This window comes from Caballeronia sp., assembly GCF_028292365.1.
In the GTDB taxonomy this organism is placed as follows: Bacteria; Pseudomonadota; Gammaproteobacteria; order Burkholderiales; family Burkholderiaceae; genus Caballeronia.
Genome location: NZ_JAQGMM010000039.1, coordinates 1 through 56,277 on the forward strand (window position 1 = coordinate 1; position 56,277 = coordinate 56,277).

The 56,277-nt window shown below is 59.0% G+C and carries 56 protein-coding genes; 33 read left to right on the top strand and 23 right to left on the bottom strand.

The genetic code is table 11. The features are described from left to right. The 3 genes from JWR14_RS01920 to JWR14_RS01930 form a co-directional block, all read left to right on the top strand. Positions 1-527: BBE domain-containing protein (locus tag JWR14_RS01920; RefSeq protein WP_299700392.1), on the top strand; the 527-nt coding region annotated here is incomplete at its 5' end. Between the two features lie 87 nt (positions 528-614). Further along, positions 615-1,523, top strand: coding sequence for an ion channel (locus JWR14_RS01925; RefSeq protein ID WP_299700395.1), 909 nt, complete (start codon positions 615-617; stop codon positions 1,521-1,523). Positions 1,524-1,651: 128 nt separating this feature from the next. Continuing rightward, the gene (locus tag JWR14_RS01930) at positions 1,652-2,164 is read left to right on the top strand and encodes a DinB family protein (protein ID WP_299700400.1); all 513 of its coding nucleotides are present in this window, start codon (positions 1,652-1,654) and stop codon (positions 2,162-2,164) included. Positions 2,165-2,170: 6 nt separating this feature from the next. On the opposite strand, the gene JWR14_RS01935 is transcribed toward JWR14_RS01930, so the two are convergent. Then, the gene (locus tag JWR14_RS01935; RefSeq protein WP_299700403.1) at positions 2,171-3,136 is read right to left on the bottom strand and encodes a GlxA family transcriptional regulator; all 966 of its coding nucleotides are present in this window, start codon (positions 3,134-3,136) and stop codon (positions 2,171-2,173) included. Between the two features lie 267 nt (positions 3,137-3,403). Between JWR14_RS01935 and JWR14_RS01940 the strand changes: the two genes are divergently transcribed. Then, positions 3,404-4,621, top strand: a complete 1,218-nt coding sequence (locus JWR14_RS01940; RefSeq protein ID WP_299700406.1) for a gamma-butyrobetaine dioxygenase — start codon at positions 3,404-3,406, stop codon at positions 4,619-4,621. On the opposite strand, the gene JWR14_RS01945 is transcribed toward JWR14_RS01940, so the two are convergent. Continuing rightward, the gene (locus JWR14_RS01945) at positions 4,622-5,581 is read right to left on the bottom strand and encodes a LysR family transcriptional regulator (protein ID WP_299700409.1); all 960 of its coding nucleotides are present in this window, start codon (positions 5,579-5,581) and stop codon (positions 4,622-4,624) included. Positions 5,582-5,696: 115 nt separating this feature from the next. On the opposite strand from JWR14_RS01945, the gene JWR14_RS01950 reads away from it, so the two are divergent. The 3 genes from JWR14_RS01950 (at position 5,697) to JWR14_RS01960 (ending at position 10,286) form a co-directional block, all read left to right on the top strand. Continuing rightward, positions 5,697-6,881 (top strand): M20 aminoacylase family protein, encoded by a 1,185-nt coding sequence (locus tag JWR14_RS01950; protein WP_299700412.1) that lies wholly within the window; start codon positions 5,697-5,699, stop codon positions 6,879-6,881. Positions 6,882-6,995: 114 nt separating this feature from the next. Further along, positions 6,996-8,267 (top strand): MFS transporter, encoded by a 1,272-nt coding sequence (locus tag JWR14_RS01955; RefSeq protein WP_299700415.1) that lies wholly within the window; start codon positions 6,996-6,998, stop codon positions 8,265-8,267. Between the two features lie 282 nt (positions 8,268-8,549). Continuing rightward, positions 8,550-10,286: an NPCBM/NEW2 domain-containing protein gene (locus JWR14_RS01960; RefSeq protein ID WP_299700418.1), complete on the top strand. Its 1,737-nt coding sequence runs from the start codon at positions 8,550-8,552 to the stop codon at positions 10,284-10,286. Positions 10,287-10,298: 12 nt separating this feature from the next. Here JWR14_RS01960 and JWR14_RS01965 read toward each other — a convergent pair whose 3' ends face one another. From JWR14_RS01965 to JWR14_RS01975, 3 genes are all read right to left on the bottom strand, one after another. Next, positions 10,299-10,853: a cysteine hydrolase family protein gene (locus tag JWR14_RS01965; RefSeq protein WP_299700421.1), complete on the bottom strand. Its 555-nt coding sequence runs from the start codon at positions 10,851-10,853 to the stop codon at positions 10,299-10,301. Between the two features lie 154 nt (positions 10,854-11,007). Beyond that, positions 11,008-11,520, bottom strand: coding sequence for a Spy/CpxP family protein refolding chaperone (locus JWR14_RS01970; RefSeq protein ID WP_299700424.1), 513 nt, complete (start codon positions 11,518-11,520; stop codon positions 11,008-11,010). Between the two features lie 139 nt (positions 11,521-11,659). After that, positions 11,660-12,010: a hypothetical protein gene (locus tag JWR14_RS01975; protein ID WP_299700427.1), complete on the bottom strand. Its 351-nt coding sequence runs from the start codon at positions 12,008-12,010 to the stop codon at positions 11,660-11,662. Positions 12,011-12,511: 501 nt separating this feature from the next. Between JWR14_RS01975 and JWR14_RS01980 the strand changes: the two genes are divergently transcribed. Together JWR14_RS01980 and JWR14_RS01985 are read left to right on the top strand one after the other, a co-directional pair. Next, positions 12,512-12,724 carry a DUF1059 domain-containing protein gene (locus JWR14_RS01980; protein ID WP_299700430.1) on the top strand — a complete coding sequence of 71 codons (213 nt, stop codon included), beginning with the start codon at positions 12,512-12,514 and terminating at the stop codon, positions 12,722-12,724. 122 nt (positions 12,725-12,846) lie between these two features. Further along, positions 12,847-13,902 carry a class I SAM-dependent methyltransferase gene (locus tag JWR14_RS01985; protein ID WP_299700433.1) on the top strand — a complete coding sequence of 352 codons (1,056 nt, stop codon included), beginning with the start codon at positions 12,847-12,849 and terminating at the stop codon, positions 13,900-13,902. Positions 13,903-13,955: 53 nt separating this feature from the next. On the opposite strand, the gene JWR14_RS01990 is transcribed toward JWR14_RS01985, so the two are convergent. After that, positions 13,956-14,762 carry a CerR family C-terminal domain-containing protein gene (locus JWR14_RS01990; protein WP_299700436.1) on the bottom strand — a complete coding sequence of 269 codons (807 nt, stop codon included), beginning with the start codon at positions 14,760-14,762 and terminating at the stop codon, positions 13,956-13,958. Between the two features lie 92 nt (positions 14,763-14,854). Between JWR14_RS01990 and JWR14_RS01995 the strand changes: the two genes are divergently transcribed. The 3 genes from JWR14_RS01995 to JWR14_RS02005 are packed head-to-tail and all read left to right on the top strand — an operon-like array spanning position 14,855 to position 19,075. Next, positions 14,855-15,994 carry an HlyD family secretion protein gene (locus JWR14_RS01995; protein ID WP_299700439.1) on the top strand — a complete coding sequence of 380 codons (1,140 nt, stop codon included), beginning with the start codon at positions 14,855-14,857 and terminating at the stop codon, positions 15,992-15,994. Continuing rightward, on the top strand, positions 15,987-17,588 hold the full coding sequence (locus tag JWR14_RS02000; protein ID WP_299700442.1) for a DHA2 family efflux MFS transporter permease subunit: 1,602 nt from the start codon (positions 15,987-15,989) through the stop codon (positions 17,586-17,588). Before JWR14_RS01995 ends, JWR14_RS02000 begins: the two co-directional genes overlap by 8 nt. A 20-nt stretch (positions 17,589-17,608) precedes the next feature. After that, a complete protein-coding gene (locus tag JWR14_RS02005) occupies positions 17,609-19,075 on the top strand; it encodes an efflux transporter outer membrane subunit (RefSeq protein ID WP_299700445.1) in 1,467 nt (488 codons plus the stop codon). A 66-nt stretch (positions 19,076-19,141) separates the two neighbouring features. Here the strand turns inward: JWR14_RS02005 and fabV are convergent, their stop codons facing one another. Continuing rightward, on the bottom strand, positions 19,142-20,338 hold the full coding sequence (fabV, locus tag JWR14_RS02010) for an enoyl-ACP reductase FabV (RefSeq protein WP_299700448.1): 1,197 nt from the start codon (positions 20,336-20,338) through the stop codon (positions 19,142-19,144). Positions 20,339-20,539: 201 nt separating this feature from the next. Between fabV and JWR14_RS02015 the strand changes: the two genes are divergently transcribed. From JWR14_RS02015 to JWR14_RS02030, 4 genes are all read left to right on the top strand, one after another. Continuing rightward, positions 20,540-21,295: an AAA family ATPase gene (locus tag JWR14_RS02015; protein WP_299700451.1), complete on the top strand. Its 756-nt coding sequence runs from the start codon at positions 20,540-20,542 to the stop codon at positions 21,293-21,295. Between the two features lie 67 nt (positions 21,296-21,362). After that, positions 21,363-21,821, top strand: a complete 459-nt coding sequence (locus tag JWR14_RS02020) for a GNAT family N-acetyltransferase (RefSeq protein ID WP_299700454.1) — start codon at positions 21,363-21,365, stop codon at positions 21,819-21,821. Positions 21,822-22,057: 236 nt separating this feature from the next. After that, entirely contained in the window at positions 22,058-23,596 is a 1,539-nt protein-coding gene (locus tag JWR14_RS02025; protein WP_299700457.1) for an MFS transporter, read from the top strand. Positions 23,597-23,638: 42 nt separating this feature from the next. Continuing rightward, complete coding sequence (locus JWR14_RS02030) at positions 23,639-24,109, top strand: MarR family winged helix-turn-helix transcriptional regulator (protein WP_299700460.1); 471 nt, start codon at positions 23,639-23,641, stop codon at positions 24,107-24,109. A gap of 92 nt (positions 24,110-24,201) precedes the next feature. Here JWR14_RS02030 and JWR14_RS02035 read toward each other — a convergent pair whose 3' ends face one another. Next, on the bottom strand, positions 24,202-24,504 hold the full coding sequence (locus tag JWR14_RS02035) for a hypothetical protein (protein WP_299700464.1): 303 nt from the start codon (positions 24,502-24,504) through the stop codon (positions 24,202-24,204). A 277-nt stretch (positions 24,505-24,781) separates the two neighbouring features. After that, a complete protein-coding gene (locus tag JWR14_RS02040; protein WP_299700466.1) occupies positions 24,782-25,690 on the bottom strand; it encodes a LysR family transcriptional regulator in 909 nt (302 codons plus the stop codon). 368 nt (positions 25,691-26,058) lie between these two features. Here JWR14_RS02040 and JWR14_RS02045 point away from each other — a divergent pair, with 368 nt between their 5' ends. The 3 genes from JWR14_RS02045 (at position 26,059) to JWR14_RS02055 (ending at position 28,428) form a co-directional block, all read left to right on the top strand. Then, positions 26,059-26,778: a hypothetical protein gene (locus tag JWR14_RS02045; RefSeq protein ID WP_299700469.1), complete on the top strand. Its 720-nt coding sequence runs from the start codon at positions 26,059-26,061 to the stop codon at positions 26,776-26,778. 78 nt (positions 26,779-26,856) lie between these two features. After that, the gene (locus tag JWR14_RS02050) at positions 26,857-27,960 is read left to right on the top strand and encodes an alkene reductase (protein WP_299700472.1); all 1,104 of its coding nucleotides are present in this window, start codon (positions 26,857-26,859) and stop codon (positions 27,958-27,960) included. A gap of 72 nt (positions 27,961-28,032) precedes the next feature. Then, a complete protein-coding gene (locus JWR14_RS02055; protein ID WP_299700475.1) occupies positions 28,033-28,428 on the top strand; it encodes a nuclear transport factor 2 family protein in 396 nt (131 codons plus the stop codon). A 53-nt stretch (positions 28,429-28,481) separates the two neighbouring features. Here the strand turns inward: JWR14_RS02055 and JWR14_RS02060 are convergent, their stop codons facing one another. The 4 genes from JWR14_RS02060 to JWR14_RS02075 are packed head-to-tail and all read right to left on the bottom strand — an operon-like array spanning position 28,482 to position 32,971. Beyond that, complete coding sequence (locus JWR14_RS02060; RefSeq protein ID WP_299700478.1) at positions 28,482-29,795, bottom strand: MFS transporter; 1,314 nt, start codon at positions 29,793-29,795, stop codon at positions 28,482-28,484. A 57-nt stretch (positions 29,796-29,852) separates the two neighbouring features. Next, the gene (locus JWR14_RS02065; RefSeq protein WP_299700481.1) at positions 29,853-30,740 is read right to left on the bottom strand and encodes an isocitrate lyase/PEP mutase family protein; all 888 of its coding nucleotides are present in this window, start codon (positions 30,738-30,740) and stop codon (positions 29,853-29,855) included. Between the two features lie 59 nt (positions 30,741-30,799). After that, entirely contained in the window at positions 30,800-31,705 is a 906-nt protein-coding gene (locus JWR14_RS02070; protein WP_299700484.1) for an amidohydrolase family protein, read from the bottom strand. 12 nt (positions 31,706-31,717) lie between these two features. Continuing rightward, positions 31,718-32,971, bottom strand: a complete 1,254-nt coding sequence (locus JWR14_RS02075) for an MFS transporter (RefSeq protein WP_299700487.1) — start codon at positions 32,969-32,971, stop codon at positions 31,718-31,720. A gap of 125 nt (positions 32,972-33,096) precedes the next feature. Here JWR14_RS02075 and JWR14_RS02080 point away from each other — a divergent pair, with 125 nt between their 5' ends. Then, positions 33,097-33,999 carry a LysR family transcriptional regulator gene (locus tag JWR14_RS02080; RefSeq protein WP_299700490.1) on the top strand — a complete coding sequence of 301 codons (903 nt, stop codon included), beginning with the start codon at positions 33,097-33,099 and terminating at the stop codon, positions 33,997-33,999. Between the two features lie 58 nt (positions 34,000-34,057). Here JWR14_RS02080 and JWR14_RS02085 read toward each other — a convergent pair whose 3' ends face one another. From JWR14_RS02085 to JWR14_RS02105, 5 genes are all read right to left on the bottom strand, one after another. Continuing rightward, positions 34,058-34,831 carry an amino acid ABC transporter ATP-binding protein gene (locus JWR14_RS02085; protein WP_299700493.1) on the bottom strand — a complete coding sequence of 258 codons (774 nt, stop codon included), beginning with the start codon at positions 34,829-34,831 and terminating at the stop codon, positions 34,058-34,060. A gap of 25 nt (positions 34,832-34,856) precedes the next feature. After that, complete coding sequence (locus JWR14_RS02090; protein WP_299700496.1) at positions 34,857-35,591, bottom strand: amino acid ABC transporter permease; 735 nt, start codon at positions 35,589-35,591, stop codon at positions 34,857-34,859. A gap of 8 nt (positions 35,592-35,599) precedes the next feature. After that, the gene (locus JWR14_RS02095; protein ID WP_299700499.1) at positions 35,600-36,328 is read right to left on the bottom strand and encodes an amino acid ABC transporter permease; all 729 of its coding nucleotides are present in this window, start codon (positions 36,326-36,328) and stop codon (positions 35,600-35,602) included. A gap of 90 nt (positions 36,329-36,418) precedes the next feature. Further along, positions 36,419-37,327 carry an amino acid ABC transporter substrate-binding protein gene (locus JWR14_RS02100; protein WP_299700502.1) on the bottom strand — a complete coding sequence of 303 codons (909 nt, stop codon included), beginning with the start codon at positions 37,325-37,327 and terminating at the stop codon, positions 36,419-36,421. 45 nt (positions 37,328-37,372) lie between these two features. After that, positions 37,373-38,695 (bottom strand): aspartate aminotransferase family protein, encoded by a 1,323-nt coding sequence (locus tag JWR14_RS02105; protein ID WP_299700505.1) that lies wholly within the window; start codon positions 38,693-38,695, stop codon positions 37,373-37,375. Between the two features lie 208 nt (positions 38,696-38,903). On the opposite strand from JWR14_RS02105, the gene JWR14_RS02110 reads away from it, so the two are divergent. Further along, the gene (locus tag JWR14_RS02110) at positions 38,904-39,845 is read left to right on the top strand and encodes a LysR substrate-binding domain-containing protein (protein WP_299700508.1); all 942 of its coding nucleotides are present in this window, start codon (positions 38,904-38,906) and stop codon (positions 39,843-39,845) included. 528 nt (positions 39,846-40,373) lie between these two features. Continuing rightward, positions 40,374-41,303, top strand: coding sequence for a glycosyl transferase family 90 (locus JWR14_RS02115; RefSeq protein ID WP_299700511.1), 930 nt, complete (start codon positions 40,374-40,376; stop codon positions 41,301-41,303). A gap of 95 nt (positions 41,304-41,398) precedes the next feature. Here JWR14_RS02115 and JWR14_RS02120 read toward each other — a convergent pair whose 3' ends face one another. After that, entirely contained in the window at positions 41,399-42,484 is a 1,086-nt protein-coding gene (locus tag JWR14_RS02120) for a helix-turn-helix domain-containing protein (protein WP_299700514.1), read from the bottom strand. A gap of 209 nt (positions 42,485-42,693) precedes the next feature. Here JWR14_RS02120 and JWR14_RS02125 point away from each other — a divergent pair, with 209 nt between their 5' ends. Together JWR14_RS02125 and JWR14_RS02130 are read left to right on the top strand one after the other, a co-directional pair. Continuing rightward, a complete protein-coding gene (locus JWR14_RS02125; protein ID WP_299700517.1) occupies positions 42,694-43,839 on the top strand; it encodes a branched-chain amino acid ABC transporter substrate-binding protein in 1,146 nt (381 codons plus the stop codon). Between the two features lie 5 nt (positions 43,840-43,844). Next, complete coding sequence (locus tag JWR14_RS02130) at positions 43,845-44,882, top strand: asparaginase (protein ID WP_299700521.1); 1,038 nt, start codon at positions 43,845-43,847, stop codon at positions 44,880-44,882. A gap of 57 nt (positions 44,883-44,939) precedes the next feature. Here JWR14_RS02130 and JWR14_RS02135 read toward each other — a convergent pair whose 3' ends face one another. Then, positions 44,940-45,392: a MarR family transcriptional regulator gene (locus JWR14_RS02135; RefSeq protein WP_299700524.1), complete on the bottom strand. Its 453-nt coding sequence runs from the start codon at positions 45,390-45,392 to the stop codon at positions 44,940-44,942. Positions 45,393-45,500: 108 nt separating this feature from the next. Between JWR14_RS02135 and JWR14_RS02140 the strand changes: the two genes are divergently transcribed. The 8 genes from JWR14_RS02140 to JWR14_RS02175 all read left to right on the top strand — a co-directional run bounded on the left by JWR14_RS02140 (position 45,501) and on the right by JWR14_RS02175 (position 52,636). Further along, positions 45,501-46,463 (top strand): zinc-binding alcohol dehydrogenase family protein, encoded by a 963-nt coding sequence (locus JWR14_RS02140; protein WP_299700528.1) that lies wholly within the window; start codon positions 45,501-45,503, stop codon positions 46,461-46,463. A gap of 158 nt (positions 46,464-46,621) precedes the next feature. After that, on the top strand, positions 46,622-46,804 hold the full coding sequence (locus JWR14_RS02145; protein ID WP_299700531.1) for a hypothetical protein: 183 nt from the start codon (positions 46,622-46,624) through the stop codon (positions 46,802-46,804). 217 nt (positions 46,805-47,021) lie between these two features. Then, positions 47,022-48,020 (top strand): DUF1254 domain-containing protein, encoded by a 999-nt coding sequence (locus JWR14_RS02150; protein ID WP_299700587.1) that lies wholly within the window; start codon positions 47,022-47,024, stop codon positions 48,018-48,020. 372 nt (positions 48,021-48,392) lie between these two features. Then, the gene (locus JWR14_RS02155; protein ID WP_299700533.1) at positions 48,393-48,980 is read left to right on the top strand and encodes a hypothetical protein; all 588 of its coding nucleotides are present in this window, start codon (positions 48,393-48,395) and stop codon (positions 48,978-48,980) included. After that, a complete protein-coding gene (locus tag JWR14_RS02160) occupies positions 48,940-50,109 on the top strand; it encodes a GGDEF domain-containing protein (RefSeq protein WP_299700536.1) in 1,170 nt (389 codons plus the stop codon). The genes JWR14_RS02155 and JWR14_RS02160 overlap by 41 nt, the downstream gene beginning before the upstream one ends. A gap of 256 nt (positions 50,110-50,365) precedes the next feature. After that, positions 50,366-51,931 carry a methyl-accepting chemotaxis protein gene (locus JWR14_RS02165; protein WP_299700539.1) on the top strand — a complete coding sequence of 522 codons (1,566 nt, stop codon included), beginning with the start codon at positions 50,366-50,368 and terminating at the stop codon, positions 51,929-51,931. A gap of 118 nt (positions 51,932-52,049) precedes the next feature. Further along, positions 52,050-52,304, top strand: a complete 255-nt coding sequence (locus JWR14_RS02170; RefSeq protein WP_299700542.1) for a type II toxin-antitoxin system HicA family toxin — start codon at positions 52,050-52,052, stop codon at positions 52,302-52,304. After that, positions 52,301-52,636, top strand: coding sequence for a type II toxin-antitoxin system HicB family antitoxin (locus JWR14_RS02175; RefSeq protein ID WP_299700545.1), 336 nt, complete (start codon positions 52,301-52,303; stop codon positions 52,634-52,636). The genes JWR14_RS02170 and JWR14_RS02175 overlap by 4 nt, the downstream gene beginning before the upstream one ends. Positions 52,637-52,803: 167 nt before the next feature. Here JWR14_RS02175 and JWR14_RS02180 read toward each other — a convergent pair whose 3' ends face one another. The 3 genes from JWR14_RS02180 to JWR14_RS02190 are packed head-to-tail and all read right to left on the bottom strand — an operon-like array spanning position 52,804 to position 55,033. After that, positions 52,804-53,346 (bottom strand): hypothetical protein, encoded by a 543-nt coding sequence (locus JWR14_RS02180; protein WP_299700548.1) that lies wholly within the window; start codon positions 53,344-53,346, stop codon positions 52,804-52,806. Positions 53,347-53,351: 5 nt separating this feature from the next. Further along, a complete protein-coding gene (locus tag JWR14_RS02185; protein WP_299700551.1) occupies positions 53,352-54,245 on the bottom strand; it encodes an SDR family oxidoreductase in 894 nt (297 codons plus the stop codon). A gap of 44 nt (positions 54,246-54,289) precedes the next feature. Next, positions 54,290-55,033: an SDR family oxidoreductase gene (locus JWR14_RS02190; protein ID WP_299700554.1), complete on the bottom strand. Its 744-nt coding sequence runs from the start codon at positions 55,031-55,033 to the stop codon at positions 54,290-54,292. A 140-nt stretch (positions 55,034-55,173) separates the two neighbouring features. Here JWR14_RS02190 and JWR14_RS02195 point away from each other — a divergent pair, with 140 nt between their 5' ends. Next, complete coding sequence (locus tag JWR14_RS02195) at positions 55,174-56,064, top strand: LysR family transcriptional regulator (protein ID WP_299700557.1); 891 nt, start codon at positions 55,174-55,176, stop codon at positions 56,062-56,064. Positions 56,065-56,277: the final 213 nt, after the last annotated feature.

Genomic DNA, 56,277 nt, shown 5'->3' on the forward strand with positions numbered 1-56,277 from the left:
AAGTGCTGCACGGCTACGAGTCTGCATGGCTTCCTGCGGCCTTGCTGCAAGATGATCAGCGGCAAGCGCTGGCCGACACGCTGTTTGCCGCAAGCCGGCAATGGGGCGTGTCGCTACACGTCAACAAGGGCTTGGCAGGCGCGCCGGCCGAGGCCGTCGCGGCGTCAAGGGACACCGCCACGAACCCGGCCGCGCTTGATGCGTTTGCGCTGCTTATCGCGGGGATGGAGGGGCCACCCGCTTATCCGGGCATCCCCGGCCACGAGCCGGATATCGAAGCAGCACGGCGCAATGCGCGGGCAATCGGGCGCGCGATGGACGAAGTGCGCAAGCTGGTTCCGGAGCCCGGTTCTTACGTCGGTGAAAGCAATTTCTTCAACGCGAATTGGCAGCGGGCCTTCTGGGGATCGAATTACGGCAGGCTGCTCGCCGTGAAAGATCAGTATGATCCTGAAGGCTTGTTCTTCGTCCATCACGGCGTAGGGAGCGAACGCTGGAGCGCCGACGGTTTCACGAAACTTGTATAAGACCGAGACCGGTTGATCAGTCGCACACATGTTGCACACACGCCGCTCGAGATGCCCTGCCTCCCCCTTTTAAGAGTCACTTCAACGATGCCATCCACTACAACTCGATCGTCATCAGATGAGGCATACGAGCCTGGGGCACCGCACCGGCGCCTTGCGCTGGATGAAAACCGGCACGTCATCACGCATGGCCTCAAGACTTACTTCTGGCAGGACATCTACCACATTGCACTGACGGTCGGCTGGCCGCTGTTCTTTGCGGTCGCAGCACTGCTCTTTCTTCTTCTCAACTTCGGGTTCGCGTTGCTGTACCTGCTAGGACATCACGCTATCGCCAACCAGGCTCCCGCGGGTCTGCTAGGCGCGTTCTTCTTCAGCGTGGAGACGCTTGCAACGGTTGGTTACGGCGACATGCATCCGGATACCATCTACGGCCACAGCGTCGCCACGCTAGAGATCTTCGTCGGCATGTCGGGTATTGCGTTGACGACCGGCATGATTTTCGCGCGGTTTTCGAGGCCCCATGCACGTATCCTGTTTGCGAAGCGCGCGGTGGTGCGCCCCATCGACGGCCGCATGACACTCATGGTCCGCGCCGCCAACGCGCGTCAGAACGTGATTGTGGAAGCGAAGGCGCGCATGCGGCTGATGCGTTCGGAGACCACGCCCGAAGGGTTCTATTTTCGCAAGGTGCTTGATCTTCCACTGATCCGCGAACAGCATCCGATCTTCCTGCTCGGCTGGAGCCTCATGCATGTCATCGATGAAGAAAGCCCGCTCTTTGGCCAGACGCTGGAGTCGCTCAAAGCGAGTAACGCCGAGCTGATGCTCATGGTGGAAGGCCTGGACGAAACCACGGCACAGCCCATGCAAGCACGTTATGCATGGCCGCCTGAATGCATTCTTTGGCAACATCAGTATGTCGACCTGATGTCTGAACGGGACGGTGAGACGCATCTTGACTACGGCAAGTTTCATGATGTCGCGCCGCTTTGACTGGGTCGTTGGTTCGGGGCGCTATGGCTGGAACTGATCCGGCGGTTCTTACAATCACTGTATCTGTCGCGCCGATTTTCTGGCGGTTAAGCTAAAGCACGCTATTCCCCTCGCCATGGAAGGAACCCATGACCGCCGCCAACAAGACCGTTCGAATGTTGACCCGCTATAAAGCGTGGGCCAACGATCTCATCTTCTCCATGCTGAAGGACATGCCGTACGAAGAGGTCGTCCGGGCACGGCAGACACGCTTCGGAAACATGGTCCACACCCTGAACCACATCTACGTCATAGACGCCGTGTTCCAGGCTCATCTTCAGGGACGCGAACATGGTTACCCGGCACGCAATACACCGAGTCATCCGTCCCTGGAAGAACTGTGGCAAGCGGTCCGCACGCTGGACCAGTGGTATGTCGATTTCGCCGAGGGTCTATCGGCTGACGATCTCAACAGGTCAATTCACTTCAAGTTTATTGGCGGTGGCGAGGGTGTCATGACCTGCAACGAAATGATCCTGCATGTGGTGAATCACGGTACTTATCACTGCGGCTTTGTCGGCGACATGATGTATCAGGCGGGAGTCACCCCCTCTGCCACCGATCTTCCCGTGTTCCTGCGTGACGTGGCGCAAGACGCTTAGCATGGTCTATGAGCGGTCGGGACTCATGGTTCCCGCCGTGGCTTGCCGGTCCGCTCGCGGCGAGCGTTCAAAGCGTTTCTTATAGCAGCGCGCAAAATAAGAGGGCGATTCGAACCCGCTTGCAAGGCTGACCTCCATGATGGAAAGGTCAGTTTGTTGCAGCAGTTGACGGCCTCTTTCCAGCCGCAAGTTCAGATAGAACCCGGCGGGCGATTCGCCCATGCTTGCCTGGAAAAGCCGCTCGAGTTGCCGGCGGGTGATATTGACACTCCTGGCCAGCGGATCAATAGCCAAAGGTGTTTCAATGTGCTGCTCCATCTGCGCAATAGCCGATAGCAGCTTGGTGTTGTTCACGCCATAACGCTCAACGGGCGCCGTGCGTTGCAAATTCTTTTGAGGACGAATCTGTCCAAGCACGAACTGGTCTGCCACCCGGATCGCAAGATCACGCCCGTGACGCCGCGCGATCAATTCGAGCATCAGGTCCATCGACGCGGTTCCGCCAGCTGAGGTGATCCGCTGGCCGTCGATCTCGAAGATCTCATGACTGGTGCGTAGCGCTGGATAACGTTCTACGAACGCCGCGATCGTCTCCCAGTGAACGGTTACGCGAAAACCTTGCAGCAACCCCGCTTCCGCTAACACGAAGGCGCCGGTGTCCACGCCGCCAAGAATGATTCCTGCGATTGCCTGTCGCTTCAGCCAATGCTTCAGCGTCCGGTCGAGATAGGCCAGCGGATCGTACGCTGCGACGACGAACAGGATTGAAGCCGTCTCGATCGTTTGTAACGGCCCGTCGACTGCCACTGACATGCCGTTGCTCGCCGCCACCGGATGTCCGTCCGCGCTCAACACCTTCCATCGATACAACTCGCCGCCGAGCCGGTTAGCAGACCGCAAAGGTTCAGCGATGGCTGCAAAATCGAGCAGCGAAAAACCGGGCATCAGCAAAAAAACAATGAGTTCGCTCACGGGGCGGACACCTCAACCAGACCTGATAACGGATTGTCGCAAAATTATCAATCAAGGTCGCATATTTATTGTTCACTCCGGGACAGGAACCGTAAAGTTAGCCGGACGCTGAGTGGCATTCAGCTGCGCTTCCGGCTTCTTGGCGGAGGCTGAAGCCTGAGTTTGAATGAGCCATTCATAGCGTGGTTATCAATTAGGATGACGTATCTAATAAAGAGAGATAACAGCCCGACTGCAACAAGCACACAGCACAACATGGAGATAAAGATGAACGCAATCGCAAGCCCGGCCGACGAGACGTTCTCCGCAGACTGGAGAAGCTTCGAATCGACCCATCGCCTTCGGAGAGTCAATCTCCTGGCCGACAGCCTGGAAACCACATGGGACGATGACCGGATCAGTCACTACCATTTCTTGTGGCTGCGCGACAACTGCCCCTGTTCGAAGTGCATCCATCCGGGGACCCGCGAACAGATGTTCGAAGTAGTGGACGCGCCCGATGACCTTGCCGTCGAGTCCTTTTCCCTGGACGCAACGGGCGCGCTGAGTGTGCGCTGGAGCGACGGCCATCGCAGCGTGTATGAAGCCGGCTGGCTGCGTTCCCACGCCTACGACTTTCTGTCACGAAGCGAACGGGCGGACCGGCTGCGCAGCGTACTTCCGTGGGAAAGCAACCTGCTTATCCCCACGTTCGCCTACTCTTCAGTGATGTCATCCGACTCTGCACTGCTCGACTGGCTGCTTGCCGCGCGCGACGTTGGATTGACCATGCTCATCGGCATGCCTTCAATTAACGAAGCAATAGAAACCGTGGCTAGGCGCATATCGTTTATTCGCGAGAGCAATTTCGGCGTTACCTTCGAAGTCAGGACAAAAGCTGAAGCCGCCGATAGCAATGCCTACACGGCACTGGAATTACCGGCTCACACCGACCTGCCGACCCGAGAGCTTCAACCCGGCTTGCAGTTTCTCCATTGCCTGATCAACGATGCCACTGGCGGAGAAAGTACCTTCGTGGATGGATTCGCGATTGCAGCGACTTTGCGTGCAGAGTCACCCGAAGACTTTCGCCTGCTATGCGAGCATCCGGTTGAGTTCTGGAACAAAGCGCCGCAGAGCGACTATCGAAGCTGTGCCCCTATTATTGGCCTCGACTCGCGCGGCGAGGTGAGTGAAATCCGGCTGGCGAACTGGCTTCGCGCGCCCTTCAACTTGCCGGCGTCCGAGATGGGCGCGTTCTATCGTGCGTACCGGCACTTTTCCGCGCTGACCCGCGATGCGCAATTCATTGTGAGTCGCCGGCTGGAGGCGGGCCAGATGTGGTGCTTCGACAATCGCAGAACCATGCATGCCCGCAAGGCCTTCGATCAGGCGAGCGGGAAGCGTTTTCTGCGAGGGTGTTACATGGATCGGGATGAACTGCTTTCACGCATTCTTGTGCTGCAGCGCGGTGAACCGAGCCGCTCGATCCGAGCCACCTCGTAACTACTCACCTTGCTTCGGAGACGTAACAGCCCAACGCCGCTGCATCGCTTCTACAAGATGCCGCCACAGGAATTCAGCAGCCGGAGAGAGGCGCCGGCCGACCCGCCGTATTGCCTGGCTGCTGAATTCGCGTGCAATCGGATGCTCGAGTTCCAGTGCGACCAGACGGCCCGCTTCAAGGTATTGCCGCGCCGCATCGGTCGACATGAACGCCACGCCTAGTCCCGCCGCGGCAATGGCTTGGGCAGCCGAGAAAAGATCGCAGCGATACGACGGCGTCAGGTTCAGCCGCTCTGCTCGAATGATGGCATCAAGATATTGCTGGGCGCCAAAGCGCTCCGGCATGAAGATAAGCCGCTGATCACGCAATTGCTCAAAACGGATGCGCCGCTCGCCCGCCAACACATGGCGCGGGCTGACGAGCGCACAAAATTGCGCCGCCCGGAACGTGCGAGAACGTATGGCGGGGTCGCTGCCACCGCCCGCGCATAAACCAAGCTCGACGTCGTCGTTGCGGACCATCGCGATGATTTCGGACGTCGCGCCGCTACGCAGCTCCACCACGATGTCAGGAAACTGCAAGCTGAAACCCTCCAGCACGGTGGCCAGCAGATTCTCGACGAACCCCTCACCCACGCCAATGCCCAGCCGTCCGCGCCGCAGGCTCCTGAAATCTTCCAGTTGTGCCAGCATGTCCGCATCGCGTCGGCAACTCTCGCGGAAATGTTCGACGAGGCTTAGCCCGATCTCGGTCAGCACTGCGCGTCTGCCGCGCCGCTCCAGCAGCACGACCCCGTGGTCGCGTTCGAGTTGCGCCACTTGCCGGCTGATCACGGAACCGTTAATGGCTAGCGCGTCGGCCGCGGCACGCACGCCACCGTGCACATCGATTTCATGCAAATAACGCAGGCTCCGGGCGCTAAGCAAATTCTCGCGGGCAGGCGTATTGTTCTTAGCCATATTCTTGTCTGTTGACATTCAGGTCAACATTATCGGTCAGTGAACGTCATTGATTAGCGGATTTTGCAGCAGAATACTCCCTCACTAGATTTCTTACAGAGAGACACCCACGACCATGGAAAATACCAAGGGCTTTTGCTCCCTAGACGACACGACGGATCTGCGCGATGAACTAAGCGAGATCCGTCATCGGCTGCACCAGAATCCGGAGCTTGCGTACAAGGAGTTTCAAACCTCCGACCTCGTTGCGCGAAGCCTGGAAAGCTGGGGTTACAAGGTGACGCGTGGCCTGGGTGGAACTGGCATGGTCGCCTCGCTCACTGCGGGTTCAGGCACCCGCGCCGTGGCCGTGCGCGCCGACATGGACGCGTTGCCGATTGCCGAAGAAACCGGTTTGCCGTACGCCAGCCGCAACGCTGGCCTGATGCACGCGTGCGGCCACGACGGCCACACCACCATGGTCCTGGGCGCAGCGCGCCACCTCGCGCGCACTCGCGCATTCAACGGCACGGTCCACCTCGTGTTCCAGCCCGCCGAGGAGATCGGCGCGGACAGCGGCGCCATGCGAATGATTGCCGACGGCCTGTTCGAGCGCTTTCCCTGCGAGGCAATCTTCGGTTTGCACAATCACCCCGGCTATCCAACGGGCACGTTCATGTTCCGCAGCGGCCCTTTCATGGCGGCATCGGATACGGTCAACATCACCATTCATGGCCGTGGCGGCCACGCAGCGCGCCCGCATCTTGCCGTGGATCCGGTGGTCATCGGCGCGGGACTGGTGATCGCGTTACAGACGGTGGTCGCACGCAGTATTGACCCTATGCAAACAGCCGTGGTCACGGTTGGCGCCTTCAACGCGGGTCATGCCGCCAACGTAATTCCTGAGTCAGCGCGTCTACAGCTCAGTGTTCGGTCGTTCGACCCCGCTGTACGCAAGCTGCTCGAAGCGCGTATTCGCGCGCTGACGGAAGCTCAGGCAAGCGCGTACGGTGCACGCGTTGAGATTGAGTACGTGCCGGGTTATCCGGTCGTGATCAACAGCCAGGCCGAAACGGAACTGGCGTTGCAAGTGGCACGCGAACTGGTTGGCGACGACCGGGTAGTCGATAACTTCGGCCCTATCGCCGGCAGCGAAGATTTCGCTTATTACCTGCAGAAGAAGCCGGGATGTTTCCTGCGCCTGGGCAACGGTGAAGCCGCGCCGATGCTGCATAACGCGTCCTACGACTTCAACGACGACAACCTCACTGTCGGCGCGGCCTACTGGACTCGTCTGGTCGAGCGTTTCCTCGCGCAGTAGGTTTCGTGCGAGCAGGTCAGTAGCACTTCGTTGGCAACACAAAGCTTGCGCACTGCGCGATGTTTCGGCATCGCGCTTAGCCGTGCGCCGGACCCAAGTATTCACGGGACTTTCATGTCAGTCATTACAGCTCAGCCTGCTAAAGCGGTATCGCAAAGCAAGATCGTGATTGCCGCGATCATCGGCAACCTGCTCGAGTTTTACGATTTCACCGTCTATAGCTTTTTCGCACTCACGATCGCGAAGCTATTCTTCCCGGCGCATGACCCCGTTGTCTCCACGTTGCTCGCGCTGTCCGCGTTTGCGATCGGCTTTGTCGCGCGCCCGGTCGGCGGCTTCGTGCTGGGTCACTATGCGGACAAACGCGGCCGGCGTGCTGCGCTGACCCTGACCATCTTCCTGATGGCGATCGGCTCAGCCATGATCGGCCTGGCCCCGAGCTATGCAAGCATTGGCCTCGCCGCACCGGCCCTGATCATCTTCGCCCGACTGTTGCAGGGCTTCGCGCAGGGCGGTGAATTCGGCGCCGCCACCGCGACGCTGCTCGAGACGGGAACGGCAAAGGGGCGCGGTTTTCGGGCTAGCTGGCAGCTCGCGAGCCAAGGTGCTGCTGCACTGATGGGCTCGGGCATTGCGGCACTGCTGACGTACCAGCTAAGCGGCGAGCAGCTGCTCGACTGGGGATGGCGAGTGCCGTTCCTGATCGGTACGCTGATCATGCCGGTCGGCGTGTATTTGCGCCGGCACATTGTGGAAGAGCCGTCGCAGGCCAAGGCGGCCAAGCCGAGTCTGGAACCGGGCCTCGTGCGCAAGTGGTTCCTGACTGTATTCGCCATCATGGGCATGACGGTGGCGACCTACGTCCTCATGTACTACATCCCCACTTATTCGATCCAGTACCTGAAGATGCCGGCCAAGCTTTCCATGCTGGTGTCGATCTGCGCGGCGATCGTTTCGCTGACTTTGTGTCCGCTCTGGGGCGCGCTATCCGACAAGATGCAACGTCGCAAGCCGCTGATCCTCGCGGGACGCATTGTGCTGATCGTGCTGCTTTATCCGGCGTTCTGGCTGATGAACCAGTTTCCCTCGTTGCCGGTCATGGTTGGGTTGATCGTACTGCTGATGTTGTTCTACACAATGGGTTCGGCACCGGCGTATGCACTCATGCCGGAAAACTTTCCGAAGCACGTGCGCGCGGGATATCTTGCGAGTGCGTATGCGGTGGCGGTGTCGGTGTTTGGCGGCTCGGCGCAACTGGTGGTGGCGTGGCTGATCAAGGTGACCGGCAATACGATGGCCCCCGCGTGGTACATGATCGCATGCGTGATCATTTCGCTGATCGCTGTTTCCATGCTCGATGAAACCGGTGGACGTGAGCTTACGTGATGCTTTCGAAATAGCAGCGGGAGTGAATGAAGCCGCGTGATACACGATGCAACTATAAGGCTGGGTGCTCAGGCGCCCAGCCTTTTTTCTTGCGCGTTAGCGAACGCTTCGGTGAGAAGGCCTTCTTAGACTTTGTTCGTCAACATCCTAGTATGTGGTTTCGCTGCGCCGCGGCTTGCACCGTTTCCACTCCCGGCCCTAAGCTCGACTGCACAACATCAGAGCCGGACTGGCCAGAATTAGTTACCACTACTTAGGTAACGAAATCGGTAGGAGACAATCATGACAATGCGAGCATATGGCCTCGTACAAGTTGCATTGGTGTTAGTTTTGCTGGCGAGTTGCGGAGGCAACGGCTCGGACGGAGGCGCGGTTTCTTCCGGGACGCCGGACCCCGGCATCGCAAAAACTACCGTACGCTACGCATTACCACCCATGGGCTGGAATTCATGGAACACATTTGCGTGCAACGTGAACGAGAACGTCATCAAGTCAGTGGCGGACACGATCGCTGCAAGCGGCATGGCCGCGGCGGGTTATCAATACGTGACGCAAGATGACTGCTGGGTAGGCGGACGCGATCCCGCCACCGGTCAGCTCTATGCCAACCCCACCACCTTCCCGAGCGGCATCAAGGCGCTTGCCGATTACGTCCATAGCAAGGGCCTGAAATTCGGGCTCTATACATCCGGCGGCACCAACACCTGCGCCGCACTTGCGCACGGCACGCGCCCGCCGACCTACCCGCCTGGAGTGGGCGCAGGCAGCCTCGGACATGAAAGTGTCGACGCAGCCACGTTCGCGAGCTGGGGTGTCGACTACATCAAGCTCGACTATTGCGGCGGCAATCTCAGCGCATTCCCTGCCATGCGGGCAGGCATCGCCGCGACCGGCCGGGCGATGTACCTAAGCATCAACCCCTACAGCGCGAATCAAACCCTCCCAACCAACTTCGCCTCCGACGGCACGTTGTACGTGCCCGCGTATGCCGATACCTCGCGCATCTCGCAGGACATCACGAATACCTTTACGTCGGTGGTATCCATCATCGATATCAGCGCGAAGGATGCATCGTGGACAATTCCCGGCTACTTCAACGACATGGACATGCTCGAGGTCGGCCGCGGCATGACGCCTGACCAGGACACCGCTCACTTCGCAATGTGGGCAATGATGTCAAGCCCCTTGAATGCCGGTAACGACGTCCGCAGCCAAAGTGCCAGCACGCTCGCGTTGCTCACCAACGCCGGTGCGATCTCGGTGAGTCAGGACGCGCTGGCCTTGCAAGCCGTGCCCGACGCGGCCGATAGTTCCGCCACCCTGCAGGTCTGGACCAAGCCGCTGCAAGCAAGCGGCACGCGTGCCGTGGCCCTGCTCAATCGTGGATCGACCGCTGCGACCGCTACGGTCAACTTTGCCAACCTTGCGCTAAGCGGACCGGTGCAAGTGACGAATCTGCTGACTGGAGCAGTCTTGTCGCCGGCGGTGTCGACGGGAAGTTATAGCGCAAGCGTGCCGGCAACCGGCACGGTGCTGTTGAAGCTGACGGGTACCGATCCACTCGCGTTCAATGCCCCGCTCGCGCTTTCGAACTGGATCTGGGCCAGCACACAGGCCGGAGCAGTCGCCGTCAAAGTCTGGCCCAGCAATGACGTGTTGCCGGTCGGCGCAACCGCGACGGCTGCGATCAGCGTCAATGGGACGTCATACCGCGATGGCCTCACGGTGAACGCACCGGCGCAGATGGTCTATCGACTCGGTGGACACTGCAGCACGTTCCAGAGCGATATCGGTTTGGACGCTGCGGCAAAAGGCGCGGGCACCGTGGACTTCCAGGTCTGGGCCGACAACGTCATGCTCTATGACAGCGGTGTGATCAACGGATCATCGCCGACGAAGACCGTCCGCGTGGGCTTGAACGGCTACCAGACCCTTCGCCTTGTTGTGACCGATGCGCAAGATGGCGTCATCAATGACGTAGCGGACTGGGCAGACCCAACGCTCGTCTGCGGATCGTAAGGGGATAAGCGATCACGTGAATGCCTTGCCGGCATCGAAGCGAATGTTGGCGGTAGCAACTGCCTCTATGGTCGGGCCGAAACTGCCGATCTCCGGCAAGGTCGCATTGTGATGTTCGACGATTCGGGCAGCAGTGGCGTGGGTCTTGTCGTGCGTGGTGTGAGCGTCGGCGACGAGTGTCACGCCGTATCCGAGAGCCGCGGCACGGCGCACCGTTGTATCAACACAGAACTCCGTGGCGTAGCCGCATACGACAACGTTGGATACGCCACCGCTCTCAAGCATCGAGCCAAGGTTCGTCCTCAAAAATGAGTCCGGGGTTGTCTTACGGACTCTCTGGTCAGACGCGTGGACGTCCAGCTCTTTAGCAAGAGCCCAGCCGGGCGAGCCGTATTCAAGGTCACCTGTTGCGGTTTCATGCTGAACAAAAATCACCGGAACGCTAGCGGCACGCGCCCGCGAAGTCAGTTCGTTGATGCGGGCGAAAACATCCCCTGACAACGCCGGTGAAGGAGACAGCCGGAACAGGCCCTCTTGAACATCGATCACAATCAGCGCTGCGACCATATCTTTGCTCCCGGGAAAACCGTAGTCTAGCCGACCGCGTGACGCTGCAAAAAACCGATCCCCTCAGATAAAGAATTCCAGCCGAGTCCTTTATCCGAAGGAAGTTGAGCCCCGCCGTACCGGCTAAGAGCTCGCGCTGTAGAACTGCAGATGCTTAGTTCGATGCTGGTGCCGGAGCGGCTGCCGCAGGCTTATGCTTGCGCGGCCCACCATGCTTCTTCCCGTGGTCATTTCGGAACAGCGGGTCAGCAATCTTCTTCTGCTCGTCGGACAACGTGGCGTAAAGCGCGCTGAACGACGCAGCCAGCTTCTGCATATTGTCTGCGTGCAACTGGGACAACTCAGCGTAGGACTTCATCGCTTCGTCTGCATTCTCCGAAGGCAGTTTGTGCGCACGATCGTGGAAGGCCTGATCGGTCTTGGTCGCGTTGTCACGCATCGTTTGCGCAAAGGCATCCCACTGTGGCGCCTGCTGGCTCGTGATCTTCATCTGCGCATGCAGGTCGTCGATTCGCTTCTCCACGAAGTCTGCGTGCTTCTGTGCATGGCTCATCGGTGCCGAAGCGGCCGAATCGCTTGCCGCCGGGGTCTGCGCCCATGCGGACGTCGTGAAGCAGGCAAGCGCGAACAATGCAGGTGCAACAGCAATACGAATGGATGGTTTCATGTTGGGAGGCTTGAATTGAGTTGTTAGATTCGCGGCGTTTCTATCAGGACGCGTTGTGGTCATGTTGCCGGCCAAGGTACTCGATGAGCTCAATGTACTTTCAGCGAGGTCGGCGGGCTCGGAATGACAAGCTCAGTACTCAGTAACCAGCAGGATAACTATTCGGGTAATACGCGACGCCCGGCGGAGGCGGCGGAGGCGGTGCTGAATAGACCACAGGAGGAGGCGCCTGCGTGGCGGCGCCCGCGATAGCCGCACCCGCTACAACACCCAGCAGCGCGCCGACGAGCAGGCCACCACCGCCTCCGCCACCGCCGCCTCCTCGATAACCGCCATGGTTATCGCCGTGACCACCATGGTATCCACCGTGGCCGCCGCCGTGGTCGTCATGGTGCTGCGCTTGTGCCGGTAGTACGGACGTTGCGGCGGCAATCGCTATAGCGACCGTCGCCAGCCGGCGATACAACAAACTTCGGGAACACTGCGTCATTAAGTGCGTCTCCTTTCGTGTGAGAGGTGGAGTGCCTGCATCGACAACCGCGGCAAGATTACCGATGAAGGACGATCGGGGCCATGACGACCGGCGATCAAATGCAGAGGAGGAGTAACTCCACCGTTATTGCACGACCAGCTTAGCCCCCATTACTTACAGTTCCATGGCAGCACTACCAACGGTCCTCGTGCATCTGCCTCGTGCATCTGATAACCCTCGGTTCAGAAAAGTTTCCAAAGTGAAGACGATTAGCCGAACGAGCGTTCATCCGCTCTATTTATCTCCTCTTTTATCTCCGTTTTTTATCTCGCTAGCGAAATAAAAATTTCCCGCCTGAACCGTGGTGCTTTATATCCTCGGCGTTGCCGTGAATGAGGTCGCAAGCTCCTTGTCAGCGACCTATAATCTTCGCAGGCGCTGATTCGCTGGAAGGTGAGTGGCGCCGCCCGGCCCTTCTTTGTCACTTAACTCCGTACTACGTAATTGAGGGATGATGCCATGACCCGCAAATACATCGACTGTCGCGAGTTTCCTAGCGAGATGAACTGCAGCATCGCGCTGTCCGCAGACTCCGACCAGGAACTCCTGGATGCCGCCGTCCAGCATGCCGTGTCAGTTCATAAACACACCGACTCTCCCGAACTGCGTGCCCAGTTGAGCGCGTTGTTCCACCAAGGCACTCCGCCGGTCGATTCACCGAGAGCCGCATGACTCGCTGTTGAACGATCGAAACGTACCCTCACCAAGTGGCATCGATTAAATAATAAGTATGACGAACCAGGTTAAGCTAAACGCCGCCCATTTCAACCGGAATGCTTTTAAGGGAGCATGTCATGGCAGTCGACCAGTCAAAACTCGATGCATTCATGGGAGGGTTTGTCCACGATCTCGGCGCCGTGATGCATGCGGCCACCGTTGTCGTCGGCGATCAACTCGGGCTTTATAAGGCGCTCGCCGCCAAGCCGCTACGCGCGGAAGAACTCGCACAAGCGACCGAAACAGATGCGCGTTATGTTCGCGAGTGGTTAAGCGCCCAGGCCGCGAGCGGCTACGTCACTTATGATCCTGCGTCGGAATGCTTTGGCCTTAGCGAAGAACAGTCCTTCGCGCTCGCCGAGGAAGGCAGCCCGGCGTTCATACCTGGCGCGTTCCAGATCGCCGTCGCGCAGTTCAAGATCATCCCGAAGATGGTGAAGTCGTTCAAGACCGGACTAGGGGTTGGATGGCATGAGCACGATGTCTCGCTCTTTCACGGCACCGAGCGTTTCTTCCGTCCGGGCTACGCAGCGTATCTTGTGAACGACTGGATTCCGTCGCTTGGCAGCATCGAGGCGAAGCTGAAAAGCGGCGCACGCGTGGCAGATATTGGCTGTGGTCACGGCGCGTCCACCATCATCATGGCGCAGGCTTATCCGCAATCCACATTCGTGGGCTACGACTATCACGAAGGATCTATCGAGCATGCGAGAGAGTCGGCGGCAACGGCAGGCGTAAGTGACCGCGCGAGTTTCGAAGTCGCTTCGGCCAGTGATTACCCGGGAAGCGACTACGACTTCGTCACCATGTTCGACTGTCTTCACGACATGGGCGATCCACTCGGAGCGGCGCGTCACGTGTATGAAACCCTGGCCGAGGATGGCACGTGGATGATCGTCGAACCGTTTGCCAACGACACGCTTGAAGGAAACCTGAATCCTGTTGGGAGGATATTTTACTCAGCATCCACGTTGATTTGTACACCGGCTTCACGAGCGCAGGCCGGCGCCATGTGCCTGGGCGCGCAAGCCGGCGAGCGGCGGATTCACGACGTAGTCACAGAAGGAGGTTTCCGGCAGTTTCGCCGGGCGACGGCAACGCCGTTCAATCTCATCTTTGAAGCCCGCCGATAATACGAGGCTGGATCCCCGGCGTTGCCTGACAGGAGCACGCAACGCCCCGTCTGTTACTTTTTTGCGGCAGCCACAGTGCTCTTACGGGCCGCAGGTTTCTTGAGCGCCGTCTTCACGACAGGCTTCTTGCGCGCGCTCGGTTTCGGCTTCTTGGCCAATCCCTCTCTGCTCCATTGCTCAAGCAGGATCTGCGTCTGCGCGCGCACCGTTGCCTTGAGCAAGTCGCCCTTCTCGGCGTCTATCTCCTTCCATCCAAGCAATGCAAGCGTCGTGCGCGGCGCGACATGGAACATCAACAGTTGACCGTGCAAACTCAGCATCCGAATCATCGTAAGCTGATCGTCGGGTTTCGTGCCCGTGATGCGCGCGATCAAACGCGTGCCAACATCGTTCAAAGGTTGCCGCACACGCCGCATCATGATGTCCGAAGCAATGGTCGGCTCATGTCCTGCCTGTTCGCGCGTAAAGAAAAGCCGCTGGTTGGAAGTACCGCAAGCCTTCACGAACATACGGTCCGCAAGCGCTTCCTGAATGCGAATGAAAGCATCGATCAGCACTGGAATATCGCTGTCCCTGCTCAACACATCGGCGGCGTAAGTCACCACCGGCTCAAGCGTGACCCATGACGAGTCGGCGAGATATTCCGCACACGCCCGGTACACCCCCTCTTTATTCTCGAAGTAATACTGCAGCGCGGGTGCATTGACCCCGGCGCGCGCGGCGATGTCGCGCGTCGACGCGCCCTCGAAACCATGCTCACCAAAGGACTCAATAGCCGCTTCGATGATTCGCAACCTTGTCTCGTCGCCTCGCACGTATCCGCCGGCCGACGGACGGCGTAGCCGTTTTGTGTCGTTCATTCGTGCCTCTCCCGTCAACTAAACAAATATATCACTTGACACAATTTTACCAACTGGAATAATTGTTCCGATTGGAATAATTTGGATCAAAGATGTCAACAACCGCCGGGGCGCCTCCGCATGAAGTACCGCAAGATTCCACCGCTTCGCCCACGCGCCGATCTGGAAAACGCCTGATCCTGGTGGGGCTTGGGATTGTTGCGCTGATCGTTGCGGGAATCTGGCTTGCCCGCTGGTGGACAGTGGGACGGTTTATTGAAAGCACTGACGACGCCTATTTGCAAGCCGACAGTGTCACGGTTGCGCCCAAGGTCAGCGGCTACGTGACCGATGTCTACGTTGGCGATAACGCCACGGTGAAGGCCGGCGACCCGCTGGTCCGGCTCGATACCCGCCAGTATCAGGTCGCACTCGACCAGGCGCAGGCGACCATCGCTGCGCGCGCCGCGGATATCCAGCGCGCTCAAGCTGACATCCTCCAGCAGCACGCCAACATTGAACAGGCCAAAGCGCAACAGCAGGTCGCACGAGTGAGCGCCCAGCATGCCCGCGACGAAGTCCAGCGCTACGCACCGCTCGCTGCCACAGGCGCTGAAACCAGCGAAAGGCTGTCTGAGTTGACCAGCACACGGGATCAGGCACTGGCAACGCTGGCAGCCAACACTGCCGCAGTCGATGCCGCCGAGACACAGATCGCCGCCACCACCGCGCAGATCGCGCAGGCGCGTGCACAGCTCGAGGCAGCGGAAGCAAGCGCGCGGCAAGCGCACCTCGACCTGCAGGACACCGTCGTACGCAGCGTACTGGCCGGCAAGGTGGGCGACCGCTCGGTTCGCGTCGGTCAGTACGTGCAACCGGGCACGCGGATGCTGTCGGTCGTGCCGGTGCAAAGCACTTATCTGACCGCCAACTTCAAGGAAACGCAGGTCGGCCACATGCGCGTCGGCCAGCCCGTGATCCTGCATGTGGATGCGCTGCCAGGCACGGACTTGCACGGCGTAGTCGACAGTTTTGCGCCCGGCACCGGCGCCCAGTTCGCGCTGCTGCCGCCGGAAAACGCCACGGGCAATTTCACCAAGATCGTCCAGCGAATTCCTGTGCGCATTCGCATTGAGACAGGGCCGGAGACACGCAGCGTGCTGCTGCCCGGCTTGTCGGTGACCGCCGATGTCGATACACGCTCCTCCCGCGAGGGCGACGAGCGCATCAAAGCTGAGAACAACCATGGCTGATGTGACCACGGCAGCGGCTCCAGTGCCTGCTGCACCCGCGCCGGAGGAGGAGCGCGCGAGCGCGGCGGACTGGCTCGCGGTTGCGGCCGGCTCGCTGGGCGCACTGATGGCCACGCTGGATATCTCGATCACCAATTCGGCCTTGCCGCAGATCCAGGGCGAGATTGGTGCAACCGGGACCGAGGGTACGTGGATCTCGACCGGCTACCTGATGTCCGAGATCGTGATGATCCCGCTCGCGGCGTGGCTCACGCGCGTGTTCGGCTTGCGTAACTTCTTGCTCGCCAATGCCACGCTGTTTATCGCGTTCTCCATGATGTGCGGATGGTCGCACAGCTTGCCCATGATGATTGCCGGCCGCATTGGCCAGGGCTTCGCGGGCGGCGCCATGATCCCGACGGCGCAGACCATCATTCGCACCCGGTTGCCACGCTCGCAGATGCCCGTTGGCATGACCATGTTCGGCCTGATCGTATTGCTGGGTCCGCTGCTGGGACCAGTGCTCGGTGGCTGGCTGGCAGAGAACATCAGCTGGAGCTGGTGCTTCTTTATCAACCTGCCTGTCTGTATTGCGCTGATCACCTTGCTGATCGTAGGACTGCCGTCGGACCGGCCGCAGTGGAGCACGTTTTTCAAGGCGGACTGGGTCGGCATTATCGGCCTCACGATCGGCCTCAGCTCGTTGACCGTGGTGCTCGAAGAAGGACAACGCGAACGCTGGTTTGAGTCCAGCACGATTATCGCGCTGACCTGCGTGTCGCTGGCGGGCATGGTGCTGATCGCCATTTCGCAACTCACCGCGAAGCGGCCGATCATGCGTCTGAGCCTGATGCGCAATCCGCGTTATGCAAGCGTCATTGTCATTGTGTTTGCGGTCGGGGCAGGGCTGTACGGCGTGTCGTACCTGCTGCCGCAGTTCCTCGGCATAGTGTCCGGATACAACGCGCAGCAATCGGGCGCGATCATGTTGATATCGGGCGTGCCGGCGTTTCTGATCATGCCGATCCTGCCACGCATTCTCGGCAAGCTCGACTTTCGCATGCTCGTGATCGGTGGACTGTTGTTGTTTGCGTTGAGCTGCGTGCTCGATATTGACCTGACTGCGCAGAGCGTCGGCCACGACTTCTTCTGGTCGCAGCTAATACGCGGCTTTGCGCAAATCCTCGCGCTGATGCCGTTGAACCAGGCGTCAATGGCAGCGGTCTCGCGCGAAGACTCCGGCGACGCAGCCGGTCTCTACAACATGGCCCGCAATCTTGGCGGCTCGGTTGGGCTCGCCATCATCGGGACCGTGATTGACCGGCGCACGACCTTCCATACCGCAATGATCCGCGAGTCGCTGACCGCCAACTCGCTGGTGGGCCAGGAGCGCCTGACGTCGAGTGCCGCGAGCTGGTTCGCGCAAACCGGCGACATGGCCTATTCCAAAATGCGTGCGCTCGGCCAGATAGCCGTGCAGATCCATATGCAGGCTACCGTCATTACGTACTCTGAAACGTTCTATCTGCTCGGTCTCGCGCTGCTTGCCTGCGTGCCGCTTGCGCTCCTCCTGAAGACTCCGCGCGGCCCCGTTTCGACATCCGCCGGCCATTGACGGCAAAGACACTATCCACGATGTTCCCTCGCCCTACTGCTCCCTTTTTACTAACGCTGCTGGCGTCTGTCTGCGCATTCTCGGCCTGCACCGTCGGCCCCGACTATGCGGGCGCGCCCCAGGTCGCACCCGACGCGGCCCATGCTTCCAGCTTCGTCCGTACGCCCGCGGCCGGCATGGTCTCGACACGCGCACCGAGTCAATGGTGGCTGTCGCTCGATGATCCGCAACTGAACACGCTGATCGACGCCGCGCTCGCTCATAACCCGGACGTTCACGCAGCGCAAGCGCGTTTGCGCGAAGCACGCGCGCAGTTGCAGCACCAAAAAGCGAACGGCATGCCGACCGCGTCTTTCGACGCCGCCGCGTTGCGCGTGCGCGAGCCCAACCTGAGTTCGCTGTCATCTTCTCAAGGCAGTTCGGGCGGTTCATCTTCATCCGGAGGAGGACCGCTGCAGCTCTATACGGCGGGCTTCGATGCATCGTGGGAAATCGATCTGTTCGGCGGCACGCGACGCGCGGTGGAAGCTGCGACGGCGGAAGCGGATGCAGTCGACGCCGATCTCGCCGACACCCAAGTGTCGCTCGCGGCGGAAGTCGCGCAAGCTTATGTTGACCTGCGTGATGAGCAACAGCGCCTGACGCTTGCACAACACTCCGCGGAACTCGAGCAGCAGATGCTCACGTTGACGCAACAGCGCCGCGCACACGGCACGGCGGCCGACGTCGATGTGGAGCGCCTGACCACGCAGGTCGAGAACACCCGTGCGACGCTGCAGCCGCTAGACGAGCAAGTCGCCGAATCGCTTGATCAGCTCGCGGTATTGACCGGACAGGCACCGGGCGCGCTCGATCAGGCGTTATCTGCGCAGCGGCCGATGCCGACCTTGCCGGTGTCCGTGGCTATCGGTGACCCCGCTTCAATGCTGCAGCAACGGCCCGACATCCGCGCGGCGGAACGACGCCTTGCTTCGAGCAACGCGCAGATCGGCGAGCACAAGGCGGACTTCTTCCCGAAGGTGACGTTGTTCGGTGACATCGGCTATACCGCCGCTGATCCGGGCCACCTTGTCCGCAAGAACAATTTCAGCTGGATTGGTGCGCCTTATCTGCAGTGGAACGTGCTGGACTTCGGCCGCACGCTCTCGAGCGTTCGCGGCGCCGAAGCATCGCGCGACGAGGCCGATGCGAAATACGCGCATACGGTGCTCGCGGCGTTGCAGGACGCGAATACTTCGTTGTCGCGTTATGGGCATCAGCGCGAACATCTGGCTACGCTGCAGCAAGTGCAAGCATCGGCGGACCGCTCGCTTACGTTGGTGCGTCAGCGTTATACAGCGGGTACATCAAGCCTCATCGATCTGCTCGATACCCAACGGACGCAGTTCAGCGCACAGCAGAATGTAGTCTCGGGACAAGCTGAATTGCTGAAGGATTTTGTCTCTTTACAGAAGAGCCTGGGACTCGGCTGGCGCGTGCAAGGGTGACGCGAACGCTAAAGAAGTCGTTGCCGCTTGGGGCGCTCGTCCTATGCGGCTTTGACGCATGGGGATCTAATTCTGGACGATGCCGGGAATGTCGACCTTGAGATTGACATCGGCTTCATAGTTGACTCCGTCGATCTCGAACCCGAACAACCGCAGAAATTCGCGCTTATAGCCGGCGAAATCGGTGAGTTCATAGAGGTTGTCGGTAGTGACCTGATCCCAGAGTTGCTGCACGCGAGCCTGCACTGCCGGACTAAGTTCTTTGGCGTCCGCACGCAACCGGCCCGCCTGATCCATGCACGGCGAATCGCCATACAAGCTGTCTTTGTAGAGGCCGTAAACCTGTTCGATGCAACCCTCGTGCGTCCCCTCTTCTTTCATGACCTTGAACAGCAGGGACAAGTACAACGGCATCATGGGAATGGCTGAACTTGCCTGCGTGACCACCGCTTTCAATACCGAGACGCGCGCGTCGCCTCCGTGACCGGACAGGCTGTCGCGAATCGCAAGGACCTTGTGATCCAGGTCTTTCTTGGCAGCGCCTATGGAACCGTTCCAATATATGTCGTGAGTTATCTTCTCGCCGAGATACGTGAACGCGGTGGTCTTCGCGCCCTCTGCCAGAACACCCGCTGCAAGCAACGCATCAATCCACATCTGCCAGTCTTCACCGCCCATCACGGCCACGGTGTTATCGATCTCGCTTTGCGTCGCCGGTTCCAGGCTGCTTTCCTTGACAACTTCCTTGTCGGTATCGAGGCCGCGCAGCGTAATGGCCTTGCCGACCGGTTTCAGTGTGGAAGTAAAAACCTCCCCCGTCTTCGGGTGCGTCCGTCTCGGTGACGCGAGGCTGTACACGACCAGATCGATCTGCCCGAGATCGCGCTTGATGATATCGATTGTCTTCTGTTTGATCTCGTCAGAGAAAGCGTCGCCGTTGACGCTCTTTGCGTAGAGTCCCTTCGCGGCCGCAAATTTGGTGAATGCTGCGGTGTTGTACCAGCCGGGCGAGCCGGGTTTGCTTTCTTCGCCTGGACGTTCGAAGAAAACACCGAGGGTATCGGCGCCGCATCCAAATGCCGCCGTGATCCGGGCAGCAAGTCCGTACCCGGTCGAAGCGCCGATCACCAGGACTTTTCTGGGTCCCGCAGCAATGGGGCCTTGTGCCGTCACGTAATCGATCTGATTCTCGACGTTGGCCTCGCAGCCGACGGGATGAGTAGTCACGCAAATGAAGCCGCGCACGCGTGGTTTGACGATCATGAAGACCTCGCTTGTGGGAACGCCTGAATTGCATTCAGGCAGCACGAAAAATTTCGAGCATTGTAAATGACCGACGTCATGCCGGTCGCCGCTCGCTTCATTTTCGCGGTGACCCGCCGGGTTAAGATAGCGCCGTCAAAGCGGCGTTAGATGCAGCTTCCCATAGTATCCATGCGTCCGTGAAAGCGTGACGCCTACTTCATGATCTCTACCCAGTACATCAGCCGGATCAGCTTGCAGCGCGACAAGGTCGAGTCATTCGAACGCTATCCGTTCTCGCTGCCCGCAGTCCGGGCGCTGGACACCCTTGAGTTGCATCCAAAGATTACTTTCTTCGTAGGCGAAAACGGCTCCGGGAAATCGACGCTCCTCGAGGCTATCGCTGTATCGATGGGATTCAATCCCGAAGGCGGCACGAAGAATTTCAACTTCGGTACCCGGGCATCGCACTCCGTGCTCGACGAATACCTGCGTATTGCTAAAGGAGTGAAACGGCCAAAAGATGGCTTCTTTCTGCGCGCAGAGAGCTTCTTCAACGTGGCCACCGAGATCGAGAACCTTGATTCGGAGTTTTCGTTCGGTCCTCCCGTCATCAACTCCTACGGAGGAAATTCCCTGCACGAGCGTTCACATGGAGAGTCTTTTTTGGCGCTGCTAATGAACCGCTTCGGCGGCAAGGGTCTTTACCTCCTCGACGAACCGGAAGCCGCGTTGTCGCCACAACGACAACTCACTGCACTGGCGAGATTTCATGACCTGGCCCGCGATGAATCCCAGTTCATCATTGCCACTCACTCGCCTATCCTGATGGCGTATCCGGACGCGTGGATCTACGAGTTCACTACGGAAGGGGTAGCGCGCGTCAGTTACGAAGAGACAGAACACTTCCAGGTCATGCGGTCGTTCCTGGCCAACCCCGAACGCATGCTGCGCACGCTTCTGGGCAACGATGAATAGCGTCGCTCTCCGGACGACCCGCAACCCGACTTGGCACCCTTCAACTACCGCCCTCTGAGGTTCCACCATGGAACACATTGTTTTCCGGACCGCTCTCTTAGCCGATATCCCTGCAATCGTCGCGTTGCTGGCCGACGACGAACTCGGGAGCAAGAGAGAAATCACCAGCACGCCGCTTGACCAACGATATGTCGATGCATTCCGGGCAATAGAAGCCGATGCGAACCAGCGACTAGTGGTTGTTGCCGACGGCAGCGAGATAATCGGCACACTTCAACTTTCGTTCATCCCCGGCATTGCACGCATGGGTTCGTGGAGAGGACAAATCGAGGCGGTTCGAATCGCTACACATCGCCGTGATTCCGGACTGGGCCAGAAGATGTTCGAATGGGCGATCTCCGAATGCAAGTCGCGGGGGTGCAGCCTGGTCCAGCTCACGACCGACAAGAGCCGTACCGACGCCCACCGGTTCTACGAAAAGCTCGGCTTCAAGGCTAGCCACGAGGGTTATAAGCTCGCCTTGTAGAGCCTCTGGCATCCTCGCGCAAACATCTCCGCACTCCTCCAGAACACACGCGCACGGGCATCCGTGCGTCTTCATTTCCGCCAAGAGCGGTCTTATCGCGCATAGGGACGCAACAGAATTTGCTTGCTAAATCGCTGCACGGGATAATATATTGGCATATGCAACTACTTTGAATGGTCTTGCAACGGGTCGATGCGCCCCAGCCCGGCCACCGGTCATCCCATCAAGGCGAAGATATGCAGAAAAGATTTCTGTTGCTGTTATGCGTGTCCGTACCGTCATTCATGATCAACCTGGACGCCAATATTGTGGCGGTGTCGCTCTCGTCGATTGCGCGATCGCTGCATGCGGATTTCGTCGCGATTGAATGGGTGATCTCGGCTTACACGCTCGCATTTGCAACGTTGGTAATGCCTGCCGGCGCACTCGCCGACCGCTTCGGCAGAAAGCGCTTGTTGATCATTGGCTTGCTTGTCTTCACCACCGCGTCTTTCTTCTGCGGCGCTGCTACATCAACGGTTGTGTTGAATGCCGCACGCGCGCTGCAAGGCGTTGGCGCTGCGTTGCAGCTTAGTGCTGCACTGGCAGTTCTTGCGCATGGATTCCAAGGGAAGGAGCGTGCCAAGGCGTTCGCATTCTGGGGTTCGGTGATCGGTGTGGCCATCATGCTGGGGCCTGTGGCGGGCGGATTGATCACGCAGTCGCTGGGCTGGCAGTGGGCTTTCTATGTGAACTTGCCGGTCGGCGTAGTCATGATCGCGCTAACGTATTTCGTAGTCGATGAATCCAAGGATCCGCATGCAATCGCCATCGACATTTGGGGCGTTCTGACGTTCAGTGCATTTCTCGGGCTGCTGACCTGGGCGCTGATTTCAGGCAATCGCGAAGGCTGGCTTAGTACGTCCGTCAGGGCGCGGCTGGCGGGCTCAGCCATTTTCCTCATTGCGTTCGTAATCGTCGAGCTTAAGCAGGCACGACCTATGGTCGAGCTTGGCTATTTCATCAAGCGGACCTACCTGGGTGCGAGTCTGGCCGGCGTGTCGTACGCGGTCGCGTTCCTGACCATGCTGACCTATCTGCCCTTCTTCTTTCAAAGCGCGCTCGGCTATTCTCCGCTGAATGCGGGCTTGCTGATGCTGCCGCTCGCTGTGCCTTTGTTCGGAGTGCCGCGCATTGTGTCGGTGTACCTCGATCATCGAATGTCAGGACGCATGCTGCTCGTTTGCGGCCTGTTGCTGGTCGCAGTTGGTTTGTTCGGAACCGCGCTGGAAATCCAGGCGTTCAGCTATGGTGCGATCTTTCTCCCCATGCTCGTTGCTTCCACCGGTGCCGGAATCCTCAACGGTCAGATCGCCAAGGTCAGCATGACCGTGATTCCTGTGGAACGGGCAGGCATGGCGTCGGGGGTATCAGGGACCATGCGGTTTAGCGGCATTGTGGTGGGGTTCGCGGCACTCGGCGCGTTATTGTTTTATCGGATCCAGGTAAGCATTGGAAGAGAACTGCCGGCAATCAGCGCCCACGACAAGCTCGAGATTACGCGCTCTATCGCGAATGGAAACCTGGCTTCCGCGGCGTCGCTGATTTCATCGCATCAAGGCCTTGGATCCATCGCGCGAACCAGCCTTGGTTACGGGTACGAAGGGGTGCTGCTCGCGGCTTCCGTTGTTGCATTCGTGGCGAGCGCGGTTTGCTGGCTGTTGATAAGCGCCGAGGAAACGGCGCCTCATCACGATCGGCAGTCCGCCATGCGTCTGGATGTGTCAATAGACTAAGATTGCCTGATGATCTTTCGAACCGTCATTTTCACGAGCGCCATGAACATTTCGAATAAGCAGCACTCGTCTGCCGCAATCTCTATATGCAACGGCGCCGCGTTGCGCAAAGCCACGCGCAGGCTCTCACAGCTTTACGACACTGTGCTCGCGCCTTGCGGCCTCAAGCTGTCGCAGCATTCAACACTGGCGCATATCGATCGGGCAGGCACGCCGAACATGAGCGATCTGGCTAGAGACATGGTGCTTGACCGCTCCGCACTTTCACACAATCTCAAGCCGCTTGAGCGCGACGGTTTTATCGAATTGCTTCCCGATGAAACGGATAAACGCGGGCGCCTGGTTGCCTTGACGCCGGCTGGAAAAAACAAGCTGGCCGAGTCCAAAGTGCTTTGGAATGAAGCGCAGAGACGCTTCGAAAACGCCTATGGCGCAGCCAAGGCGTTGAAGCTGCGCACGCTGCTGGCGGACGTTTATTCCGACGAACTGGAGCAGTTGTTCCTGGACGAATGATTTCAACGACCCGCTCGGGCGAAGCGCGATTGCCCCGCCCCCATAAGCAAGTCCGTCTTCGCCGAAAAGTAAAACGAAGTCAGTCGAATCGATTAAACACTCGGCAGATCTTCCAGCGTTTTTTCAATCCGACCCTCTTCAAAAGAGGTTTCAATGCCAATGTGCCCGTTAGCGTAGGGGATCGAGCTAATCTGAGGACCCAGATAGCTTCGCCCGCCGAGCTTGAACACCGTGCGCACCATCTCCCCTTTTTCGAGGACTTTTACGACGTGGTCCACATCGACGACTTTGGGCGCAGACGTCCAGTTGGCCGTCAATTCATCGATGTTTCCCCAACGCACATGAGTGACGCGATCATTGGTCCAACGCACACCATCAATGGCAACAATAGACATGGCTGACTCCGTCTATTAATGAAGCACCTTAGTGAAACAGCGACCTCGTCCAAAGTGCGCTTTTTTGTTCTTGTATTGATCTTGGGAACGAACGGTTCGCGCGACGCAGCTCGCAGGTTTGCAAGCTTCTGCAGGAACCGCTGGGAATCGATTCTTTCAATGCGGACACTGCACGGCGAATGGGAAATAGATTGACATGGTTCCGGCGAATGCACAAGCGAGCGCAGGGCCCGAATGCAATCGCGATCGTGTGTTCAAGTCCGGCTCTTTCTTCGCGTCAGGACATTGAGCGCAAAGTGTCTTCTGCCATTCGAAGGTCGGCTATCAGGTGCTCGATCACCGCACGGCCCGCTGCGCGTGTAGCGCGGCCTAGCGGAAAATAGGCGTGCACGGGAACATCAACGGTTTTCCAGTCCGTGAGCAGCGCAACTAGCGATCCGTCTTCGAGTTCACGTCGGCATGCCCATCCAGTCGTCGACGTAATGCCAAAACCCGCCACCGCGGCAGCAACCGCGCCTTCGTTCTCGTTTGTCGTGAAATGCGGCGAGACTTCCGCCTCCACAGTCTCACCATCACGCTCGAACTTCCACGCCCACGGAACCGATGTCGCAGGGCCACCCACTATTCTGTGCGAAACGAGATCTTCGGGCCTCACCGGTATCCCCGCACGCTCAAGATAGCTCGGCGCCGCGAGGATCATGCGAGGGATCGTTGCGATAAGTTTCGCTGTTGCTCCGGAATCCGCCAGCGGGCCAAGGCGGATCGCAACATCGACGGCGTCGCGAACCAGATCCTGCCTTCGATCCTCCAGGAGAAGCTGGATTTGCAGATGGGAATGTCTGGCAGTGAAAGTCGCAAGGCGCGGGATGACTTCTCGAATCGCCACGCTGGTCGGCATGCTCATTCGCAGCGACCCGCGCAACTCGCGCCCTTCACGAACGCTATGTTCCGCTTCGTCCAGAGCCATAAGAATTGGCTCCATCCGGGCAAGGAATTCGGAACCCGCTTCCGTCGGCACGACGGCGCGTGTGGTGCGCGAGAGCAACCGGGCGCCGAGCCCTGCTTCCAGCTCAGCAATGATGCGCGAGGCCTGTGACTGCGAGAGTCCGCATTCGCGAGCAGCGGCTGAGAAGCTGCCCAGCCGCGCGACGCGGGTATAGAGCTTGAGCGCGAATATGTCTTTCATCAAGGTTCCCATGGAACGAGATAGCTGCGCCGGCACCGGCCTTGGGGCGGTAAGGCAATTAATGTGCGTAAGACATAAAAGATAACCGAAATCAACGGGCGTCTGGCTCTTCTCGCTTGCAGACCCATCAAAACTACCGGGCGCAATGCATATAAATCTTCGACCGAAGCGCGCGGCGCTGACATCATTCATAGAGTTGACTGAACAATCCTCAGACGTTCTTGACCCAAACCCATGTGTAATCCACATAAGTCATAGCTGAAAAGACCGGCTTCCAGTTAGGGGGTGGTCGCTTTAACCTGTGTTCATCGACAACGCGAGCCCACCCCGTCGTACGCGTCGTTTCTATTCACCACCGGAGATTGACCATGAACGACCTGCTCGCCTTTGCCGTTGACGCCCACGGTGGCCTGGACCGCTGGAACACGTTCAGCCGACTCAAGGCCGAGCTATCGGTTAACGGCGCGATCTGGCACCTCAAGCAGCAAACCGGTCTGCTCAATGAAAAGGTCTTCGAACTCGACACGCATCAACAACGGCTGACAATCACGCCCTTCCTGGCCGACGGTCAGCGCAGCGTGTTTGTTCCGGGTCGAGTATCCATCGAAACCCTGGACGGCGCGGTGATCGAGAGCCGTGATGACCCCGAGGCCGCCTACGCCGGTCACGTCCAGGAAACACCGTGGGACAAATTCCACGTCACCTACTTCGCGAGCGAGGCATTGTGGACCTATCTCACGTCGCCCTTCCTCTACACGTATCCCGGGTTCGAGAGCGAAGAGATCGAACCTTGGCACGAAAACGGCGAGGAATGGCGCCGGCTCAAGGTGACGTTCCCTGCTGATATCCATAGCCACACCCGGACGCAGATTACCCACTTTGGTCCGGACGGACTGATGCGGCGCCACGACTACACCGTCGACATTCTGGGCGGCGCAAGCGGCGCCAACTATGTCAGCGATTACGCCGATTTCCAGGGCATCAAGATGCCGACCAAGCGGCGCATCTACGCTTATGACGAGCACATGCAGAAGGTGCCTGAACCGCTGCTCGTTTCCCTCGACTTCGGTCATTTGACTTTCAGCTAAGCGTCAACCCGTCAACCGGGCTCTGATGGCCGCCTACACGTCTTCGGCTCCATACCGCATTCGATTGGGATTCTCACCATGTCTACCGCCCCACTTTTCCTGCCGCTGCAACTGGGCGCGCTGTCGTTGCCGAATCGGATTGTAATGCCTGCCCTTACCCGCATGCGCGCCGGAGCCGGCGGAGTGCCTTTGCCCATGAGCGCCGAATACTATTCACAGCGAGCCACGGCGGGTTTGATCATTAGCGAAGCGACGGCAATCAGCGTCAACGGACACGGTTATCCGCAGATGCCCGGCATCTACTCGCCGGAGCAGGTTGCCGGTTGGCGCGCGGTCACGGAGGCCGTTCATGCGAGGGGCGGGCGGATCATGCTGCAGATCGTGCACCACGGACGCTGGTCGCATTCGAGCTACAACCCCGACGGCAGCCTGCCCGTCGCGCCGTCACCTATAGCAGCGCCGGGCCTCGCGTACACGCCGGTGTTTCAGCAGGTGCCCTACGAGACACCGCACGCGCTGGACACGCTTGAAATATCAGAGATAGTGGTGTCGTTCTGGAGCGCAGCGAGGAATGCGCTCGATGCCGGTTTCGATGGCGTCGAGATCCACGGAGCAAATGGTTTCCTGCTCGACCAGTTCCTGCAGGACGGCAGCAATCATCGCACCGACGAGTACGGCGGTTCGATTGAGAACAGGACGCGACTATTGCTTGAAGTGGTCGACGCGATCACGGACGTTATTGGCTCCGATCGCACCGCCGTGCGCCTGTCGCCGCACGGCAACCTGGGCGGCCTCCATGACAGCGACACGGTGCCTCATTTCACCCACGTGATTCGCGAACTCGGTCAGCGTAAGCTCGCGTATCTTCACTTGATTGAGCCGCGTGCGTCATCGGCGGGCTTCGGCGATGACGCGAGCGTGGACAGCGCGAACAACGCAGCGCTGTTCCGCCCTATATTCGACGGACCGCTGATCACCGCCGGTGGCTACAACCCCGGGACAGCTGTCCATGTGATCGGGTCCGGGCTGGCCGACGCCGTTGCGTTCGGACGGATGTTCATTGCCAACCCCGACTTGCCTGAGCGCATTCGAGCAAGCGCCGCGTTGAATCGGTTCGATCGGGCGACAGCTTACGCCGGGGACGCTCACGGTTTCACGGATTATCCGGCGCTAACGGCCTAGTTCACAAACCCGCTCGCGCCGACGAATACCAACTCGGTGAAGCTTAACTAAACGTAACCCAAGGGAAACGCCATGAGCACTCAAGAGAAGAACAAGAGCATCGTGCTGGAAGCATTCGACACGCTCTTTAACCGGCGCGACTATGCAGCCGCCGAGAAATTCTGGTCTCCTCAGTACATTCAACACAGCGCGCACATTGCACCGGGTCGCGAAGGCCTTTTCGAACTCACCCGAAATTTACCTGACACGCTGGTCTATGAGCACGGCGTCATCATGGCCGAAGGCGACTTCGTCATGGTGCATGGACGCTTCTCGGGCAACGGCGGCCCGGCAGCGCTTATCGCGGTAGACATTGTCCGCCTTGAGAACGGGATACTCGTCGAGCACTGGGACGTACTGCAGGATGAAGCGACCGCTGAAAGTTCTGCCAGCGGCCTGCCGATGTTCGGCGACCGCTTCCCCGGTTAAACCGTTCGGTGGTAGTTCACCACTGCCACCCGCGGATTTCCCGGCCGCCCTCATCATTCAATAGCCTGCTGAAGCTTGAGTCTGACGTTGCGCCCATGTGTCTCCGGCATCTTCAGATAGACGAGCAACGAAATAGCGGACCACGCGCTGACGTACCAGTAAAAATAGTGCTCGTGTCCGATCGACTTGAACTTCAGCGCAACGAATTCCGTGGTGCCGCCGAGGATGGCCGTGGTCAAGGCATACGGCAGGCCCACAGCCAGCGCCCGAATGCGCACGGGAAAGAGTTCAGTCTTAGCCAGCATGTGAACCGACGTAAAGCCGCTCAGCATGAAGAGCCCGCAAAAGGACAAAACAAACGCAACCAGCGGGTCGTGCGTAGTTGCTAACGCGTTGAAAATAGGCACGGAAAACAGCGTGCAACTTAGCCCGAAAAAGATCAGGACGGGCCGGCGTCCCAGGATGTCGGAAGCAAGGCCAAAGAGCGGCTGCAACGGCATGTACAGCAGCAGCGCTAATGCTGAAACAAGCGTGGCCGATTCCTTGCCGAGCCCGACGGTATTCACCAGGAACTTCTGCATATAAACGGTGTAGGTGTAGAAGCCTACCGTCCCGCCCACGGTAATCCCGACGGCCAATAAAAGTTGTCGCCAGTGGAGCAGCATTTCGCGGCTGATGGGGGTACCGTGCCGTGTCCCGCTGTGCTGGAATGCCTCGCTCTCCACTACATTGCGCCGCATGTAGAGCGCGAACAACGCAAGCACGCCGCCAATCACAAACGGTATTCTCCACGCCCACCTGTCGATCTGCCCGGAGGTGAAGAGCACGTGCTGCATGACCAGCAGCAGACCTAACGCCAGCAACTGCCCCGCCACTACGCTCACCTGCAGGAATCCAAGGTAAAAGCCCCGGCGATTCGCCGGCGCAATCTCGCTGAGATAGGTCGCACTCGTGCCGTATTCGCCGCCCATGCTCAAGCCTTGCAACAGCCGCGCGAAGATCAGGATGGCGGGAGCGAAAGCCCCGATCGTCGCGTAGCCCGGCGTAACAGCAATGATCAGCGAACCAATGCACATCACCGACACCGACCCGGTCAGCGCCGACTTACGGCCACGGCGATCCGCATACAAACCGATCAACCAACTGCCGAGCGGACGGGCCACATACCCCACTGCTGCGATTGCTGCCGCGTTCATCAACTGGACCGTGGCGTTATCGCTGGGGAAAAACGCTTTGGCGAAGTAAATGGAAAAGATGCTGTACGCGAGAAAGTCGTACCACTCGATCAGGTTGCCGGCGAGGCCGCCTGCGATGGATCGCAACAGCGCTGGCCGACTCAAAGGTCGTTCCATTCCAGGGGCGCTCATGGTCAGTCTCCTTTTGTTATGCAGCAAGCGATCCGCTTTCTTTACCGCGCAACCGGCTTAGTCATCCTGCGCGGCGTATTTTTCGTCGAGCTGGTCATAGAAGGGTTTGTCGACCAGCCGCTGACGCTCGTTGAACGGCACTACAAGCCCCGGATCTTCGTCGAGCTGACCTCGAGCCTTGAGTACGCTCAAAGCCCGCTGCATGCCGCATACGGCGCTCTGTAGCGATGCGTTTGCGTAGAGCGCGATCCCAAACCCAAGTTCGGCCAGCCTGGATTGCGGTAGCGTCGGCGTCTTTCCGCCTATCACGATGTTGATTAGCTGAGGCGCGTCGAACATCGCGGGCAAGCGTTGGATCTCCTCGATCGTTTCAACCGCCTCAATGAACAGAACGTCCGCACCCGCTTCAGCAAAACGATGTCCGCGCTCAATCGCGGCATCGAATCCATGGGTCGCGCAGGCATCGGTGCGGGCAACGATCAGCAGATTGGGATCCTCGCGCGCATCGACGGCAGCGTGGAGCTTGCCGACCATTTCACTGGTCGATATCACCGCCTTGCCTGCGAAATGCCCGCACTTCTTCGGACTCACCTGGTCTTCCAATTGGATGGCGTCGGCACCTGCGCGTTCCAGGGTACGAACTGCATGACGCACATTGAGCGCGTTGCCGTAGCCGGTGTCCGCATCGACGATGAGCGGCAAGTCCACGGCGTCACGTATACGCGCGGTATGGTCGGCCATTTCGTGCAGGCCGATAAACCCGAGATCCGGAAGGCCGAAAAACATGTTGGTCACGCCGGCGCCGGTGATATACAACGCACCAAAACCGGTATCGGCAACCACGCGCGCACTCAGCGCGTTAAAGGCGCCGGGCACGAGCAACGCGCGCCGGCTTTCAACCAGCGAGCGGAAGGCGCTGCGACGTTCAGCAGATGGAAGCGACATGATTGAACTCTCCGTGTTGACGTTGGTGACTTTGGTGAGGTTGGTGACCAGGGTGCAGCTTATTCGAACCGATACAGCGCGCGGGCCGAGCGAGTAAGGATAAGCTCGCGCTGCGTCGCGTCAGGAACCCATTGGTCGAGCGCACGCCGTGTGGCGTCGTAATCGACCAGTTGCTGATGCTGCGTGTGCGGCCAGTCACTGCCCCAGACCAACCGCTCGTGTGTGTACACGTCCAGAAGCTGGCTGGTGAGTGCGGTCCCCAAGACCGTTCCATCATTGCCGGGCGCACTCCGGTAAGCTGCGGACAGCTTGACCCACACGCGTCCTGTCGAAGCCATCGACAGCAGGCATCCAAAGCCCGGATCGTTTGCGCCGGTGTGCGGATTCGGGCGCCCGAAGTGGTCAACGACCACCGTGCAGCCCTGTTCCAGCAGCGGACTTACTACCGCATGCAAATCCACTGCTTCACGATGGACCTCGACATGCCAGCCAAGCGCATTGACACGCGCGAATAATCGTCGCCATTCAGGCGCACTCAATTGAGGAACCGGCAAACCGATCAGGTTTAATCGGATACCCACCACGCCGGTACTATCGAGCCGTGCGAGCTCGGCGTCGGTGACTGCGCAATCCACGACCGCCACTCCGCGAAAGCGTCGCGGATAACGCTTCGCTACATCGAGGAAAAAACTGTTGTCGGTGCCGAGAAAACTGGGCTGGACCAGCACCGCGTGCGAGATACCGTTCGCCAGCAAGTGGCCAGCATAGCCATCCAGCGTCGCGTCGTAGTCCGGCGCGTGGCGACGCTGCGCCGCAAGCGGCAAGCCGCGCACGAAGACGTGGGCGTGAGCGTCGATAGCCGTGATCCGCGTGTCTTTGATGTTGTTGGCATCGTTGGCGTCAGACCACTGATCCGCCGCTGTCGTGTCTTGTGCCTGCATCGTTTCAATCCGTTCGTCGATCATGGGTCCTCCGTCTCAGGCGCGCGTCACGGCATTGGCCGCCACCGTCGCGATCCGTCGGTTCTTTGTTTCCGGCAGCATGAGTGCGGCCACCACCACGAGGCCGTAAGCAATGCCGGCGTCGATGCCAAGCGCCGAACCAAGCGGCATCGAGTTACCCATGTGTCCGACCAGCACCGGAAAACCAGCCGAGACAATCCGCCCGAAGTTGTAGCAAAAGCCCACGCCGGTGCCGCGGATGCCTTGCGGATAAAGCTCGTTGAAAAGCGCGCCGAGCGTGGCCGGGATGCCTGCCGCAAAGAGACCTAGCGGGAAGCTGAGGAAGAGCATTGCGGTGTCGCCCATTGGCAGGAAGACGTAGAGGTTGACCGTCGCGACACAGCATACGGCGAAGAGGATCACGTTGAGCCTGCGGCCGATCCGGTCCTGAAGCCATGCGCTCACGAAACACCCGCAGATGAACGCCGTAATGACGACAGCAAGATAACCACCCGTGCCGAGCACGGACAGATGCCGCTCGGTCTTGAGGTACGTCGGCAGCCAAGTGGTGATCGCGTGGTAACCGCCGTGTGCACCCACGCCGATCAATGCGCCCACGATCGTAGTACGGATTACTGACCGGTCGAAGATGCTGCTTGCCGCTGGCATCGCCTGTCTGGACGACCCTGCGCTTACAACGGCGCGCGGCGGTTCGACCACATTACGGCGCAGATAAAGCACGAGCCCGGCAGGAATCACGCCGATGCCGAACAGGAGCCGCCACGCCCACTCCGGCGACACGAACGAGAACACCAGCATGTAGAGAAGCACTGCGCCGCCCCAGCCGAAACCCCAGGCGCTTTGCACGATGCCCATTGCTTTGCCACGATGTTCCGCGCGGATGGTTTCGCTCAAGAGCACGGCGCCAGCGGTCCATTCGCCGCCAAAGCCCACGCCTTGCAAAGCCTTGAGGACCAGCAACTGTTCGAAGTTTTGCGCGAAGGCGCTGAGGAAAGTGAAGAGCGAGAACCAGACCACGGTGACCTGTAGTGCACGCACTCGGCCATAGCGGTCCGATAACATACCCGCAAGCAGTCCGCCCAGCGCACCGGCGACGAGCGTCGCGCCGCCGATCAGCCCCGCTTGGCCCTTGCCGATACCCCAAGTTACGAGCAAGGTCGGGATCACGAGGCTGAACAACTGCGTGTCCACGCCGTCGAGTGCCCAGCCGGCGAAGCAACTCCACAAGGTGCGTTTTTCCGTCGCCGATATGTCGCGGTACCAGTTCACTTGTTGTCTCCACATTATATTTTTCACGACGAGCGTCATTCGTGCGCTTCGTCCATGGAGGCATTCTAAGGACGAGCTGGATAAAGATATATGATGCAAACGATCATCTTTCATATCGTTTTAATATGGACACGCGCATCCTGAAATACTTTCTCGCCGTTGCCGATGCAGGCAGCGTCACCCGCGCCGCCGAACGTCTGAACATTGCTCAGCCCGCGCTGAGTCAGGCGCTCACGCGCATGGAGAACGAACTGGGCGTCAAGTTGTTCAGCCGCACGCGGCGTGGCGCCGACCTGACCGCGGCCGGGCTGGCGATCGTTGAGGACGTGCGGATGAGCGTCGCGAGAATCGACGCCGCCTCGCACCGCGCTCGCGAGATCGGCGCGCAGCGCGCTGGGCGGCTGACCGTGGGATTCGCGTCGGCGGCATTGTTCGAGGTGCTGCCGCGTGCGATCGCGGCGCTGCGTGCGTCGGTGCCGGATGTTGAACTGATGCTGCGCGAGATGAGCAATGCCGAGCAGGCGAGTGCGCTTGAGAAGGGTGAAATCGATATTGGCTTGCTGCACACGCCGGTGGCAGTCGCGGGCAAGATGCGCGAAAAGTTGATCGCGCGCGAGCCGTTGATCGCCGTGTTGCCCGAGGCGTTTCCGCTGGCGACGGGCGCGAAGGTGTCGTTACGTGAACTCGCGTCATACGGACTTGTGTGGTTTCCACAGGGCCAGTTACCCGGCGTCCGTGCGGGTATTCTGAGCGCGTTCCGCCAGGCGGGTTGCGAGGTGGAGATCGCGCAGGAGGCGAATCGGTCGCTGACCGTACTCGCTTGCGTGGCCGCCGGGTGCGGTGTGTCGTTACTGCCCCAATCGGTTCGGGCGTTGCAATTTAGCGGAGTGAGGCTGTGCGAGATAGTCGATGGCGCCGCGCTGCCGCGCTTCGAACTCAGCGCAATATGGCCGGCACGGGCAAGACAGACGCTTGCCGGTCGCTTCGCCGGATTGATCGAGCCTTATTCCGCGGCTTGGGTGGTGTAGAGGTGTAGTGGCGTAGTGGTTATGCGCTGCACGACGTCACTCAGTCATGCGCCCATTCTCATGCAACTTCGGGATGTCCGCGAAGCACACGCCCAAGAAACGCCCTCGTGCGTTCATGTTGAGGCGTGTCGAAAAATTGGTCGGGGGCGGCCTCTTCAACAATCCTTCCGCCGTCGATCAAAATGACGCGATCGGCCACTTCTCGCGCGAACCCCATTTCGTGCGTGACGCAAAGCATGGTCATGCCTTCTTTTGCGAGGCTGACCATGGTGGCCAGGACCTCTTGTACGACTTCGGGATCCAGCGCGGAGGTTGGTTCATCGAAGAGCATGATGGACGGCTGCATGCACAGCGCACGCGCGATGGCGACTCGTTGCTGTTGCCCGCCGGATAACTGCCCAGGATACTTGTCTGCCTGATCCAGCACGCGGACTTTCTGCAGAAAATAAAGTGCTTTTTCTCGCGCCGCAGCCTTCTTTACACCGCGCACTTTGATGGGAGCCAACATGCAGTTTTCCAGTACCGACATATGCGGAAACAGGTTGAAGCTCTGAAAGACCATGCCCACTTCGCGACGGATGTCCTTGAGTAACGTCAGGTGGTCGCCGCTACGCCCATCCGTGACACAGATTGTTCCGGACTTGAATGTTTCCAGTCCGTTGATGCACCTGATCAACGTCGACTTGCCGGAACCCGATGGGCCACATATTACGATTCGTTCTCCTCGATTGATGCGAAGATCGATGCCTTTCAGAACAGGAAGCGTTCCATAGCTTTGTTCAAGCCCTTCTATTCGAAGGATTTCATTCCGGGTTGAGAACGCGTCATCCATGATCAGACCTCGAAGCTAACAGTGACTAGGGACGGGCGAGGCCGAACATACGCTTGGCGCGTTCGAGCCTGCCCCGAGTTGAGCGATACCCTTGCTTCTTTCGGAAACGCTCGGACAACTCGGAGCCGATCGAGCAGATCAGAAGATAGACAACCGCGACCGTCGAATAGAATTCCACCAGTTTCGAATCGCGCTGAGCGATCTTTGCCGCCGCACCAAAGAAGTCGGTTAGAGACAATACGTACACGAGCGCTGTGTCCTGAAACAGGATGATTGTCTGCGACACGATGATCGGCGCAGTGACCTGCAAGACCTGGGGTACGACAACGCTCCAGTACATGGTCAAGGTGGAAAGGCCCAGCGCCTTCGCACCCTCATATTGCCCTTTGTCGACCGCCTTGAGCCCGGCACGTACTATCTCTGCGTAGTAGGCGGATTCAAAAAGTGTGAAGGTGATGAAAGCGGTGAATTTCGGGCCGAGCGGGATCGAACGGCCCGCCGGCGTCAAGTGACCCAACAGCAGCGGAACCAGGAAGAAGAACCAAAAGAGAACAAGAATCAGGGGAATAGAGCGCATCAAGGTGACGTATGCACGAATGGCCTCGGCCGCAACGGGCACAGCCATGTGCCTGATGATTGCCATGAACGTCCCTAACAACATTCCGCCGATCATGGCCACCAGCGTGAGCTCGATCGAGAACACAAGTCCCTGCAGCAAGTATGGGGTGGCGTTGATTACAGCAGCAAAATCAAAAGACATGACGCCCCCTATTTTCTAACCGTGTTGTTTGGGCTCACGCCAGGAATACGGAGCGCCCGCTCCACCTGAAATGCGACTTGGTGCAGCACGAGTGCAATCAGCAAGTACAGAACCGTTGCACTCGCGAAGGCGTCGAACGTCCTGAACGTGAATTCATTGATCTGTTCTGCTCGAGCGGTGATCTCAAGCAAACCGATCGTCAACGCAACCGACGTATTTTTAAGGAGGCCCAGCGCTTCGCTGGTTAGCGTCGGAATGGTTATTCGAAGTGCCTGCGGCAACAAGATCAGCAGGTAGGTTTGGATGGCGGACAGGCCGAGTGCGTCGGCTGCTTTTTTCTGGCCATCGGAGAGCGCATTGATACCGGCACGAACTTGTTCTGCGATACGCGATGCCGTGTACAGGCTAAGCCCGGCTACAGCGGGATAGAAGCTCGCCCACGGGGGCGCGATCTGCTTGATCGCGTTTCCCCATGCGGTAGGGATCACCTCTGGCAGGACGAAGTACCAGAGGAATACCTGGACGAGCAGCGGGACATTGCGGAACACCTGAACATAAATCCGCGCCACGATTCGCAATGGAAGATAGCGGACCGTACGAGCTGCACCCACGCTTATGCCGATCGCGAACGCGAACACGCCGGAAACAAACCACAAGAGCAACGTCCAGCATAAGCCGGACATCAACCAACCGAGGTAGGTGCCCCCTTCCGCTGTCTGGTCAAAGAGAACTTGCATTGTTTTTCCGCTCACTGAAAAGGGCGCGCGTGAAAGGACGCCACGTACCGACTTTCAATCGGCCGCTGCCAGGGGAGACTCTTTAAAGCGCTAAGGGGTAAGCGAATCGCTAGGCGCTGCGACTCGTGCCTTGAGCGCTTCGTTCATCGGTAGCGAAAGATTCTGCCCGTGGGGCGGAATGGGTTGCGTGAACCACTTGGCGTAAGTCTTTGAAAATTCCCCCGACGCCATTTGGGCACTTAAGGCGCCGTCGACCACCGACTTGAATCCCGGGTCGTTCTTCGGAATCATCAGGCCGTAGTAATAGACCTGACCGCTTGCATTCGGCAGATATCGGAATGCCTTGGGGTCCGGCGATCCGGCTACAAGCCCTGCTTCCAGGATGTTGTCTTCAAACCAGGCCGACGCGCGTCCTGTGCGCAACAATAAGAGAGACTCGGCTTGTTCCTTCGATTGAAGGATCGTCATGTTGAGCTTGAGATCGCTATTGATCTTCATCGCAAGACCCAGGTTGAGCGACCCCTGCGTCAGCACGACGGTCTTGCCTTGAAGCTCTTTCACGTCGGTAATTCCCGACGATGCCGTGGTCAGCCAGGTCGGGCCGCCGGCGAAAGTGGCGACCGAAAATCCGACCTGTTGCTGACGTTCGGCTGTGTTGGTCGTGCTTCCACATTCAATGTCGATCGTGCCGTTTTGCAGCAACGGTATGCGGTTAGCTGCGCTAACCGCCAGATAAGCCACGTTCAGCTTTGGCAGCTTCAACTCTGCCTTCACTTTTTCCGCGATCGCGGCGCACAGGTCTAGCGAGAAGCCGACCGGCTTTTGACCAGCGCCAAGAAAAGAAAACGGAATCGAGGACTCGCGATAGCCAAGCGTAAGCGTATTGGAGGAACGGATTTTATCCAGCGTTGAACTTTCCGCGTGCGCTGCGGGAGCAGTAAGTCCAACGCCGCTAATGGCCGCAATGAACAGCCAATGTCTCGCCGCAATATGCATCATGGTTTCCCCAATGTTGAAAAATCCGTTCGATATCCACGCCAACTCTCAGGCGGCTTTCGCTACCGCGGTTTCGTCGAGACTGTCGCGCAATGCCTTGTCGAGGATGTCGACCGCGCGATCGATCTCGTCCGTTGAAACCGTCAACGGAGGTGCAATGCGCCACACGGAGCCGCGTTCAGGACGGCGACGAATGTTCATGCTCAGACCGTTTTCAAAGCATTTCCGGGTCGTCATTGCACCAAGCTCATGAGCCGGATTGCGCGATGCCCGGTCGGTCACCAGTTCGACGCCAAGCAGGAGGCCCGCACCCCGGATGTCGCCGATTACCTCATAGCGCTGCTGTAGTTCTTCGAAGCGGCGGCGCAGGTAGCCCCCCATTTCATTCGCTCGCGCAATGAGGTTCTCTTCCTTGATCACCTTCAACACTGCCAGTCCAACTTCCGCTGTGAGCGGGTCCGAAACGTGACTGGTGTAGAACGTGAAGTGCTTCTGGTGGAGGACTTCTTCGATCTTCGCCGTTGTCGATACCGCGGCAAGCGGCAACCCGCCTCCGAGCGTTTTTGACATGGTCATGATGTCGGGGACAACGCCGAAGAATTCGGATCCGGTACGCGTTCCGATCCGGCCAAACGCGGTTTGCGCTTCATCGAAAATGAGCAGCATGCCCCGGTCGTCCGCCGCCTTTCTAAGTGCCTGCATGAACGGCTTCGGTGGCACCAGGACGCCGCCCGCGCTAATGATGGGCTCGACAATGATCGCCGCACCGCGCCCGCTCGACTGCATGTCGAACATCTTCAACGCGAGGTTCAGGTTCGCCAGCGCCGCTTCTTCCGGCGTAGCCGCCTGAATGTACGGGCGATACGAATTCGGCTCGGGGATCAAAAAAACGCCGGGTGCGGGAACGCCATACCCTTTGCGGTCGCTCGCGAAGGACACCGTACTCGCGCCGCCCGTAATGCCGTGCCACGAGCCCCCCAGCGCCAGGACTTCATAGCCGTCGGTGTACATCTTGGCCATGCGCAGCGCGACCTCGGTGGCCTCGGATCCGGTATTGATGAAGATCGTTTTCTTGATGTCGCCGGGCAACCAGTCGCTTGCAAGCGTCTGCCCGAGTTCGGCCACGACCTCAGGGATCATGCCGCTGAACATATGGAAGGCCTTCTCGCCCGCCCGATGAACGGCTTCCACAATCGCAGGATGGTTATGCCCGATCGTGGCGCACATCTGTCCCGATGTGAAGTCCAGGTACTCGCGTCCGTTGCTATCCTTTACGATAGTGCCTTTGGCGGACGTGAACAGGTTCGGGAAGGCATCGCCACCGTATCTGATCAAAAAGTCCCTGGATGCTTGCAGAAGTCCTTCTTTCATCGTTCACTCCGTTGGCTCGTTATGCAGCTGGTTCTGGTCTCTAGCCGCATAACCTGGGTTGCATGACTTCATCGAACGACCGCCTCCGCGCCATGTTCGTCGACGTGCAAAATTCGGCATACCGCTTGCTTCGGCTGGCGGCCGTCAGAAAAGATCTTAGGTAGGCGAAAATGGCAGCGCCAACGCATATAACTCAGCACCCCGTCAAATGAGCTCAACTAGAAGCACGACGAAATCCCGCTTGCCGCCGCTCAAGGCACTCCTTGCGTTCGAAGCCGCAGCACGACGGGGAAGCTTCGCGCTTGGCGCGGAAGAGCTTGCGGTCACACCGTCGGCGGTCAGCCATCACATCCAGCAACTCGAGGATTTCCTGGGCGTGCCGTTGTTTCAACGGCATCCGGGGCGAGCCGCACTGACGGCTGCGGGACGCACCTACGCGCGCGAGCTTGAACGCGCATTCGGTGTGATCGCCGACGCCACCAATCTGGTCGCGCCGCAGTCGCAGCGTGGTTATCTGGTGGTCGCATCGGGTCCAAGTTTCGCGGCGAAATGGCTGCAACCCAGGCTTCCGGAATTCCTGCGCGCCAATCCGGAGGTCAGGATCCGGTTGTCCACGCTTTCAGATCACGATGACCTCGAGACAACTCGATTCGATATTGCGATCGCCTACGGGCATCCGAATACTTCGAAGCTCGACGTCGAGCCCTTGCTGCTGGAGCGACTGCGCCCGTTGTGCAGCCCCGCCCTCGCTGCCACGCTCGCGCTGCGCACGCCGCAGGACCTTTTGCGCGCGACCTTGATCCACTCGTCCAACGGGCTGACGTGGTCGGAGTACTTGCGGCGGGTCTGCGGCGAGGAAGTGCGGCCGGATAACGAACTCTGGCTCGATCGCTCGGTCATGGCGATCGAGGCTGCAGTCGATGGGCTCGGCGTTGTACTCGAAAGCGAGCTTCTGGCCGCAGAAGAATTGAATGACGGACGGCTGATCGCGCCTTTTAATGAGGCTCAGTTCAGCATAGAAGTGACGTCCTATTACCTGGTTCGATCGAGAGGCTATAAAACCAGCTCGCAAGCAGCGGCGACGTTCGAGGCGTGGTTGCGGTCTGCATTTACTGCGGCCAACCTGACGTCGAAATTGGGCGGAATGTAAGTCAGGTGGGATCCCCTCATAGCGGTCCCTATCTGTAAGGAAACACAAGATGACCTGGACGGCTCGTCTCACCGTCATTGCATGGTTTCGTCGATCGAGGCAAATAATTAGCATCGCTGATCATTTACCGTGGCCCGCAAACGTTAGCTCCTGTGCACCACAAGGTGCGCAGCGAGTCCCAATACGTCAGTAGCCGCAAGGGCTCGAACTCCACCTACAATGCTCGAAACCCGTTGACTATATTGTCGAAAAAATGGTAACGGGTACACTAGCGCAGCCTGTGTGTCCGCTCTATGCACCAACTGTTCCGCCCGTTCAATTTTAGTACTGTCTGGTAATCCGCTTTTGTACGTGACCGATGCACGCCACTGCTGCAACCTGACCACTGCAGAGCAACCACTGCAGAGCATTTCGGCGTGACCCAAAGGTGATAAGTTTTTTTGAAAAATGACGGTTGCCTTGCCCCGCAAATGTTTCAAATCATTTTGCTTGAAATCTTAGCGCCCCATTAAAGATTGAGTCAGATTTATGCATGCCAGAAAACTTAAGTTTTATGCAAAAAATGTTATCTTCAATCTTTTTCCATCATTGATTTTTGAAAAAAGATATGACCGCATGTTCAGGAATCTGGACGAACATCAATGGACTTATATTCGCTCGCGCGCCAATTATTACAATAAGCTTGAGCAGCAATTTGTCCTGAACGAAACGGCGAGTCGCAGCAGCGCATTGCCTTTACGCGGCAACCCTAGCGCCTACTACTATGATTTTAAAGAGATATCCCGATACTTCGCGCGCTCCGTAAAATTCAACTATGTTTTTAAGGACATCCGAGAAGCGGTGGACGAACCGACACTTCTTAAAACCAGGCCACTCACCGAATCGAATGAGAATTCAGTCATATTGAAGCTGGACAAAATGAGGCACTTCAACTTCATTGAAGACGCGCGCTCATTCGAAAGCAAAATCAACATGGCCGTCTTTCGAGGGGCGTGCTACCAAGAGCATCGAAAAGCATTTGTCGCCAGATATCACACTTCTGCAATGGCCGATATTGGCGACACGGATGACGCGCGAAAAGGTCAACACGGTCATCGACCTTATATGAGCATTGCTGATCAATTGAAGTTCAAGTTCGTGATCAGTCTGGAAGGTAATGACGTTGCAACCAACCTGAAGTGGATCATGCTTTCGAATTCCGTTTGCTTTATGCGCAAGCCGCGGGTGGAAAGCTGGTTTATGGAAGGCTCCCTGATCCCCAACCATCACTATGTTCTTCTGGACGATGAATTTTCCGATCTGGAAGACAAGATAAATTATTACACCAAGCATACAGACAAGGCCATGGCGATAATTAAAAACGCCAATCAGTACGCCATGCAGTTTCTTGACACGCGCCGGGAAAAGCTTATTTCCCTGCTGGTCCTCAGAAAATATTTCGATCTTTCCGGTCAGTGAAGATCTGTCGTCTCGTAGAACTCTTGTGGAACATCTCGTAGACGTCACGCAGACATTTTCGTTGCACGGCCGTTGCCAAGCATGCGCTCCGCGCCTCAAGGCAGACGTTCCTCCAGTGAGATCCTGAGCCTGCCGGGCGTCACGCCGTAGACTTCCTTAAAGCCGCGGATGAAATGCGCGGAGTCGGCAAAACCGCATTCATAGGCAATTACCGTGATGCGTTTTTCCGTGTTGAGCAATAGCCAGCGCGCGTATCGAAGCCGCATGGTCCGGTAAAACTCCTTGGGGGACACCCCCATTTCAGTCAGGAAGTTACGTTCGAGTTGCCTCACGCTTGTACCGGTCATCTTCGCGATCACCGTAACGTTGAGCGGCGCCTCCAGATTTTCTTCCATCAACACAATAGCGTGCCGTACCAGCAAATCACCGACCGCCAGATATCCCAGTGCCTTGCGGCGCTCCACGAACGACGGATTGCCGTGACGGCTGACTGTCATTTGATGAATCACCTTGGACGCTCTGTCCGAGCCGCAATGCAAGCTGATTAAACGCGTCGCCAACTCGAGGACGGACACGCCACCCGCGCACGTGATGCGGTTGCCGTCGATCAAATAATCTGAATTGGCGATGACCCGCAAGTCCGGGAACATCGTCTTGTAGTCCGCGAGGTGGAACGCGTGGACGCAAGCAACACGGTCCCGCATCAAGCCTGCTTTTGCCAATACGAAACTGCCGGTGCACATGCCGATCAGCGGCACGCCTTCGGCGTCGGCCTCGCGCAAATAGTCCCAGTAACGACGGTCGACCTGTTCAAGTTTGGGCAGCAGGCCACCAATCACCACGAGGTAATCGAATTGCCGCGGCGAACCCTGTACCGCGTGCACGGGAACCGCTACACCGCAGCTCGCTTCCACGGTTTCATCGGCCATGCCGAGCAGCATCCAGGCGCAACGCAGCGGACGGCTCTGGTCGCCGAGATCGGCTGCATGGCGCAACGCATCGCAGAAGCCCGCCAGCGAAAGCAGTGGGAAAGTCGGCCACAGAAGAAAGCCGATGTTGAGCTCGGCCCCCAAGCGCGACGCGTTGCCCTCACGTTTGACGCTGGCGCGATCGAGGCGATCCACCAGCTCCCGGCCCAGGGACGGCTCCCGACCATCGGCTGGTGTGTTTTCGCGTGCCATGACGTTCCCGCTAGACATTGGTGAATTCAAGTATATAAGCCCAAAAAATGCGCTTGCCCGCCATGTCGCATTTCTTCTATTTTTTTACGAGTTGGTGCAATGCCGGCCATTTTTTCGTCACTAAAGTCGCTCCTGTCACCTGCCTCAATCGATCACTGGCAAGCGTCAGTGCACCATCGTCCAGCAAGCTGCATAACCAGGAGAGTCTCATGTCGGCTAAATTTCACGGCGCGCTATGCGCCAATATCGGAGTAAGCCTGATCGTGCTCGGCTCGACCGGCGCGTTCGCAGACGAAGTTGTCAAAATTGGACATGCTGCGCCGTTGACGGGTGCGAATGCCGAGTGGGGAAAAGACACCGAAAATGGCGCCCGGCTAGCGGTGGAGGAAATCAACGCGAAGGGCCTCGTGATCAGCGGCCAGAAGGTAACGCTGGAGCTGGATGCACAAGACGACGCGTCGGACCCGCGCCAGGGCACGCAGGTGGCACAGAAGCTGGTCGACGATAAGGTCGTCGCCGTGGTCGGCCACATGAATTCGGGGACCACGATTCCCGCGTCGAAGATCTACAGCGATGCGGGTGTTGTCGAGGTCTCGCCTTCAGCGACCAATCCGGTTTATACGCAACAGGGCTTCAAGACCGCCTACCGGGTTGTCGCAACCGACGCCCAGCAGGGTCCGGCGCTGGCCGACTATGCGAAGAAGACGCTCGGGGCGAAATCAGTAGCGATCGTGGATGACGCGACGGCATACGGCCAAGGGCTCGCCAATGAGTTCGAGAAGCAGGCGAAGGTGGACGGGTTGACCGTGCTCTCACACGATGCAACCAACGACAAGGCAGTCGACTTCCGTTCGATTCTCACGAAGATCAAGGGCGAGCACCCGGACATCATCATGTACGGGGGGATGGACGCCACGGGCGGTCCATTCGCGAAGCAGGCACAACAGCTCGCCGTAGCAGCGCGCGTGCTGGGTGGTGACGGCCTGTGCGCCGATTCGCTCGCGAAACTGGCCGGCGAGGCGGCGGATAACGTCGTGTGCTCGATCGCCGGCATGCCGCTTCAGGAAATGCCGAACGGCCCCGCTTTCGAGCAACGCTACGAAGCACGCTTTCATCAGCACGTGCAGCTCAATGCTCCGTTCGCTTATGACGCGGTGTACATCATCGTCGACGCAATGAAGCGTGCCAACTCGACCAAAGCGGAGAACATCCTTGCAGCGATGCCGAGCGCAAATTTCGTCGGCGTGCTGGGCCGCACGCAGTTCGACGCACACGGCGATTTGAAGCAAGGTGCGATCTCGCTGTACAACTACAAACGCGGCAAGCAGACGCTGCTCACCGTCGTGAAGATGTAGAGCGCATGAACGTCCCTGTTCCTGGCGTGGTTGGAATCGGCCCTGCTATCCGGCCGAAAGCGCGAATTGTGCTGATTGGCACAGGCGGCACGATCGCGGGCCGTGGTGCATCGCCGGTCAACACGTCGGCGTATGACTGCTCCGTGCTGTCTGTAGACCAGATTCTTGCAGATCTACCCGCCGCGGCATCGGTGGCCGACATCAGCGCCGAGCAGCTATTTCAGTGCGGGTCCGAGAATTTCAGCAGTGGGCAACTGCTGCAGTTGGGCAAGCGGATTTCATCGCTGCTGAAACGCGACGACGTGGACGGTGTTGTTGTCACGCACGGCACCGATACCATCGATGAAACCGCTTATTTCCTGCATCTCACGCTCAAAAGCACCAAACCGGTAGTCGTAGTGGGCGCAATGCGCCCGCCTTCCGCGCTCAGTTCGGACGGACCGCTTAACCTCTACAACGCGATCGTCGTGGCGGCGAGTCAGTCAGCCCACGGCAAAGGCACGCTGGTCGTTGCAAACGACGAGATTCACACCGCGCGCGATGTTGTAAAGACCAATACGTTCAAGCAGGAAGCGTTCAGTTCTCCGTATGGTCCTTTGGGATACATCGTCGAAGGTAGGCCGGTCTTTTATCGACTGCCTGCGCGTCTGCATACGGTGGAAAGCGAATGGTCGATCGACGAGATCGACGAACTGCCGGAGGTCGGTATTGTCTATGCGCACGGCGGTATGAACGACGCGATGGTTCATGCCATGCTCGACTCAGGTGTGAAGGCGCTCATCTATGCGGCGACGGGCAACGGCAATGTGGCGACCTCGGTAGTAGCCGCGCTGGTTCAAGCCCGAGGGCGTGGCATTCATGTCGTCCGCGGTTCGCGCACGGGAAGCGGCGTGGTCATCCGCAATGCCGCGCAGCCCGACGACCGCTACGACTGGCTGGTAACGGACGATCAGGTCCCGCACAAAGCGCGCATCCTGATGATGCTGGCGCTCACCGGGGAGCAGCGCACACGGGAACTTCAGAATGTCTTCTTGACGTACTGACCTGACCTCTCCACGGAGTCACGAAGCCATGGTCGCTGAGCCACGCGGTGGCGCTGTTCACAAAGTCTTGACCCAGCCAAGCGCATCATCCGCAAACTTCCGAAGCAGCCGGGCAAGCTCGCCCACCTCTTTTGCTTCCCAGCCGGCAAGCAATTCTTCGATAATTTTCTGACGCGCCGCGTCCAGCGCGTCCGTCATGACCCGCCCCTGATCCGTAATGACGGCCGCGCGAACCCGGCCGTCGGTCGGGCTTGGACATCGCGCAACCAGTCCCAGGCTTTCCAGTTTGGCGATCTGCCTGCTAACCGTCGTGTAGTCGCGCCCCGCCAGTTCGGCGAGTTCGACAATACCAAGCGGCCCCAGCCGCGCAACCCTTGCGAGCAATGGGAAAAGTGCACGATCCAGATCGACGCCTGCCGCTTCAATAAGAGCCGCATCCGGTTGCGGCCGATTCAGCACACCCGTCAGGTCCAATAGTGCTTCCCGCAATTCGCGTATTTCTTTCCCCATCGCGATTCGATCCTTGTTAATGTCTTTATATGTGTATAATACACATATATTCGATGATCCAGCCCGAGATAAAGCGTACGCTCGGATACTTGGCAAAGGAGAGCATCCATGAAAGCAGCAGTCGTTCAACAAGCCGGCGCGACGCCGGTTTATGCCGACTTCACCGATCCGGCTGTCACCGAAGGCGTGGTCCGCGTCGCGGTTGTAGCATCCGCGCTGAGTCATGTCACGAAGAGCCGGGCATCGGGCAAGCACTATAGCGCCTCTGCGAAGCTCCCTTTCGTGCCAGGGATCGACGGCGCCGGTGTTCTTGAAGACGGCGCGCGTGTCTATTTCGTGCTGCCCGAAGCGCCCTTCGGCGGCATGGCGGAGTACTGTATCGTCCAGAAGGCGCGTTGCATTTCCTTGCCCGCAGGGCTGGATGAGGTGACCGCGGCGGCAATCGCCATTCCGGGCATGTCGTCGTGGGCGGCGTTGACCGAACGTGCAAAGCTGGTGAAGGGCGAGACCGTACTGATCAATGGTGCAACCGGTGTGTCAGGCCGTCTCGCCGTGCAGATTGCCAAGTATCTGGGCGCGGGCAAGATCATCGCGACCGGACGGAATGCAGAAACCCTGCAGTCTCTGAAAGCGCTCGGCGCTGACGAAACCATTAGTCTCGCGCAGGACAACGATGCACTCGAAAGCGCGTTCCGGCAGGAGTTTCAGCAGGGTATTGGCGTCGTGCTCGACTATCTTTGGGGGCAAAGCGCAGAGCTGCTGCTGGCGGCGGGCGCCAAAGCTTCGCCGGACGGCGTGCCACTCCGGTTTGTCCAGATTGGTGCCATGAGCGCGGCAAACATCACACTTCCAAGTGCAGCGCTTCGATCATCGGCTATCGAACTCATGGGCAGTGGTATTGGCAGCATTCCCATGCCGCGCCTCCTGGGTGCAATCGAACACTTGTTGAACGCCACGGTCCCCGGCCGCTTCGAGATCGCGACAAACGCGGTGCCCTTGTCTCAAGTCGAGGATCACTGGGCCAATGAGAACCAGGCACGCACGGTGTTCACAACAGGATTTCAACCGTGAGGCATGTCGGGCCGGCATGAAGTGCTGAGCACAGACCAACTGGTGGATGCGAACCGCCAGATCAACGGGAGCCGACGGCCACGCGCACCCGGCTCAATGCGCCGCGCCAAGACTCTACGCACACAGATTGCCCACGATGGATCAACGCCTTCGCGGCAATGGCAAGCACCGACGGGGTGCTGACCTCGTGCTCGGAAGCCGGCACCACGTTCCGCATCATGTGGCCTTCGGGCAAGCATTTCACGACCAAGATGCGCGTGTTTATCGACATCCTTGGAGAGCGATTGTTTCCTGCGCATGGTGATGATGCAGGGATTGCGCATGGTCGGATCGACGGGTAGGCGAACGCGGTTCGCACGATTCAACGCCGCTTCGAATAGCGGTCGCTGGAGCCACGTTGCTTTGATTGCACTCGGTTGACGTTTCTGATATCGGTCGAATACGGGCCGTCCTGGTGGACCTTGCGATAAGCCATTGACTGCCCGTGCCACCAACCGAAATGGATGACCCGTGAAACGAATTCTGACTACCACCTGCGTCATCGGCGCCACGATCGCCATGCTTGGCCCGGCCCATGCGCAAACCGCCACGACGCCCCCGGCCAGCGCCGCTGTTCCAGTCACTGTCGACAACTTCGTTCGTGCCGAGTCCGACAAGTACGTCTCGGCATTGGCCAAGCAAGGAGGGTTGGGCAAACTCCTGCATCGGAGAGAACCGGCATCGATTGCGCACCAGACTGTCATCCGGCTTAATCGTGACACGCTCTATTCGTCCGCTGTCTTCGACCTCGACGCGGGACCGGTGACAATCACCATGCCCGATCCCGGCAAGCGCTTCATGGCGATGCAGGTCATCAACGAGGACCATTACACGCCGAACGTGTTCTACGGCGCGGGCACGCACATCCTCACCCGGGAGAATGTAGGCACGCGTTACACGGTCGTCGCCATACGCACCCTGGTTGACCCGGCCAGCCCCGACGATATCAAACAGGTCCATGTCCTGCAGGACGGCGTCCAGGTCAGCCAGGCAGGCCCGGGCAAGCTTGAAATGCCCGACTGGGACGCGGCGAGCCAAAAGAAGGTACGCGATGCGCTTCTGATCCTGGCTTCGACAATCCCCGACTTCAAGGGCGCGTTCGGCACCAAGGAAGAAGTCGACCCCGTGCGCCGGTTGGTGGGCGCGGCGGCAGCCTGGGGTGGCAATCCTGATAAGGATGCGACCTATCTCAATTTCACGCCGGCCAGGAACGACGGAAAAACCATCTACAAGCTCAGCGCCAAAGACGTGCCGGTCGATGGATTCTGGTCGGTCAGCGTGTACGACGCCAAAGGCTACTACGAGCCCAACGCAGCTGGCGCCTATTCACTCAACAACGTCACGGCGAAGAAAGGCGCAGACGGGACAATCGAGATCCAGTTCGGCGGCTGCGATGCAAAAACGGCCAACTGCTTGCCGATCACGCCGGGATGGAACTACATGGTTCGCCTTTATCGTCCCCAGCCCGACGTGTTGAACGGCAAGTGGCACTTCCCCGAAGCGCAACCTGCCAGTTAAATAAAGCGGCCGGCGCTTTTCGCATGGCGGCGAGGCGAGCTCATCTAACCGGGCGCCGATCTCGCTGCCTTGCATGCGAAGCAATAGAGTGGGAAGAAGCATGGATTATTATCAAGTATTCCTACTTTTTTAATCTCACTTAGTCCGCTTTTCCCCAACGTCGATCGACACACGTTCGAACTTCGACCTTGAATACAAGCACGCGGCAGATCGATATCGGCGCGCGCCGCGGGCACATTAACTGCTGCTTGATCACGTTACCTCCGCCCTTTGGGGGTACATTCTTTTTGCAGCTCAACGCTTCCATAACTCGCATAATCGTATGAACTAATTTCGTCGAAATATCAGACGAAATGATCGGAGAATGTTGTCATGTCCAATCCTACCGAGTTGCCATCGGAGACCGACGGAACCGATACAGATCCTGACGCCGACCCTGCATTTGCGCGAACACCCGTGAGATTCGGACGGCTTGCGCTTTGGGTTGCCTCGGCGAGCGCGCTGACAATCGGCGTCATGGGAACGGTCGCGTACGGTGTCTGGTTCAATCAGGACCAGCACGTGTACGCCGAAGCCATGGAGCACGCGCGGCAGACGCTCTGGCTTGCAGCGCCAGCGCCAGAACCAATTTCAGCCGTGCAACAAACGGCGTCGTCCGATGACGTCGCGGCGCCCGTGGCCCCTGCTCGGCCGGTCGCCCTCGCCAGCGCCGATCTCAACGGTCCCGTGCCTTCCGCTCAGTCGGATCCTCGCGCGGCGCCGGCTGATTCGGCCGCACCCAAGCTCGCTGTCACTCGTCCTGTTCGAGCAAGTTGTTCTGCGACCGTTGAACGCCGCCGCCCGGTGCCCCGCGTCAAGCCGAACGGCAACGTGTTCACCCGCGTGGGTTCATTTTTTCATCGCGTAAGCTACCGGCAGCATGGCACCGAAAGCCAGCGAGATATCTACGCCCATCCGTGAGCGGCAGCGCGCCTACAAACCTGTCCTTCCGATGCGTTACAGGCCAGGTCCGGCAACGATCGCCTGCGTTTCCTTCCTCTGCCTGCTGATAGGCCTGCTGTTCCTCGCATTCGAAATCCGGACAATTTTCTCCGACCAGTTGAAGCAGGAATACAGCGGGCTCGTTCTCGAAGGAATTGAACGGGCGGAGAGCGCCCGCAATCTTGTCCGCGTGTGGCAACCACAGGCCGACAACAGCGTCGCGAGATCAGGACAAGCGGAACAAGCGGAACAAGCGCAACCATCCGACGACTATCGGCGTGCACGAATTAATCTCATCGACCGCCTCGCGTCGCTCGCGGCGCTGGTGAACGCGAGCCCGTCGGCGGCGCCGCGCATCCCTCAATCCGCCCTGTCGCCCAACGTCAGCCTCGACGATACCGACGCGCTGCTCGCAGTCGAATCCGTGTACTGGCGAACGCAGCGCAAAAATGACAGCGCTGACGCCCGCACCCGCATAGCGCGCGTGGCGAGCACGTTGATCGTACTGTCGGCATGTGTATTCGGCGCGCTGATTACCGCGCTGGGCATGTATGCAAAACGCACGCGCCAACTGGCCGGCGAGTCGCTCAAGTTCGAGCATGCCGCGCTGCACGACGCAATGACCGGCCTGCCCAATCGACGGAAATTGTTCGCTACGCTGGCGGAAACGGCCGCGAGGTCATCGGGCAGTCCAACGCCGCAGAAAATCGCCGTGATTTACATTGACCTGGACGGGTTCAAACAAGTCAACGATTCGCTCGGCCATCGAGTGGGTGATGAATTCCTGATTGCCGTTTCAAAGCGCTTTCGCAAGACCGTGCGTCTGGTTGATGTGGTCGCCCGCTTCGGTGGCGATGAGTTTGTTGTACTGGTCCGAGAGTTTTCAACCAACGCCGAATTGGAAGCGATTGCCCAGCGCTTGATCGACTGCGTGCTCCAGACAGACGAGCAGATGGGCGTTGGATTCGTGCGCGCCAGCATCGGCATAGCGAGCTTTCCACATCCTGTCAGGGACTACCATCAGCTCGTCGCTGCCGCCGACGAAACCATGTACCAGGTGAAGCGCAACGGCAAGAACGGTTACGCGTTCGCGACGCGGGTAAGCTGAATGCATCGCTGTCCTCCGCTTTGCCCGCGGCATCCCCCGCTTATCGGCACGAATACGCAGAATCTGAAGGCGCACATTTACCGATGTCGCCGTTGCGTCGCGTGCTTGAGAATCGCATAACGAGCCCTGTCGACTAGCCTGCCATTTTGGCGATCAGCTTGGCTCGCCTGAGCCGCGACCGGCATCGTTCGCTGTTTATTCAAGAAAACTAAACGATACCGGCCAAAGACCCAACCGAGGAAACCCCACGCGTGCCGTGTTTGCCGCGATCAAGACCATGCTCAAGAACTTTACTATTCGCCGCGGACTCACGATTACCATCGCCGGTTACACGCTCGCGCTCGTGGCGGTGCTGCTTGCAGCCGCTTTGTGCCTGCGCCAGAGCAACCAGGCGCTTGAACAGATGGTCGCCACCGATACCGTTGCCGTCACGCATCTCAAGACCAGTTCGCAACGGCTGTTGCAAGTGCGCCTTGCGCTCGGCAGCTTCGAGACCCTGTTCATGCTCGGTAAGGCGGGCGACGACTTGCTCCCCAACGCGCGCAAGACGCTGAAAGCAAGCGATACCGAGTTCGATGCGTATCTCGCGAAGCCGCGCGATCCACAAGAAGAGCCGCTCGTGCAAGCCGCCAAGGCGGCGCGCGATGCGTTGATTGCGAAGGCGCTCAACCTTGAATTCGATGCCCTCGCGCAGAACGACTTCACGACTTTCCGCACGCTCCAGGTTCAGACGGCCGACAGTTTATATGCCACCTACGAGCACGCGATGTCCGCGCTGGAAGCATTCCAGATCGCGCATCAGCAAGATCGTTATGCGCAGGCACAGGCTCAGTTCCACATGATGGCGACGGCGGCCGTGATTGTCGCGGCGTTGGCGCTGGTGCTGGGGTTCATCGCGCGAGCGGCATTGAGCGCCGCGGTGATGAAGCCGATCGAGTCGGCGATTCACCACTTCGAACAGATTGCGGCGGGCGATCTGACGGCGAGTATCGACGCCTCGCGCGACAACGAAATGGGCCGCTTGTTTGCAGCGCTCGGCAAGATGCAGCAGGGGCTGGTAGGAACGGTTCAGCAAGTGCGCGGCGGCACCGGCGCGATCTCGCACGGTGCGCGTGAGATTGCGGCGGGCAACATCGATTTGTCGCAACGCACGGAAGAACAGGCAGCGTCGTTGCAGCAGACGGCGTCGAGCATGGAGCAGTTGACGGCCACCGTCCGCCAGAACGCCGACAACGCGCGGCAAGCGAGCGAACTCGCTATCGATGCATCGGCAACCGCCGTGCGCGGCGGCACCGTGGTGGGCAAGGTCGTTCATACGATGGACGATATTGCGACGAGTTCGACCCGGATTGCGGACATCATTGGTGTGATTGAAGGGATTGCGTTCCAGACGAATATTCTCGCGCTGAACGCAGCGGTGGAAGCCGCGCGTGCGGGTGAACAAGGGCGCGGTTTTGCGGTGGTCGCGGGCGAAGTGCGCAACCTCGCGCAACGCAGCGCCGGGGCCGCGAAAGAGATCAAGGAATTGATCAATGCGTCAGCGGGCAAGGTGCAGGCTGGCAACGTGCTGGCGGGACAAGCGGGCCAGACCATGAGCGAAGTGGTCGCGGCGGTGAAGCGCGTGTCGGACATCATTAGCGAGATCAGCGCGGCATCGAACGAGCAGACCGGCGGTATCGAACAGATTAATCGCGCGGTCGCGCAGATGGACGAGGTGACGCAGCAGAACGCGGCGCTGGTGGAAGAAGCGGCTGCGGCTGCGGCATCGCTTGAGCAGCAAGCTGAGAAGCTGGATGTCGCGGTGGCGGTGTTTCGGGTTTAGGGGGTCACGCCGGTATTCGCCGCATCGTACGGTCATCGTTCACTGGAACGAGCCCGGATCGCTTCCTCACCCAAATCTGACTCGGCGTTGTGATATCAGTTTATGATATCATTCGACAATGAAAGCCAAGCATAGGAAGACGCTCGAAGCGATATTCAAAAGGCCCACGAACGGCGGTATTGTTTTCGCCGATATTGAATCACTGGTCATCGCGCTTGGTGGCGAGATACGGGAGGGCTCGGGCTCACGCGTCGCATTTGAGTTGAACGATCGCCGCCGGTATCTGCATCGACCACATCCAGGCAAGGACGCGAGGAGGTATCAGGTGGAAGAAGTGCGAGGGTGGTTTATCGAATTGGAGGTGAAGCCGTGATAAACGCAATGAACTATCTGGGATATCTTGCGCGAGTCGAGTTCGATCCGCGTGACAACATTTTCGTCGGACATGTGCTCGGCGTATCGGAACACATCAGCTTCCACGGCGAGACCGTGCTTGAGTTGACCACCGGGTTTCATGAGGCAGTCGATCACTATCTTGAGGATTGCGCCAAGACCGGCCGCGATCCTCAAAAGCCGGCATCAGGCAAACTCATGTTGCGAATAAGACCGGAGGTCCACGCTGCCGTGGGCATAGCAGCCGCAGCCGCGGGCAAAAGCATCAGCCAGTGGGCTGACGAAGTATTGGCGCGCGCTTCACATGCGTAATAACCTCGGCTCTCGGGGCATCCGTGATGGGTCAAAGATTCTTCCGTATCAGCCAGGTTGAAAAAATAAAACGCCCGATGTCCATTGATCGGGCGTTTCGTCTTTCCATCTGGCAGAAGCTGCGTGCTACCGCTTCTCGATTCTGCCAGGATAAGTTTCGATCGAGCTCACAAAGCTTCACCATCTCCCGCCGGCACCGCCGCAAACACCGTCCGGTAATAAGCACGCCCTTCGCGCATGTGCGATTCAAAACCAAATCCACGGCTGAGCATGTCGTTCATATCGGCACGGGTGATTTTCATCACGTAGCTATGCTCAGTCGTGACCAACCGGCAGTCCCCTGATGCCTCCGATGCGCTGAACCACTTGCCCGCATCGGCATGACCGGCCGGGTAGGTGTGGCCATCGTGTTCGACTTGCCAGCGGCCATCGAGCAGGATCCAGAAGTCATCGCTCTTATCCGCCGCCGAACAGCTCGCGACCACCGTGCCCGCCTGCGCTTCCCACTCGCGCGAATGACCTATGGTCCAGCGCAACTGCCCGGTATCCAGTGTCGTAAAAAATGGCGTCTTCCTGAGCAGATACAAATACGTCGTCGATGCTTTCATGGTCTTGCCCTCCTGCTGCGCATAGCCCTGCTGACCGCACGCCGCGGTCAGCATGAGAAGGCCAAGCCAGACGCCGCGAACGATACGCCCGGTCTTTGTCATCCTCGTCACCGCGACACCCTGGCTTCGAGCAGATCGCCCATGCCGATGCGCTTCGCGAATTCAATCCGCACCCGCTCCGATACCTCCAGCACCTGCGCCGCACCGTCACCGACGAAATCAATCACCGAGCGCATCGGCCGCGTGCCCTTCTCCATCCCGACAATGCGCACCACCTCATCGGCGACCGCCTTGGGATCGGCGTCAGGCGGCGTCAATGCGCTCAGGCGCTCGCCAATCTGGTCCATCACGCCGTCGTATCGGGCATAGGATGCAGCCCTCGCCGAGTCCGCTGGTTTGCCTGCGCTCGGGAAGTGATCGGTGCCGCTGGTGAATGCACCCGGGACCACAATGGATGTCTCCACGCCAAAGCGTGCCAGCTCATAAGCCAATGTGACGGCAAGCGAATCCATCGCCGCCTTGGCCGCGCCGTAAGGGCCCATGAACGGCGGGAAACCACCCTTGGTCGTAGTGCTGCTGATCCACAGGACAAGCCCGGATTCCTGCTTGCGCATATAAGGCAGCACTGCACGGTTGACGCGCTGCGCGCCGAACAGATTGGTGTCGAACACCTTCATCATTTCTTCCGGCGTGAACGCTTCCGACGGACCGACCACCAGATGCCCCGCGTTCTGCATCACCACGTCAATCCTGCCCTGCTCGCGGACGATGATCTCGGCAGCGGCATCGGCGGAATCCTGCGAGAGGACATCGAGTTCCAGCGGCATCAACGCGATCCCCTTCTGCGCTGATATAGCCCACAACTCATCAGCGCGTGCGCGATTGCGGCCTTCCACGTCGCGCATGCTCGCGTACACGATGTGCCCCGCTTCGGCCAGCGCCAACGCGCTCAACTTGCCAATGCCCGTCCCTGCGCCCGTGACCAATATGACTGATTTCATGATGACTCTCCAACATGTTTAGCTAAGCTAATGTTCTTGGTTTATTAAGCGATACCGCCATTGGCGCGCAGGATCTGGCCGTTGACCCAACCCGCATCCGGGCCGGCGAGGAACGACACGACCGAGGCAATATCTTCGGGCTGGCCGAGGCGTTGCAGCGGCGGCATTTTCGCGAAGGTCTGGATCTGTTCTTCGGTCTTGCCATCGAGGAAAAGCGAGGTGGCGATCGGACCGGGAGCGACCGCGTTCACCGTGATGTTGCGGCCGCGCAGCTCCTTCGCGAACACATGAGTGAACGCTTCAACGGCGGCTTTCGTCGCGTTGTAGACAGCGTAGCCGGGCATGTTCAGGGCGAGCGTGGTGCTCGAGAAATTAACGATTCGGCCCCCTTCGTTCATCCGCGCCGCCGCTTCGCGCAGCGTGTTGAAGGTGCCGCGAACGTTGATGCCGAAGGTCTGGTCGTAGAGGGCGTCCGAGGTGTCCGCCAGCGGCAGCGTCTTCAGCACGCCTGCGTTATTCACCAGCACGTCGATCTTGCCGAGCTGCTGCTCGACCGCTTCGAACATGTCGCGGACTTCGCTGGGGTTCGCTACATCGGCTTTGATCGCGATGGCTTTCGCGCCCTGCGCGGCGAGTTCCGCGACTAGCGCGTCGGCTTCTTTCGAACTCGATGCGTAGTTGACCACTACTGCAAAACCGTCGCTGGCGAGACGACGCGCGACTGCCGCGCCAATACCGCGCGATGCGCCCGTGACAATCGCTACCTGGCTGTTCTTGACCGTGTTCATGATTCGCTCCTTTTAGGGTGGTGACGTGCGTGATTGAAGTGCGTGGAATGAAGTATTGATCATTCACGTCAATTGATAATTAGCCTCGATTTAGCAATATAATTCCATTCACTTTAACAATCCAAGCCCGCGAGTCACCCATGGACCGGTTTCAGGAAATGCAGGTGTTTATTCGTATCGCCGAGCGCAGCAGCTTTACGCAAGCCGCGGAGGACTTGCAGATACCGCGCGCCACGGTCACCAACCTGCTGAAGCGCATGGAGGAGCGGCTCGGAACGCGGCTGCTTGAGCGCACTACGCGCACGGTGCGGCTCACGCACGATGGCGAGGCGTTCTACCGCCGCTGCGTGAGGCTGGTCGCGGACATGGAGGAAGCGGAGGGATCGTTCCGCAATGTCGCGCCGAAGGGGCTGCTACGCGTGAATTTGCAGGGGACGCTTGCCCGGCATTTCGTGGTGCCGGCGCTGCCTGAGTTCATCGCGCAGTATCCGGACATCGAATTGCAGATTGGCGAGGACGACCGGCTGGTGGATCTGGTGCGCGAGGGGATCGACTGCGTGCTGCGGGCGGGGACGCTGCAGGATTCATCAATGGTCGGACGCCGCGTCGCGTTAATGGAGCAGGTGACGGTGGCGAGTCCCGCCTATTTGCAGCAGTTCGGGGAGCCGGAGACGCTCGAGGCGCTGGGTACGCATCGGGCGGTGAATTATTTGTCGAGCGGATCGGGGCGAGTCTTGCCGATGGAATGCACCGTCGATGGAAACGTGGTCGAGATTCAGCTTGCCGCAGTGGTCTCGGTTACAGGCGCGGATTTGTATGCCGGATCCGCGGTGGCGGGATTGGGGCTGGTGCAGGTGCCGCGGTATCGGGTGATGGGGGAATTATCGGCGGGGAAACTGAAGGTCGTGCTTGATGGCTTTCCGCCTCCGCCCATGCCGGTTTCGGTCTTGTATCCGCAGAACCGGCAGTTATCGGCGAGAGTCCGCGTGTTTGCGCAATGGGTTCGGGAAATTTTTGAAGCGGTGGCGTGAGGGATTGACCTAACCCGGACTAAAACGATCGCACAAGCGGGCAGTACGGGCAGTACGGGCAGTACGGGCAGTACGGGCCGGTCGGGACAGACATCCAGATCGTTGAGAATCCGTCGGCATCGAGACCGAAAAAAGCGCGGGCGCCGGGGCCTCGCTGAGCTACCAGGCATGGCAGCGCGCTTCTGTCACAATAGCGTTCTGCCATTTCGCTGA

Bases quoted from the DNA above. Each gene is read 5' to 3' on its own strand.
- JWR14_RS01925 (WP_299700395.1), top strand. From the start codon at position 615: ATGCCATCCACTACAACTCGATCGTCATCAGATGAGGCATACGAGCCT.
- JWR14_RS01930 (WP_299700400.1), top strand. From the start codon at position 1,652: ATGACCGCCGCCAACAAGACCGTTCGAATGTTGACCCGCTATAAAGCG.
- JWR14_RS01940 (WP_299700406.1), top strand. From the start codon at position 3,404: ATGAACGCAATCGCAAGCCCGGCCGACGAGACGTTCTCCGCAGACTGG.
- JWR14_RS01945 (WP_299700409.1), bottom strand. From the start codon at position 5,581: ATGGCTAAGAACAATACGCCTGCCCGCGAGAATTTGCTTAGCGCCCGG.
- JWR14_RS01950 (WP_299700412.1), top strand. From the start codon at position 5,697: ATGGAAAATACCAAGGGCTTTTGCTCCCTAGACGACACGACGGATCTG.
- JWR14_RS01955 (WP_299700415.1), top strand. From the start codon at position 6,996: ATGTCAGTCATTACAGCTCAGCCTGCTAAAGCGGTATCGCAAAGCAAG.
- JWR14_RS01960 (WP_299700418.1), top strand. From the start codon at position 8,550: ATGACAATGCGAGCATATGGCCTCGTACAAGTTGCATTGGTGTTAGTT.
- JWR14_RS01965 (WP_299700421.1), bottom strand. From the start codon at position 10,853: ATGGTCGCAGCGCTGATTGTGATCGATGTTCAAGAGGGCCTGTTCCGG.
- JWR14_RS01970 (WP_299700424.1), bottom strand. From the start codon at position 11,520: ATGAAACCATCCATTCGTATTGCTGTTGCACCTGCATTGTTCGCGCTT.
- JWR14_RS01975 (WP_299700427.1), bottom strand. From the start codon at position 12,010: ATGACGCAGTGTTCCCGAAGTTTGTTGTATCGCCGGCTGGCGACGGTC.
- JWR14_RS01980 (WP_299700430.1), top strand. From the start codon at position 12,512: ATGACCCGCAAATACATCGACTGTCGCGAGTTTCCTAGCGAGATGAAC.
- JWR14_RS01985 (WP_299700433.1), top strand. From the start codon at position 12,847: ATGGCAGTCGACCAGTCAAAACTCGATGCATTCATGGGAGGGTTTGTC.
- JWR14_RS01990 (WP_299700436.1), bottom strand. From the start codon at position 14,762: ATGAACGACACAAAACGGCTACGCCGTCCGTCGGCCGGCGGATACGTG.
- JWR14_RS01995 (WP_299700439.1), top strand. From the start codon at position 14,855: ATGTCAACAACCGCCGGGGCGCCTCCGCATGAAGTACCGCAAGATTCC.
- JWR14_RS02000 (WP_299700442.1), top strand. From the start codon at position 15,987: ATGGCTGATGTGACCACGGCAGCGGCTCCAGTGCCTGCTGCACCCGCG.
- JWR14_RS02005 (WP_299700445.1), top strand. From the start codon at position 17,609: ATGTTCCCTCGCCCTACTGCTCCCTTTTTACTAACGCTGCTGGCGTCT.
- fabV (WP_299700448.1), bottom strand. From the start codon at position 20,338: ATGATCGTCAAACCACGCGTGCGCGGCTTCATTTGCGTGACTACTCAT.
- JWR14_RS02015 (WP_299700451.1), top strand. From the start codon at position 20,540: ATGATCTCTACCCAGTACATCAGCCGGATCAGCTTGCAGCGCGACAAG.
- JWR14_RS02020 (WP_299700454.1), top strand. From the start codon at position 21,363: ATGGAACACATTGTTTTCCGGACCGCTCTCTTAGCCGATATCCCTGCA.
- JWR14_RS02025 (WP_299700457.1), top strand. From the start codon at position 22,058: ATGCAGAAAAGATTTCTGTTGCTGTTATGCGTGTCCGTACCGTCATTC.
- JWR14_RS02030 (WP_299700460.1), top strand. From the start codon at position 23,639: ATGAACATTTCGAATAAGCAGCACTCGTCTGCCGCAATCTCTATATGC.
- JWR14_RS02035 (WP_299700464.1), bottom strand. From the start codon at position 24,504: ATGTCTATTGTTGCCATTGATGGTGTGCGTTGGACCAATGATCGCGTC.
- JWR14_RS02040 (WP_299700466.1), bottom strand. From the start codon at position 25,690: ATGAAAGACATATTCGCGCTCAAGCTCTATACCCGCGTCGCGCGGCTG.
- JWR14_RS02045 (WP_299700469.1), top strand. From the start codon at position 26,059: ATGAACGACCTGCTCGCCTTTGCCGTTGACGCCCACGGTGGCCTGGAC.
- JWR14_RS02050 (WP_299700472.1), top strand. From the start codon at position 26,857: ATGTCTACCGCCCCACTTTTCCTGCCGCTGCAACTGGGCGCGCTGTCG.
- JWR14_RS02055 (WP_299700475.1), top strand. From the start codon at position 28,033: ATGAGCACTCAAGAGAAGAACAAGAGCATCGTGCTGGAAGCATTCGAC.
- JWR14_RS02060 (WP_299700478.1), bottom strand. From the start codon at position 29,795: ATGAGCGCCCCTGGAATGGAACGACCTTTGAGTCGGCCAGCGCTGTTG.
- JWR14_RS02065 (WP_299700481.1), bottom strand. From the start codon at position 30,740: ATGTCGCTTCCATCTGCTGAACGTCGCAGCGCCTTCCGCTCGCTGGTT.
- JWR14_RS02070 (WP_299700484.1), bottom strand. From the start codon at position 31,705: ATGATCGACGAACGGATTGAAACGATGCAGGCACAAGACACGACAGCG.
- JWR14_RS02080 (WP_299700490.1), top strand. From the start codon at position 33,097: ATGGACACGCGCATCCTGAAATACTTTCTCGCCGTTGCCGATGCAGGC.
- JWR14_RS02085 (WP_299700493.1), bottom strand. From the start codon at position 34,831: ATGGATGACGCGTTCTCAACCCGGAATGAAATCCTTCGAATAGAAGGG.
- JWR14_RS02090 (WP_299700496.1), bottom strand. From the start codon at position 35,591: ATGTCTTTTGATTTTGCTGCTGTAATCAACGCCACCCCATACTTGCTG.
- JWR14_RS02095 (WP_299700499.1), bottom strand. From the start codon at position 36,328: ATGCAAGTTCTCTTTGACCAGACAGCGGAAGGGGGCACCTACCTCGGT.
- JWR14_RS02100 (WP_299700502.1), bottom strand. From the start codon at position 37,327: ATGATGCATATTGCGGCGAGACATTGGCTGTTCATTGCGGCCATTAGC.
- JWR14_RS02105 (WP_299700505.1), bottom strand. From the start codon at position 38,695: ATGAAAGAAGGACTTCTGCAAGCATCCAGGGACTTTTTGATCAGATAC.
- JWR14_RS02110 (WP_299700508.1), top strand. From the start codon at position 38,904: ATGAGCTCAACTAGAAGCACGACGAAATCCCGCTTGCCGCCGCTCAAG.
- JWR14_RS02115 (WP_299700511.1), top strand. From the start codon at position 40,374: ATGCATGCCAGAAAACTTAAGTTTTATGCAAAAAATGTTATCTTCAAT.
- JWR14_RS02120 (WP_299700514.1), bottom strand. From the start codon at position 42,484: ATGGCACGCGAAAACACACCAGCCGATGGTCGGGAGCCGTCCCTGGGC.
- JWR14_RS02125 (WP_299700517.1), top strand. From the start codon at position 42,694: ATGTCGGCTAAATTTCACGGCGCGCTATGCGCCAATATCGGAGTAAGC.
- JWR14_RS02130 (WP_299700521.1), top strand. From the start codon at position 43,845: ATGAACGTCCCTGTTCCTGGCGTGGTTGGAATCGGCCCTGCTATCCGG.
- JWR14_RS02135 (WP_299700524.1), bottom strand. From the start codon at position 45,392: ATGGGGAAAGAAATACGCGAATTGCGGGAAGCACTATTGGACCTGACG.
- JWR14_RS02140 (WP_299700528.1), top strand. From the start codon at position 45,501: ATGAAAGCAGCAGTCGTTCAACAAGCCGGCGCGACGCCGGTTTATGCC.
- JWR14_RS02145 (WP_299700531.1), top strand. From the start codon at position 46,622: ATGGCAAGCACCGACGGGGTGCTGACCTCGTGCTCGGAAGCCGGCACC.
- JWR14_RS02150 (WP_299700587.1), top strand. From the start codon at position 47,022: ATGCTTGGCCCGGCCCATGCGCAAACCGCCACGACGCCCCCGGCCAGC.
- JWR14_RS02155 (WP_299700533.1), top strand. From the start codon at position 48,393: ATGTCCAATCCTACCGAGTTGCCATCGGAGACCGACGGAACCGATACA.
- JWR14_RS02160 (WP_299700536.1), top strand. From the start codon at position 48,940: ATGGCACCGAAAGCCAGCGAGATATCTACGCCCATCCGTGAGCGGCAG.
- JWR14_RS02170 (WP_299700542.1), top strand. From the start codon at position 52,050: ATGAAAGCCAAGCATAGGAAGACGCTCGAAGCGATATTCAAAAGGCCC.
- JWR14_RS02180 (WP_299700548.1), bottom strand. From the start codon at position 53,346: ATGACAAAGACCGGGCGTATCGTTCGCGGCGTCTGGCTTGGCCTTCTC.
- JWR14_RS02185 (WP_299700551.1), bottom strand. From the start codon at position 54,245: ATGAAATCAGTCATATTGGTCACGGGCGCAGGGACGGGCATTGGCAAG.
- JWR14_RS02190 (WP_299700554.1), bottom strand. From the start codon at position 55,033: ATGAACACGGTCAAGAACAGCCAGGTAGCGATTGTCACGGGCGCATCG.
- JWR14_RS02195 (WP_299700557.1), top strand. From the start codon at position 55,174: ATGGACCGGTTTCAGGAAATGCAGGTGTTTATTCGTATCGCCGAGCGC.